The following is a 57,671-nucleotide window of genomic DNA, read 5'->3' as shown; positions in this document are numbered from 1 at the left end:
GCCGTGAGCAGCGCCCGCGCGCCGGTGGCCTTCGTGCCGTAGACCCGCTGGAACGACTCGGGTGTCTTCTCGGAGACCAGCCGGTCCTCGATCACACCGGCCGCGTGCACCACACCGTCGAGCCGGCCGTGCTCGGCGTGGATCTCCTTGACCGCCTGGAGCACCGCCTCGGGCTCGCGGAAGTCCACCGAGCGGTAGTGCACCCGGCTGCCCAGCGCGGTCAGCTCCGCCAGCGTCGCCCGGATCTCCCGCTGCGCCAGCAGCAGTTCGGCGGCGCGGTTGATCTCGGCCGGCTTCAGCCCGCCGCGTACGGCGAGCGCCGCGCGCAGCTCGGCCGGGGTGCGCGCGGCGGCGGTGTCCGCGTCCTCCGGGCCGTCCGGCGCGGGCGTGCGGCCGAGCAGCTCCAGACGGCAGCGGGCGGCGCTCGCGAGGGCGGCGGCGAACTGGGCGGTGATGCCCCGCGCTCCGCCCGCCAGCACCACCACCGAGTCGCGGTCCAGGCCCAGCGCGGCGACCTCGGCGGCCCCGTCCCCGGCCGGGCCGGCCCCTGTGCTGCCGAGGGCGCCGAGCGGTGCCTCCACCAGCGCGAGGCCGTGCCGTCCGGCCGCCGTGCGCAGCACGACCGGCGTGCGGTCCGGCGCGGCGGCCTCCGCCGCCACGGCGTCCGCGACGGCCGCCGGGGTGACGTCGGCGGTCTCGACGACCCGCGCCACCAGGTCCGGGTACTCGCGGGCCACCGTGCGGAAGAGCCCCCGCAGCCCCGCCGACCGCGGGTCGGGCGCCTCACCTTCGGCGGGCCGGACGGCCAGCAGCCACCGCGGGGCCCGCTCCAGGGCCGCTTTCAGGACGGGGAACGCGTCCGGCAGCACCGGCGAGTCGTCCCCGGCGAGCGCGCCCAGGTGGAGCACTCCGTCCACCGGCCCGTCGGCGTCCGTCAGCAGGTGGTCGCGGCCCCGTACGAACACCTCGGCGCCGAAGGAGCCGAGCCGGGCGGCGATGTCGGGGCCGTCCCCGAGCACGGCCCAGCGGGTGCCGGAGAGCACGGCCGAGGGGTCGGCGGACCCGTCCTGGACGTCGAGGAGGACGGGCTCCAGCACATGGCGGCGCGGCGGCTCGCCGGTCACCTCGTCGGAGACCCCGGAGTTCTCGGAGACGTCGGAGGCCCCGGAGGACTCGGCGTCCCGCGCGGCGGGTGCGGAGCCGGCCGTCCCGGCCGACGGTCCGCTCAGCCGTGCCGTCAGCCAGTCGGTCACCGCCGCCGCCGTACGCGCCTTCGCCAGCTGCTCCAGTTCGGCGTCGTCCATCGCGGACAGGTCGGCGCCGCCGCCGGCGCCCAGCCGCCGCGCCAGCTCACCGGCGATCTCCGCCCGCTTGATGGAGTCGATGCTGAGATCGGCCTCCAGGTCGAGGTCGGGCTCGATCATGTCGATCGGGTAGCCGGTGCGCTCGCTGATGATCTCCAGGACCATCCCCTGGACGTCGGTCGGAGCGCCGGCGGGCGCGGCGGGCGCGGGCGCCGGATCCTGTGCCGGTGCCGCCTGTGGCGGGGCCACCGGTACCGGCTGCGCGGTGGCCGCCGGTGCCTGCACCAGCACGGGCGGGGCCGCCGTCGCGCCGGGAGCGGACCCGAAGTAGGTGAGCAGCACGTCCCGTTGGGCGGCGATCATCTCCCGGCTGGTGCGCAGGAATTCGGAGATGAGCGCGTCCCGGTCGGACGGGACACCGTGCGGTGAAGGGGTCGTCACAGTCGTCTCCAAGGGTTCCACGATGCGTCGGGCCGGTGCGAGCGCACCGGGCAGGAGAGCGCCGTCGGCGGTGCGGACCAGCTGCCCGTCCACCGTCCAGCCGGGCCGCTTCGGCGCGGGGGCGCGCACCGCGTCGACGGCGTCCCGGCCGCGCAGCAGCCATCCGGTGCGCACCGGCAGGCCCGCAACGGCGAGCTGGGCCAGGGCGTCGAGCCAGCCGCGCAGACCGCCGCCCGGGCGCGGCTCGCACGCCACCGTGGTGTGCGGCCGGTCGCCGAGGATCTGCCCGACCAGCCGGGTCAGCACGGACCCGGGCCCGGCCTCGACGAAGACCCGCGCCCCCGCCTCGTACATCGCCTCGATCTGCTCGACGAACGCGACCGGCGCGCCGATCTGAGCGGCGAGCTCGGTCCGTACCGCGTCCGGGTCGGGGGCGTACGGGGCTGCCGTGCGGTTGGCCCACACCGGGAACTCGGGCGCGTGCACCGGGCGGGCCGCGAGCGCCTCGGCGAACCGGTCGCCGGCCCCGGCGACCATCGGACTGTGGAAGGCACAGGCCACGGGGACGCGCTTGGCCCCGAGACCCGTCTCGCGCAGCCGCCGCACGGCCTCGGTGACCGTGTCGGTCGGGCCCGAGATCACCGTCTGCCGGGGCGAGTTGCGGTTGGCGACGACGACGGAGTCCGGCACGCCGGCCGCGCGCAGCGCGTGGGTGACCTCCTCGGCGCCGGCGGCGACCGCGGCCATGGTGCCCGGGTCCCGCCCGTCGGGCCCGGCCGCGTCCAGGACGGCCGCCGCCCGCTCGGCGCTCAGCTCCAGCAGCGTCTCGGGGGCGAGGGCGCCGGCCGCGCAGAGGGCGACCAGCTCGCCGTAGCTGTGCCCGGCGGCCATGTCGGGCCGTACCCCGGCGGCGGTGAGCACGGCGTGCGCGGCGAGCCCGGCGAGGCCGAGGGCGGGCTGCGCCGCCCGTGTGTCGGTCAGCGCCGTCTGCTGCCGGTCGCGCGTGGCGTCGTCGAACGCGGCGGGCGGGAACAGCGTGTCCGCGTGCGCCCGCCCCAGCTCCAGATACGGGCGCAGTTCGGGCAGGGCGACGAACAGGTCGGCGAGCATGCCGGTGCGCTGGCTCCCCTGCCCGGGGAAGAGGAACGCGGCCTTGCCGCCCCCGCCCGCCGAGGCCTGTGCCCCCGCCAGATGGATCCCGCGGGCGGGATCGTGCGCGTCCGCGCCCGTGGTCAGGACCCGTCGCACCTTCGTCACCAGGTCGTCGACGTCGCTCGCGACCACCGCGATCCGCACGGGATCCCCGCTCGCGTCCGACCGGCGCGCCGCGCCGAGTGCCAGGTCGCGCAGCCGCCAGGGCCGGCCCTCCGACTCGGCGGCCGTCAGCAGCTCCCGCGCCGCGCGGTGGGCGGCGGCCTCGTCCCGGCCGCGGAAGAGGAACAGCTCGGCCGGCCACGCGTCCAGGGTCCGCACCGGCGGCACCCCGTCGCCGTGGGCGCCGAGCACCACATGGAAGTTGGTGCCGCCGAAGCCGAACGCGCTGACCCCGGCGAGGCGTTCGGACGCGGGCGCGGCCCAGGGCCGGGCCTCGGCGTGGAAGGCGAACGGGCTGCGCTCCGCGTCCCAGGCCGCGTTGGGCGACTCGACGTGCAGGGTGGGCGGGCGGACGCCGGTGTGCAGCGCCAGCAGCGTCTTGATCATTCCGGCGAGGCCGGCGGCACACTTGGTGTGGCCGATCTGCGACTTCACCGAGCCGATCACACAGCTGCCCGGCCGTGCTCCCGCGGCGGTGAACACCTCGCTGAGGATGGTCAGTTCGGTGCGGTCGCCGACCACCGTGCCGGTGCCGTGCGCCTCGACCAGCCCGACGTCGGCGGGGGAGACGCCCGCGTTGCGGTAGGCCCGCTCCAGGGCGGTCCGCTGGCCCTCGGGGCGGGGCGCGGTCAGCCCGAGGGAGCGGCCGTCGCTGGAGGAGCCGAGCCCCTTGATCACGCCGTAGATCCGGTCGCCGTCGCGTTCGGCGTCCGCGAGCCGCTTGAGGACGACGCAGGCGACGCCCTCGCCGAGCGCGATGCCGTCCGCCGAGCCGTCGAAGGCGCGGGAGCGGCCGGTGGGCGACAGGGCGTGCACGGAGGAGAAGAGGACGTAGTCGTTGATGCCGTTGTGCAGGTCGGCGCCGCCGCACAGCACCACGTCGCTGGTGCCGGCGACGAGTTCCTTGCAGGCCACGTCGACGGCGGCCAGCGAGGACGCGCAGGCGGCGTCGACGGTGTAGTTGGCGCCGCCCAGGTCGAGGCGGTTGGCGATCCGGCCGGAGATGACGTTGGCGAGCATGCCGGGGAAGGAGTCCTCGGTGAGCTGCGGAAGCTGGTCCTCCAGGCCGCTCGGGACCTTCCCGTAGTACGAGGGCAGCACGGCCCGCAGCGTGGCGGCGTTGGACAGGTCGCTGCCCGCCTCGGCGCCGAACACCACGGAGGTGCGGGAGCGGTCGAACTCCCGTCCTTTGTCGCCGTATCCGGCGTCCTCCAGGGCCCGGCGGGCGGCCTCCAGGGACAGCAGCTGGACCGGCTCGACCGAGCCGAGGGAGGCGGGCGGGATGCCGTAGCGCAGCGGGTCGAAGGGGATGCGGGGCAGGAAGCCGCCCCACTTCGACGCGGTGGACGTGCCGTGGTGGACGGCCGGGTCCCAGCGGTCGGCCGGGACCTCGCCGACCGCGTCGACGCCCCCGACGACGTTCGCCCAGAACGTGGCCAGGTCGGGGGCGTCGGGGAACATGCAGGCCATCCCGACGACGGCGATGTCGAGCGGCGCGGGCGCCTCGGGCTGCGACGGCGCCGGCCGCAGGCCCAGTGCGGCGGACCGCCGGGTCAGGAAGCTGGCCGCGCCCGCCGTCACGGACGTGTGCAGGGCGGCGACCGTCGTGGTCGCCGCGCGCAGCACGGCCACCTCCCCGGCCATGAACATCCCCTCGTCGAGCTGCCGCCGCTCGTCGACGGGCGTGAGCGTTCCTTCGGCGGCGCGGGTCACGCCCTTGCTGGCGACGCGCAGCCGGCCGACGTTGAGCCGTTCCAGCTCCTCCCAGATCCGCCGGTCGGGCACGCCCGCCGCGCGCAGCCGGGCCTCCTCCTCGCGGTAGCCGGCGGTGAACGGACTGGGCACGCAGCGGGTGGCGTGACCGGGCGCCGACTCCAGCAGGGTGGTGCGCTCGGCGGCCAGCACCTGCCGCTGGAACAGGGGCCGGATCGCGCCGTGCGCCACCGCCTCCTCGGTGAACAGGTACGCGGTGCCCATCAGGACGCCGACGGCCGCCCCGCGCGCGGTGAGCGGCGCGGCGAGCGCGGCGACCATCGCCGCCGACCGCTCGTCGTGCACGCCGCCCGCGAAGAACACCTCCAGGCCGGCGACGTCCTCGTCGGCCAAGTCGTCTTCCAGGACGGCGAGTTGGGCCTCCCACAGCGGGAAGCTGCCGCGCGGTCCGACATGTCCGCCGCACTCGGAGCCCTCGAACACGAAGCGGCGCGCCCCGGCCTGGAGGAACTGCCGCAGCAGCCCCGGCGAGGGCACGTGCAGGAACGTGCGGACGCCGTCCCGCTCCAGCGCCCGCGCCTGCGACGGCCGCCCGCCCGCGATGATCGCGTGCGTCGGCCGCAGCTCCCGTACGGCCTCCAGCTGGGCGGCCCGTACGTCCTCCGGGGCGAAGCCCAGCACGCCCACACCCCAGGGCCGGCCGGCCACCGCGTCCCGGGTCTCCGCCAGCATCTCCCGGGTCCGCCGGCCGTCCGCGAGGGCCAGCGCCAGGAACGGCAGCGCCCCGTCGCCGGCGACCGCCGCCGCGAACGCGGCCCCGTCGCTGACCCGGGTCATCGGCCCCTGTGCCACCGGCAGCCGTGTCCCCAGCGCCCGGCTCATCGGGGACCCGTCCCGCAGCGCCCGCGCCGCCCCGTCGTCGCCCAGGGCGTCGCGCACCGCGTCCTTCAGGGCCCGCACCGCCCGCCGTACGTCCACCCACCGGTCCGCGAACCGGGCGGCGAGGAAGCCGTCCTGGCCGACGGGCAGCAGCTGGGCGGCGAGGTCGCGCGCGCCCAGCAGGGTGGCGACCGCCCCGGGGTCCGCGTCGGCCGGGATCCGCAGGCCGTCCGGGCCGCGCCGTCCCAGGACCCGGTGCCCGCCCAGCACGACCGTCTCCGAGCCGTCCAGGGACCGCAGCACGGCGGCCACCGTCTCGGGCAGCGCCGACTCGGCCAGCAGCGCGAGCTGGGTGTCCACCACCACGCCGGCCGCCCCGCCGGCCACCGCCGCGGCGGCCGTCCGTGGCCCGATGCCGCCGCAGGCCCACACCGGGAGGTCCAGGCCGGGGGCGGCCAGCAGCTGTTGGAGCAGGACGAAGGTGCTCAGTTCGCCGATCCGGCCGCCGCACTCGCTGCCCCGTGCGATCAGCCCGTGCGCCCCGGCGCGGGCGGCCTCCACCGCGCCCGCCAGATCGGTGACCTCCACCAGCACCCGGTGGTGTGCGGCGACCTCCGCGACCGGCCACGGCGCGCCCGCGGCGACGACCACCGTCCGTGGACCGTCGTCAGAGGGCAGGTCGGCGAGGGCGAGCCGGCATCCGGGGCCGACCCGCACGCCGAACGCGCCGGGGGAGGCGCGCCGCAGCCGGGCCAGCGCCTCGCGCGTTCTTCGGTCGCCGTCACCGAGATCCAGCACCCCCAGCCCGCCGGCCCGGCCGACCGCCAGGGTGAGCCCGGCGTCGGGTTCACCGAAAGGAGAGATGCCGATGATCAAGTCCTCGGAACGCACAGCGGACGTCATGATTCTCCGAATCAAGGGTGAAACTGCACGGTGGGGTTTCAGGACTGCGAAGGACAGCAAAGGCCGCACACCGGATTCCGGCGGGCAGGGATCACCCCGGAACGCCGACAAAGCACTTGTTCGAAGCGCGTTGAAAGGTAGTGCGCTAGTTACTCACTGGTCAACGTTTGAACGGACGGCCGGTCAGTGGCCGTATCGATTCGGTCAGCGGCGGAGATATGGCCAGGGTGGAGGAAAACGGATCAATCGCTTTCGCGGAGAGCCGGGTTCATCCCCGCCTCACATTGTTGAAACGCGCACCACCGAAGGAAATGAGTTCCTTCGGACCGCATGTCCGAAAAGGGACTCCCCTTTTCCGGCCCCACGTGCACGGCAAGGAAATTCTGTGTGTCGCCTCCGGAGTGACCGGTAAAGGCCGCGCCCCCGGTCCCATGGACGGGGTACGGACCAGGAGAGCCCCTGGTCGGCACGTGGACGGGGCTTGACGCGGACGGATTAGCCGCCAAGACTGGCGTGACTACGTAGTCAAGCCCGGTCCTCGGGAGGTCGTCGACCGGCTTGGCTGCGTAGTCCCGACAGCCCGCACGCTCCGGGCGGAGAGCGCCGACCCGACGGGAGCGCAGTCCATGGCCACCTCCCGACCCCGTCGCGGCCCGGGGATGACGGAGGTCGCCCGCGCCGCCGGGGTCTCGCAGAAGACGGTGTCGCGTGTCGTCAACGGCGAACCGCACGTCAGCGACGAGGTCCGCGCGCGCGTGCTGCGGGCCATCCGTGACCTGGACTACCGCCCCAACACCGCCGCCCGCGCCCTGCTGTCGGGCCGCTACCGCCGCATCGGCGTCGTCGCCCTCGGCTCCCCGCTGCACGGCCCGACCTCCCTGCTGTTCGGGCTCGAGCAGGCCGTGCGGGAGGCGGGATACACGTTCGCACTGGCGAGCACCGCGGAGGGCCAGGGCGTCACCGCCGCCGTGGAGTCGCTCCTCCGGCAGGGCGTCGACGGCCTCGTCCTGGCCGAACCCGTCGACGACGGCACCCCTTTGCGACTCCACACCGACCTACCGGTCGTCAGCCTGAGCGCCCCGGTCGACACGGCCGGCGGACACAGCGCCGTCGTCCGCGCCGACGGGGTGGCCGCCGCCCGCCTCGCCACCGAGCACCTGCTCGCCCTCGGGCACCGCACGGTCTGGCACGTCCCCGGCCCGCAGCACTGGTTCAGCGCCCGCGAACGCGTCCGCGGCTGGCGCGAGGCGCTCGCCGCCGCGGGAGCCCCCGAGCCGCCCATGCCCGAGGCGGGCGACTGGACCCCGGCCTCCGGATACGCGGCCGGCCGCCGGCTCGCCCGGCTCACGGACGTCACCGCCGTCTTCGCCGCCAACGACGACATGGCGATCGGCCTGGTCCGCGCCTTCGCCGAGGCCGGACTGACCGTCCCGCACGACATCAGCGTCGTCGGCTTCGACGACATCCCCGCCGCCCCCTACCTCTCCCCGCCCCTGACCACCCTCCGCCAGGACTTCGCCGCCGTCGCCGACCGCGCCGTCGGCCTGCTCACCGCCGCCGTCGAAGGCCTGCCCCTTCCCGCCGAACCCACCGACGTCGCCGTCGAGTTGCGGGTCCGCGGCTCCACCGCCCCGGCGCGGTCCCGCGCCACGGCCGACGGCTGACGCACCGCACGAGGGCGGCACCGGCGTCGGTACGGTAGTGTTTACCTGCGCGTTCCCACGGTTCACCGGGGCGGAGCGCGACGGGACGTGGCGCAGCTTGGTAGCGCACTTGACTGGGGGTCAAGGGGTCGCAGGTTCAAATCCTGTCGTCCCGACAGTGAAGGCGGACGTCCGCCGGGCCAGGGCCCCGGCTCACTTCGGTGGGCCGGGGCCCTTCGCCGTCAGGCCTGGGCCGGGCCCCGAGTGGGTAGGGGACGTGCGGGGCCCGGGGCGGGGAGGCGACGGTGCGGGAACGTGGGTTGCGCGACGCCGAGTTCGAGAGCCGTTACGCCGATTACCTCCGGGCGCACTACGGCACGCTCGATCTGTTCGGCCTGGACACGAACACCGCCCTGCGCCGGATCCCGCTGACCGCGAGCTACCTCGGCCTGCGGGCCACGTGGGGGCGGGAGAGCCCGGAAGCCCCCGTGGAAGAGCTGCTGGCCGCCCATCCCCGGGCCGTGCTGCGCGGCCCGGTCGGTTCGGGCAAGACCACGGTCCTGCGACGGCTGGCGCTCCGCGCCACGGACGCGGGCCCCCGCGGGGCGGAGGACCTCGTCGGCCGGGTGCCCTTCCTGCTGCCGCTGCGCTGGGTGGCACGGGACGCCGCGCCCCTGCCCGGCCCGCAGGGCTTTCTGGACATGACCGGTGCTCCGCTGAGCGCCGAGCAGCCGGACGGGTGGGCCGAACGGGTACTGGCCGAGGGGCGCGGTCTGCTGCTGGTCGACGGCGCCGACGAGATCCCCGCGCCACTGCGCGAGCGCGTGCGGGACTGGCTGCGCGCCCTGCTCGCCGTCCACCCGGACACGCGGTGCGTGGTGACGTCCCGGCCCTCGGCCGTCGCGGAGGACTGGCTGGCCGACTTGGGCTTCACCGACTGCCGTCTCGTCCCCATGACGCAGGGCGACGTGCGCCGTTTCCTCACCCTCTGGTACGAGGGCTGGGGCCTGTCCCCGGCCGCCCGGGATCGGGCCCAGGACCCGGCGGCGGAACTGTTCGCCGTGGTGGCCCGGGCTCCCGAACTCTCCGAGCTGGCCACCAACCCGCTGATGTGCGCGATTCTGTGCGCCCTCTACGAGGAACGGCGCGGGTTCGTGCCGCTCGGCCGGATCCCCCTCTACGACGCCCTTCTGTCGCTCCTGCTGGGCCGGCGTGACGCCGAACGTGGCGTAGGAGCCCCCGAGGGGCTCACCGCCGGCGAAGCCGAGCAGCGGGCGCTGCTGCAGCGCATCGCCTACTGGATGCAGCGCAACGGCCTCAGCGAGATCACGACGGAGCAGGCTGCCGCTCTCATCGCCCAGTCCCTGCCCGCCATGCCCCGCATGGACGCCCGGACCGAACCTTGGACCGTCCTGCGTCAGCTGCTGAGCCGCAGCGGGGTCCTCCAGGAGGCGGGCCCGGACGCCATCGGCTTCCTGCACCGTACCGTCCACTCCTACCTGGCGGCCTGTGCCGTGGTGGACGACGGAGACACCGGTGTGCTGGTCCACCGGGCCGACAGCGACGACTGGCAGGAGGTCGTACGCCTCGCCGTCGGTGTCGCCCGGCGGCCCGAGCGGACCGAGATCCTCCGCGGCCTCCTGGCTCGTGCGGGGCGCGAGCCGCGCCATCGTGTCCGGCTCGTCCTGCTCGCCGGCGCCGCCCTCCAGCTCGTCCCGGTGATCGAGCCCGCCCTGCGCAAGGAGATCCAGGACCGGCTCGCCGAGTTGATCCCGCCCCGCACCCGCGCCGCGGCCGGGGAACTGGCCGGCGCCGGTGCGCTGGTGCTGGAACTCCTGCCCGGACCGGACGCCTTCGCGTGGCTGAGCCCGGAGGCCCTCCTGGTCATGCACACCGCCGAACTGGTGGGCGGGGCGGCGGCGGAGGAGTTCCTGCGCCGGTTCCACACCCTCCCCGCCTCGGACTCCGCGCCGTACGGCGTAGGGATGCCCGAACGGACGGTGGTCTCCTCGGTCCAGGTCGACACCTGGACGCCGCACCCCTGCGCCCCCGTCCCGGAGCGGCGCTCGCTCGAACTGACCGGCGCGGAGCCCGCCGACGACCTCACCACCCTCGCCGCCACCGTGTCCCACGTGGTCTGCCGGGGCGACACCCCGCTGCCGGTGCACGTCCTGCGCGCCCTGCCGCTGCTGCACACCCTGGAGATCGTGGACAACCCTTCCCTGACGGACCTTCAGGGCCTCGGCGGGCTGCGCCGGCTGCGCACGCTGAGGATCAGCGGCTGCCCGGCCCTTGGGGACCTGACCGCCCTGGCGGGCTCCGGCGTGGTGTTCCTGGAACTCGCGCCGAGCCCCGGGCGCGCCGTCCTGCGCGCCCTGTCCGGAGCCCGGCGGCTGCGTGTCCTCGGACTTCGGACGTCCGCCGGGGAGTCCCGCGGGGGAACGCGGGGCTGGTCGCTGCCCGGGGTGGAGATACGGACGGGTACCGACATCCGCATCTGACGGCACGTCCGGCGGGGCAGAATGAGGCGGTGACCGTGCCGCCGGAGGAGGGCGTGTGCTGCAGTACGACATGGAGTTCGACCCTGCCGCCGACACGTCGCCGCCGCCCGGCCGGGACGTCGAGGGCCGCGCCGACACGGTGGGCTACGCGGCGGACCACGAGGTGTACGTCTTCGACGACGAGGAGGTCGTCCTCGCGGTCAACGTCGCGTTGAAGACCGGCCGGCCGCTGCTGCTCTTCGGCCCCCCGGGCTCCGGCAAGTCCTCGCTCGCCCCCAACGTCGCCCGCATCCTCGGCTGGGACTTCCACCCCCACGTCGTCACGGCGCGGACCGAACCCGAGGACCTGCTGTGGCGGTTCGACGCGCTGCGGCGGCTCAACGACGCCCAGGCGCGCAAGCTCCACCCGGACATCAGGCGCTACTACACGAAGGGCCCCCTGTGGCGGGCCTTCGCGGGCCCGGAGCGCAGCGTCGTCCTGATCGACGAGATCGACAAGGCCGACCCCGACCTGCCCAACAGCCTGCTCGGCCCGCTCGGATCGCTGTCCTTCGCCCTGCCGTGGTGCGAGGACGACCACACCGCCCTCGACGACGCCGACGGCAACAACGGGAGCGACGAGGCCGGGGAGGCCGGGGAAGCCGGGGTAATGGAGAAGTCCGTCTCCGTGCCGCCGGAACGGGCCCCTCTCGTGGTCATCACCACCAACGACGAGCGGGAGCTGCCCAAGCCCTTCCTGCGGCGCTGCATCGTGGTGGAACTCGAGGCGCCCACCAGGAAGCACCTGCTCAAGGTCGCCGCCGCGCATCTGGGCGACCGCTACGACGCCGTCCTGGCCGGCCAGGTGGCCGACCACATCATCGGCGTGCGCGGCATGGTGCGCGACGCGGCCGCCGGCCCGAGCACCGCGGAGTACCTCGACGCCCTGAAGGCCAGCCAGCAACTGGGTGTCACACCGGGCACCCCCGAGTGGAAGGCACTGGAGACGGTCACGCTCCGCAAGCGGCGCGAGGGCACGGAGGGCGGCGCGTGACCGCACGGGGAGAGGTGTTCCTCGGCGATCTCGTGCGCGCCGTCGGCGGGTTACGGCCGAGAAACGCGGCCACCGCCGCCGCCATGGCACGCCTGCTGGGCCTGGACGGCGCGACCGCCACCGGCTCGCGGGACCCGGCCGAGGAACGGGCCGAGCGGCTCGCGCCGCCCCCGCACGTCCCCGCCGCGCCGGACCCGGACGACATCGCGGGCGGCACGCGCCCGGTCCACCCGCCCCGGCCCGTGACCGCGCGGGCCCGCCCGGCGGACACCGGCCACGCCGACGGCCCGGGGACAGCGGCGCCCTTCGGCGTCCGGGAGCCGGCGGCCCACCTCACCCGGCGGCCGGTCGACTTCTCCCTCACCGCGCTGCACGGCTCCGCCCCCACCACCGTCGTCCCGACGGCCGGCGACGGACCGGGAGCCGCCGACCCGGCCCTGCTCTCGCCCGGGACGGCGGGCCCCGCCCTGCCGCACGAACCGCCGTGGAAGCCCGACTGGGCGCGCGGCATCATGTTCGCGGCGGTCTCCACACCGGTCGCCGGCCGGGAGCCCGACGAGCGCTCCCTGCTGCGCAGCGTCGCCCGCCAGGACGCGGTACGGGCCCTGCCGCGCCGGCACCGGTTCAGCACCCGGCGCGGCGCCCAGCTCCTGCTGGACCACGGTCCCGCACTCGCCCCCTTCCAGGACGACCGGCTCTGGCTGCGCGAGCTGATCGGCAGCGTCGCCGGGCGCGACCGGGTGGAGCTGCTGCGCTTCCGCGGCACCCCCACCCGGGGCGTCGTACGCCGCGACCCGCTGAGGACGGAGGAGTACCGGCCCCCGCTGCCCGGGACGCCCGTGGTCCTCTTCTCCGACCTCGGGCTGCTGCGTCCGCCGTTCACCGGCCGGACCGTCGCCCCGGCCGGGGAATGGCGGCACTTCCTCGACCTGGTGGCCCGCGCCGGCTGTCCGGTCGTCTGCCTGACGCCGTACCGCGACGCCGACCATCCCGTGGAGCTGCGCGACAGGGTGGCGTTCCTCTCCTTCGACCGCCGTGTCTGCCTCAAGGACGCGCGGGAGGCGGCGCACCGGGCACGGCAGCGGCTGGAGCGCGCATGAGCGTCGCCGTCACCGACGGCCTGAGCATGGCCGACTACGTCGAACTCCTCGCGCGGCTGCGGCCCGAGGTCGTCGAACTCGCCGAGTGCCTGTGCCTCGCGGCGGCGGTGGAGCGGTCCATGCTGCGCCGGGCCAGACTGCGTTTCCTGCCCCGGTCCAGCGCCGGCCTGGAGGCCGAACTGTGGTTCTCGCCGCTGGTGGAGGCGGCCGGGGACCACGCCCTGCTGCTCGATCCGGAGGCCGCCGGCGCGCTGCGCCGCAGGCTCGCCCGGCGGCCCCGCGGCCATGTGGAGGACGTACGGGACTTCACCGTGCGGGCCCACCGGGACGCCCGGCCGATCACCCGGTGGTTCGAGGACCTCCTCTGGGCCGACGTGGACCCCTCGGCCGTCCCCGACCAGTACGTGCGTGGTGAGCTGCGGCGGGTTTTGGGCGCCCTGGCGGCGGGCGGCGAGGCGGCCGACGACCTCGGGCGCTGGGTGCTGCATTACCTGCCGCGCCTTCCCGAGAACGTGCGCCGGTACGACGACGCCTGGCGGATGGAGGTCGCCTCCTCCGAACGCCTCGGCCTGGAGCCGCCCCCCGACCGCTACGGACGCCCCGCCGCCACGACCGCCGGGGCCAGGGCCCTGGTGCACCGGGACGTGTCCATCGGCGTGGCCGCCCACTCCGACGGGGTGGTGCTCAGCAACCCGCCCGCGGACGGCGCGCGGGTGATCACCGCGCCGGGCGTGCGCGCCGTGCGCCTGGACGTGGTCAGCACGCTCGTCGTCGACGCCGCCGCGGTGCGCGTCCGGATCGGCGAGAACCAGAGCGTCCGGCTGCCGATGACCGTGATGCAGTGGCTCGACGACAACGGGACGACGACCGGTCTCGCGCACCCGAGCGTCGCGACCGAGACGGTGGTGGCGCGGGCCGCGGGCACCGGCAGCCGGCGGGCGCACGGCGCGCTGCTGCTGGAGGACGGCCGGATCGTGCTGCACGGACGCGACGGCTCGCTGACGGGTGTGGTGCCGGCCCCGCCCGACGGGCGGCGGCGCAGCTCCCTGACCCTGTCCTCCGACGGGGGGACGCTGGCCTGGATGGAGGAGGGGACCGCGGTCGTCCACGACCTGGCGAGCGGCCGGGTCAGCACGATGACCGACTCCCCGGGCGGGGCCGCGCTGGCCCGCGTCCTGTTCCCCGCCGACGCCCGGACCGGACTGGTCCGCGCCTACGAGGGAGCCGACGCCCTGTTCCTGCTGGGCGACCGGGGCACCGGCATGACCGGGACCGGAGAGGTCACCTCGGTGCGGGACCTGTGGATCTCCGAGGACGGAACGCGCACCGCCGTCCTCGACCGCGCCGGGAAACTGTGGACGTACGACGAACTCGCCGGCGACGCCGACGTGCCGACGATGGAGCGGTTCGGCCACGGCGTCACCGCGGTCACCGGCACACCGTCCGGCGGGACCGTGGTCTGGGCGACGGCCGACGGGGTGGTGCGCTGCCGCGTCGGCCGGGACCTCGACCCCGTGGTCCTCGGGACCGCGCCCTGGCAGGTCACCGGGCTCGCCGTGCACGACGGCGGCGGCCGGGTCGCGGCGGTGGGCGGCGACACCCGGATGCTGCTGTGGGAGGCCCCGGGCGGGCACGCGCCGCCGCTCACCGTCGTGCTGCGTTTCTGCGCAAACCGCGTCCACGCCCTGCCCGGCGGGACCTGGGCCGTCTCGGGGACCGGCGGGCCGGTCGAGCTGCGGACCGAGGACGGCCGCCGCTACCAGGTCGTCCCGGACACCGAGGCGCCCGTCCCCGCCGACGACGTGCCCACGTGGGCGCGGGGCTGCGTGATCGCGGACGTCAGGGGAGGGGACGCGCCCGGGCCGCGGGACCTGGCGGACGGCATGGCGGACGTCGCCGCCCGGGGCGTGGGCTGCCTGCTGGTCGCCGCCGACCAACCCCTCGAGGACTTCGCGCTGCTGCTGGGCGCCGCGCACCGGCACGGGATCCGGGTCGTGCGCGACATCCACCTGTGGGCGGCCCCCCGCAAGCCGGCCGGCGGTCTCCTCACCCAGGTACGGCGGTTCCTGGACACCGGCGTCGACGGGATCCGTCTCGTGTCCGAGGAGACCCTCGAACCCGAGGTGCTCAACGACGTGCGGCACCTCCTGGACGGCTACGGCGATCGCCTGCTGCTGACGACCCGCACCACGGCACGGGCGCGGGACGCGGTACGGGACTTCGGCGGCCGCGACGCCGACGGGGCCGCGTGCCATGTGGTGATGCCGGCCTGGGACGGCCTGCTGGGCGACGCCGTCCGAAAGTCCGCCCTCGGCGCCTTCCCCGGGACCGGGGCCGAGACCTACGCGGGGGAGCTGGCGGTCGCCGAGGCCCTCGTGCGGGAGGCGGGGCCGGGAGCGCAGTGGGGCCATGTGCTGCCGAAGGGGCTGCGGCCCGCGCAGCGCGCCTTCGCCGCCCGCGTGCTGCTGACCCTGCCCGGCTGCCCGGTGCTGCCGCTGTCGTCGCTGGAGGACCGAGCGGTGTCCTGGACGGCCCGGCTGCGCCGCGACCACCTGGCCCTGAGCCGGGGCGAGAGCCACGTGGTGCGCGAGCCGGACCGGCCCGAGGTCCTCGTGCTGGTGCGGCGCCACGGCGACGAGACCGTGCTGTGCCTGGCCAACTCCGGTACGCGGCGGGTGGACGTCCAGGTCCCCGCCGACCGCCTCGGCCCCGACGAGGACGCCCGGCTGCTCGACCTCCTCGACGGCTCGGTGGTGTTCCAGGCACGCGGGACCGCGACCGTACTGCCGGTCGACGCGCACACCGTCCGCTGCTGGCGCCGGATGCCCGCCGCCCGCACACCGGACCCCGGGGAGTAGCGGCCATGGTGCGTCCCCGGATCTTCGTCAGCCACAGCTCGCGGTGCACGGCGGCGACCGGGTGCCGGTGCCGCGAGTACCTGCTCTCCCTCGAGCGGCACCTCACGGACCTGGGATGCGACCCGGTCGTCGACAAGAACATCCTGACCGGCGGTGACACCTGGAACAGCAAGCTGCTGCACCGGATCAGACACTGCCACGGCATGATCGTCCTTCTGTCGCCGCACGCCCTCACGTCGTACCACGTGATGGAGGAGGTGATCGCCGCCACCGCCCAACAGGCGGGCGACGAGAAGAACTTCCTGATCCTGCCGCTGACCCTGCCCGGAGTCCGCCGCGCGCAGCTGCCCGACAGCCGGCTCGGCCGGGCGAACCTCGGCCGGTACGACATGGTGGACTGGACGGCGGACGCCGGACCCGACCGGCCCCCGGCCAAGATCGGTGCCAGCCTGCGGCCGCTGCTGGTGCGCCTGGGCTGCCTGCCCCATCCGGAACTCACCGAGTTCGTCGCGGAGCTGATCGCGGAACTCTCCGACGCCGTCCTGGAGAACAGCGCCAAGATCCTCGGGGTCGCCACCCTGGCGTACGCCGACGACACCTCGCGCTACTTCGTCGCCCAGGGCCTCCTGCGCGAACGGCCGGTGCGGGACCTCGGCGACCCCTGTGACCTGCGCAAGGCCCTGACCCTCATACTGCCGCGGATACGCAGGGCCGAGGACCGGCAGACCGTCGTCGACGTCGCCGTGCCGTTCGCCCGGGTGCCCCGGCAGGCCGCGGAGCAGTTGCGCCGGATCGGACGCGCTCCCTCGGGGCGGGTCGCCCTGCTGCGGTCGACGATGAACGAGACGCCCGGCATGTACGTGCGCAGGGCGAGCGAGGCGCCGGAGACATGGCTGCTGCGCAAACCGGTGCCCCGCCACCACGGGGCCGGCTTCGTCGAGGGCGTGGTCGCGGAGATCAGAGGCCTGCTGCAAAAGGAGTTCACCTACGACGACCCCTGCTCGGACGAGGTGCTGGACCGGCTGCTCGCGCGGCACGAGGAGGAGTCCGGGCCGGTGACGATCGTCTTCCACCAGCCGCCGGACGCCGAGCTGGTGAGCCGGCTCCTCGACGAGTACCGCCGGCTGCTGTTCCTCTTCGCCCACCCGCAGATCGGCACGGACGGCGCCCTCGCGGGCACGACGGCGCTCCAGGCGCTGACGCCGGGGCAGGAACAGGACATGGTGTACACCCACCGCGACTTCTCGCCGTCCGAGGGGGCCGCGCGTCCTACGGCTGCCGCGGGTGACGTGCCATGACCTCGGCCAGATACGCCCGCAACATGACCTTCGCCTCCTGAAGCATCTCCCCGTCGCCCTCCGGGGCCCGCCGGAACGCCTCCTGGGCGAGCGCGTCGGCGGCCAGGACCGCTGCGTGGCAGGAGCGGGCGAGGGCCTCGTCGTCGGCGGCGTCGGCGGCGTCGAGGGCGAGCAGGACGCGGCGGACGCCGTCGGCCATCCGGAGCTTGTGCTCGCGGTCGGCGGCCCGGGTGCTTTCGGTCAGCCCGCTGCCGAACCACAGCGCGCGGAAGCCGTGTTCGGTGCGGTAGATCGCGGCGAACGCGTCGACCAGCACCCCGACGGGGTCCTCCCACCGCTCGGCCGCCGCCGCCCGCACCAGGTCGTCCATGGCGGCCTCCAGGCGGGTGAAGTACCCCGCCGCGAGCGCGTCGATGAGCGCGTCGCGGTCCGGCAGGTACTGGTACAGCGAGCCCACCGACACCCCCGCCTCGGCCGCGACCCGTGTCGTGGTGAGCGCCTCGACGCCCTCGTCGACCAGCACCCGCTCGGCGGCCGCCAGCACCAGCGCCAGCCGCGCTCTGCTGCGCGCCTGCCGAGGGGTACGGCGCAGGGGGGTGCGGTCCGGATCCGCGGTCGCCCGAGCCAAGAAAACCTCCGAACATGAACGTGACTTTGTTTCATGTTTACGCTACCTTCGCGGCCATGACCGACTCAAGCTCCGCGCTGGGTCAGGAGCGGGCCGCCGTGGCGGACGCCTGCCGGCGCCTGGGGGCCGAGGGCCTCCTCATCGGCACGGCCGGGAACGTCAGCGTGCGCGTGGGGGAGCGGGTCGCCGTCACCGCGACCGGTGCGGTCCTCGCCGCCCTCACCCCGGACCAGGTCACCGTCGTCGACCTCGCGGACGGCACGGTCCTGGACGGCGGCCTGCGGCCCACCTCCGAACTGGAACTGCACCTCGGCGTCTACCGCCGGTACGGCGCCGGCGCGATCGTCCACACCCATGCGCCGATGGCCACCGCGGTCTCCTGCGTCCTCGACGAACTGCCCTGTGTCCACTACCAGTTGCTGGCACTGGGCGGCACGGTCCGGGTCGCGCCGTACGCCACCTTCGGCACCCCGGAACTCGCCGAGTCGGTGCTCGGCGCGCTCGACGGGCGCAGCGCCGCGCTGATGGCGAACCACGGCGCGGTCACCCACGCGCCCACGCTGGACCAGGCCGTCGAGCACGCGCTGCTGCTCGAATGGGCCTGCGGCGTCTACCAGCGGGCCGCCGCCATGGGCCGGCCCCGGGTCCTCGACGAACGGCAGCAACTCGCGGTGATCGAGGCGGCGCTCGCCCGCGACTACGGCACCACCCACCCCGTACCGCCCGCGCAGGAGGAAAACCGATGAAGGTCGTCACGATGGGTGTGCACGTCCTGGACGTACTGGTGCGGCCGGTGGAGGCCATACCCGAGGGGCAGGGCGCGACCCTGGTGGAGGACATCAGGATGACCGCCGCCGGGACGGCCGGCGGCACCGCGCTCACCCTCGCCAAGCTCGGCGCGTCCGTGCGCAGCGCCGGCGCCGTCGGCTCCGACCCCACCGGCGACCTGCTCCTCCAGCTCCTCGGCCGGGCCGGCGTCGACACGGAGTTCCTCGTCCGCCGCGGCGACACCGCGACCTCCGCGAGCATCCTGCCGATCCGCCCCAACGGCGACCGGCCCTCCCTGCACCTGCTCGGCGCCAACATCACCTACGGCCTCGACGACGTCCCCTGGGACGCCGTCGCCGAAGCGACCCACCTGCACCTCGGCGGCCCCGAGCTGATCGGCGTCGACGTCGCCACCCGCATCCTGTCCCACGCCAAGGACCACGGCACGGTCACCTCGGTCGACCTCCTCGCCCCCGGCGCCCTCGGCAGCTTCGAGCAGATCGAGGCGGCGCTGCCGTACGTCGACCATCTGCTGCCCAACGAGGACCAGGTCCTCGGCTTCACCGGCGAGGACGACCTGCTGACCGGCGCCCGCAAGCTGCTCGCCGCCGGGGCGGGGGTCGTCGCGGTCACCCGAGGCGGGGACGGCGCGCTCGTGGTGACCGCGGAGGGCGCGGAACCGGTTCCCGCCTTCATGATCGACGTCGTCGACACCACCGGATGCGGCGACGCGTTCTCGGCGGGCTATCTGCGGGGCGTGAGCCTGGGCCGTCCCCCGGGCGACGCCGCCGTGCTCGGCAGCGCCGCCGCGGCGCTCGTCGCCCAGGGCCTCGGCAGCGACCACGGCGACTTCGACCTGGCCGCCGCCGACGAGTTCGCCGCGACCGCGAAGGCCCGCACGTGAGGTGACGTCAGGCCCGCCCGGGCCGTCCTTCCGGCTCGCGCGCTCGGCGCGGAACCGGGGGACACCACCCTCCCCCGAGCGGTGGCGTCCCCCGGCTCGTCCCCCGGCGCCGGACTGTGGTCTTCGTGTCCGCGCGGACCCGTGCCGTCACCAGCACATGACGGCCGTCTCACCCGAACCCCAGGCGGAGTACAGGCGTACGCGGACGACGTAGCGGCGGCCCTTGACGAGCCGGACCCTGATCGTGGCGTTGTGCGCGGTGCCTCCGTCGTCCCGGCCCGCGAGGAAGCGGGGCTCGCCGTCCCGTTCCTCGAAGACCACCACGACCGAGTCGCTCGCCCCGAAGGTGCCCAGCGTGTACGCGCGGGTCTCCGGCGGCTCGACGGTGAGGTCGGCCTGCTCGCCCGGCCCCAGCGCCAGCGGCACCGACCGGAACGGCACCAGCGCCTGCGGCCGGGGCGTGACGAGCGGCGGATACCAGCGCAGCACGAACTCCTTGTCCAGGGACGACAGCCCGCCGGGCGGATGCACACCCCCGCGGAACTGCTCGGGCTCCAGGATCAGCCCCGCCGCGAACGGATACTCCATGACGGAGTGCGGATCCCACACCGCCCCGTTCACCTCGGCCGGATCCAGCTTGCGCAGGATGTTGACGTACGTGCGGTCTCGGCTCCAGAAGTTCGGCGGGCCCGCCAGATCCGCGTACACGGCCTCGTCGTCCCAGTGGATCCCGGCGAACGGGCTCTGGTGCTCGTGCTGCATGCCCAGCGCGTGCCCGATCTCGTGCAGGGCCGTCGCCCGTTCCCCGGGCGCCGTGAGGTCCCAGCCGAAATTCATGGTGCGCTCGTGCAGACCAGCCCCCAGCGCGTCCCGGCCCACGGCCGACCAGGAGCCGTCACCCTGCTGGAAGCCGATGCGCAGCTCCGCCTCCGACCGGTCGGCGACCTCCGTGAACACGATCCCGATGCCGAGGTCCTGCCACGCGCGGAAGCAGTCGCGCACTACCTCCCGCTGGTCCTCGGCGCCGACCCACGACACCCACCGGGTCCCCCCTGAGCCCGGCACCGGGATCACCGACCCGTCGGCCTCGCCGTCGAAGAAGCAGTAGTGCAGCACGGTGCCGTTGACCCACATCCTGCGACCGCTCAGGAGCGCGCCCAGCCGCTCGGCGGCCAGCCCCGGGGCGAAGTCGGGAGCCGGCTGCCGCGCGAGCGAGCAGTAACGGGCGGTCATGGACCCCAGGGTGCCCCGGGACACCGGCCGGGTGCCTGAGTCGGGGGCTACTCAAGTCGCCCTGTATCAGGGCTGAGTACCGCGACTCCCGTAGATGTGACGACTTCTGTACGCGACGCCCACAGCCTTCAGCCACCCCGGTCGCTGCCGTGGCCGTTCACCGGACGGGAGGAGGAACTCGACCTGGTCCGCCGCTCGTCGGCGGCCGGCCGGCCCGGCCTGGTGGTGACCGGACCGGCGGGCTGCGGCCGCACCCGGCTGGCCGCCCAGGCGCTGCGCGACACGGACTGCGCCCGGGTCGCCGGCACCCCCGAGACCCGCGGCACCCCGTTCGCCGCGTTCGCCCACCTGCTGCCCGAGGACGTCACCCTCCACCGCGCGGTGCACCTCATGACCGGCGTACGGCTGCTGCTCGTCGACGACGCGCATCTGCTCGACGACGCGTCCGCCGCCCTGGTCCACCAGCTGGCCGTGCGGGGCCGCACCCGGCTGCTGGTCCTCGCCGCCGACGGCGCCGCCGCGCCGGCCGCCGTGAGCCGCCTGTGGACGGGGGAACTCCTGCCCCGCCTCGCCCTGGAGCCGTTGCCCCGCGACGAGACCGCCCAGCTCCTTGCCGCCGGGGCCGGCGGCCCCCTGGAGCCGCTCACCGCCGACCGCCTGCACCGCCTCGCCCACGGCGACCTGCGCCTCCTGCGCGACCTGCTGGACGCGCTGCGCGCCCGGCGGCTGCTGACCCGCGACCCCGACACCGGAACGTGGGCCTGGCGCGGCCCGGTCCCGGTCACCCCCGCCCTGCGCGACCGCGCGGCGACCGTCCTCGCCCGCCCCTGCCCCGACGAACGCGAGACCCTCGACCGCCTCGCCTTCGCCGAGCCCCTGCCGCTGCCCGTCGACGCCCTGGACCTGCGCGTCCTCGAACGCCTGGAGACGGACGGCCTGATCCACGCCGACGACGACACCACCGTCCGCCTCGCCCACCCCCTGCACGGCCCCGTGCTGCGCGCCGCCGCGGGCCGGCTGCGGGCGCGCCGGCTGACCGGCACGCGCCCGCCGCACGGGCCGGCCCTCGACGCCGAGGCGGCCGCGCTGGCCCGCCGCATCGACCGCGTCGACGTCCGCGCGGCCCACGCGCCGGTGGGGGAGTGGCTGGTCGCGCAGGGCCTGCCGGTCCCGGCCGGCTACGCGGCCGTCCGCGCACGGTTCGCCCGGCTGCGGGGACAACTGCGGGAGGCGGCGGCCTGGGCACGCGAAGGCCTCCGGAACGCCCCCCACGACCCCGCCTGCCACCATGAACTCGCCCTGTCCACCGCCCAGTCCGGGCAGGCCCTCGCTCACGCAGGGCAGACCTCCGCCCAGTCCGGGAAGACGTCCGCCCAGCGCGGGCAGGCCCCCGGTCGGTGCGGGCAGGTGCCCGCTCACTCCGGTCAGGCCCCTGGCCGGTCTGGGCAGATGCCCGACCGATCTGGGCACGTCCCTGCTCGGCCCCGGCAGACCTCCGCCCAGTCCGGGCAGACCTCCGCCCAGCCCGGTCAGGTCCCCGGTCGGTGCGGGCAGGTGCCCGCTCACTCCGGTCAGGCCCCTGGCCGGTCTGGGCAGGCCCCCGCTAACTCCGGGCAGGCCCCCGCCCAGTCCGGCCAGACCCCCGCCCAGTCCGGGCAGGCCCCCGCCCGGGACGGTGGGACGGCGTCGGTCGCCTGCTGGTTCGCCGCCGCTCGTGGTGACCTCGACGCCGCCCTCAGGGAGCTCGACACGAGCGATCCCTACGCCGCCTACGACGCCGTACGCCTCGGCGCCCCCGGCCTCGCCGCGCGACTGCCGCTGCCGGACGGCGTCTTCGCCCGCCACGCCGACGCGCTCGCCCGTCGCGACGGCCCCGCGCTGGACCGGGTCGCCGAGGAACTGGAGGAGCGCGGCTTCCTGCTGTTCGCGGCGGAGGCGCACGCCCAGGCCGTGACGGCCCACCGCGACGCCGGGGCCGCCCGCACCGCCCGCACCCGCGCCGCCGCCCTGGCCCGCCGCTGTCAGGGCGCCCGCACCCCGGCCCTGTCCGGACTCGTCCTCGGCGAACTCACCGCCCGCCAACGGCAGATCGTCACCCTCGCCGCGGCGGGACTGAGCAACCGTCAGATCGCCGAACGCCTCACCCTGTCCGTCCGCACGGTCGGCAACCACCTCTACGGGGCCTACACCCGCCTCGGCGCGAGCGACCGCGCGGCCCTGCCCTGGCTGGTGGAGCCGCCCACCGCCCAGCCGGCCTGAGGCACAAGGGCGTTCACGCCGCGCCGAACGCCGTGAACGCCCACCCCGTCGCCTGGTGCGGGGCGTCCCCGGGCAGCGCGGTGCGGGCGTCGCGCAGCGCCTCCGCCAGCGACAGGCCGGCGCTGACCCCCTTGTGCAGGGCCAGCATCAGCGCGACCACCGCCTCGTCGTTGACCGGCGCGCTGCTCGCCACCACACCCGCCGTGCCCAGCGGCAGCAACGCCGTGACCAGCCCGAGGAGTTCATCGGCACCGACCGAGGCGAGCCGGGCGGTGTCGCAGCTGGAGAGGATGATCCGGTACGGGCTGCGCGCGAGGCGTTCGAAGTCGTGGACGATCAGCGGGCCGTCGGCCATGAGCAGCGACGAGAACAGCGGGCTGTCGGCCCGGAAGGTGCCGTGCGCGGCGATGTGCGCGAGCGCGGCCCCGTCCAGCTCCTCCAGTACCCGCGGCACCCGCGCGTCCGCCTGTTCCAGCACCGTCGGCCTGCCGTACCGGCCGGCCACGTCCGGCACCTCCGCGCCGCCGGTCGCCAGGCCCGGCCCCCGCACCAGCACATGCCGGCCACCCGGCGGCGGCTCGGTCTCCCGGGCGCGCAGCCAACTGCTCGCCGACGGCGACACACTGAGCACCCGCTCGCGCAGCGACGGCAGCAGCGCCCAGGGCACGCGGTGCAGCCGGGCCGGCGGCACGACGACCACCGGACCGGAACCCAACTGCCCGGCCGCACCGCCCAGCAGCAGCTCCTCCAGCCGCCGCCCCATCGCCTCCACCAGCGGCAGCCGGCCCTCCGCCCTGGGATGCGCCAGCCGCCGCAGCGCGGCCTGCACATGCTCGGCCTCCCGCTCCGCCTCGGCCAGCGGGCCGCCCGTGAACCGCCGCACCCGCCCGCCCCCGCACAGCAGCACCTGCACCCGCCCGTCCAGGACGGCGAGCTCCACCAGCCGCCCCTCACCGAGCCGCTCCAGCAGCCGGCCCACGTCGAAGCGGTGACCGTCACCGGGCGCGTCCCCGCGGATGTGCAGCGTCCGGGACCGGATCTCCCGCTCCAGGCGGCGCTGCTCCCGCTCCAGGGTCGGCACCGGCCGCCCGTCCCGGCGCGCGCTCTCCGCGCGCGCGGCGATCTCCCGGAACGCCGTCAGCCCGCTCAGCAGCGCCGGATCCGCGGGCGGCCGGGTCGGCGGCGCCGACAGCACCGTGGCCCGCCAGCGCTCGCTCCACACCAGCAACCGTCGCGGTCCGCCCCCTTCCAGGCTCGCCTGCTGCGCGAGCGCGGCGAGTTCGGCGCCCTGCGCGGTGGCCCGGGCCCGCAACTCCGAGGCGCCCAGCGTCGTCCGGTGGTCGTCGAGGACGTCCAGGCCACGCCGGCAGGCCTCCAGCACACCCCGCCCCGATCCGGTGGCCCGCGCCCACAGCGCCTGAGCCGCCCAGCCCGTCATCCGGGCCAGCGGCGGCCCGCTGCGCCGGCTGCGCGCGGCGATCGCCAGATACCGTTCCGCGTCCGAACGCCAGTCCAGGTCCAGCGCGATCCGTCCCGCCAGCAGCCACGCCTCCGGCGCGGCCGGCGCCTCGAAGGCGGACAGCCGCTCCGCCACCCGCACCGCGTCCGCGACCAGCCGCCCCGAGCCGCGCCCCGCGGCCACCCGCGCCTCGATCAGCACCAGCTGGGCGTGCGCCTCCCACCAGGTGCGCCGCTGACCGGCGAAGAGCCGCACCGCGACGGCGGCACGCGCGATCGCCGTCCCCGCGTCGCCCGCCAGCCGGGCCGCCTTCGCGGCGGCCAGCAGCAGCTCCGCCTTGCGGGTCGACTGCCCGCCGATCCCGTCCAGCACCCCGATCGCCGCGTCCGCCTCGGCCAGCGCCTCCGGCGCGAGACCGGCCGCCATCAGCACCTCGCAGCGCCGGATGTTCAGCATGAAGGTGGGGGTGCCGAGCTTGGCGTAGCGCTCCTCGGCCTCGTCCAGCAGCCGCAGCGCCGCCGGGATGTCCCCGGAGCGGAACGCGGCCAGCCCCCGGCTCTCCACCGCGTCGGCCTTGTCGTGCTCCTGGCCGGTGGTGTCCCACAGCGCCTCGGCCGCCGTGAAGTCCGCCTCCGCGCGGTCCACCGCGCCCAGCGCCAGATGCACGGTGGCGCGCAGGGTGAGGGCACGGGCCGTCCAGATGACGTCGTCGGCCTGGCGCAGCACCGGTATCGCCTTGCGCACGTCCTCCAGCGCCTCCCGGTGGTGCCCCAGCACCCACCAGGAGTACGCCCGCCGGTACAGCACACGCGCGCGGGTGTGCCCGGTGCCGCGCTCGACACCCCGCTCGAACGCGGCCAGGCCCTGCCGGGTGCGGCCCGCGTGCACCAGCGCCACCCCGAGCGTGGCCAGGACGTCCGCCTCGCGCTCGGCGGAGTCCGCGCGCGCCGCGCACGCCCGGGCCCGGCGCAGATGGTCCAGGGCCAGGCGCATGTCGCCCCAGTCCCGTTGCCAGATGCCGATCACCTGGTGGGCGACGGAGGCGTGCAACGGCGTCGGATCGGTGTCGAGCACGCCCTCCGCCCGCGCCAGCGCGTCGTTGGGGGCGGCGAACACCATCGGCAGCAGTTCGAGAACCGTGTCGTTTCCCGCTGTCACCCCACGGATGGTAGTGGCCCGGTTGCATGTCACACAGGGTCGGCGCCGTATCGGGCCGTATCAGGCCGTATCAAAGGGCTGTCGCGCCAACGGGATCGGCGCACTCCGCGGGCGCACCCGGCGGCGCACGAGCCGCACGCGCGGGCGCAACCACACCACCCGCCCCGCTCGTCGCACCACCTGTATCAGACGACAGCCTCGCGGCTCTGACTGACGACCGACGGTCTCAGGGGAGGACACGCCATGGCACCACAGCGATTCCATGAGCAGTTCGAACAGATCCAACGCGCGCTGCCCGACGTCCCCTTGGCGATGGGACCGGACGACTCCGCCGAGTTCATCTACGAGAAGGGCGTCGTCCTCGCGCGGGACGGCGAGGAGGCCCAGGTCGTCGAGGACGCCGTCCGCGCTCACTTCACCGAGACCGAGGGCCTGGTCCCGGAGCAGGTGCGCCGGGCCGGCCCGCGCGCCAACCGCTCCGGCGTCACCCGGATCCAGGTCGGCGACCCGGGGCGGGGAGAGCCGGGCGCCGACCGTGCCGTCGCGGGCGCGCTGCGCGCCCTGCGGGGCGCCGAGGACCGCACCGGGCGCCGGCTGGTCAGCCGCAACCACGTGGTGCACATCGCCGTCAACGCCTGCCCCGGCGACGAACCGGTGCCCGCCCCGCGCAGCGAGCCGCCCAACCCGTCCGCCGCCGGCACGCCGTACGACGCCGGCAGCGCCGTGGGTGTCCTCGTCATCGACACCGGCCTGACCCACGACTACCGCTCCTACCCGCCGCTCGCCCGCGCCGAGGGCGACGCGCAGCTGCGGGAGACCGACGAGCAGGGCGTCCTCCAGCAGTACGTCGGCCACGGCACCTTCATCGCCGGACTCGTCGCGGCCGTCGCCCCCAACACCGACGTCACCGTGCGCAACACCCTGGACGACGCCGGCGCGATCCTGGAGTACGACTTCGGCGACAAGCTCTTCGAAGCCGTCGAGCAGGGCGGCTGGCCGGACATCATCAGCCTCTCCGCCGGCACCTCCAACGGCCGGGTCGACGGTCTGCTCGGCGTGGCCGCGTTCATGGAGGAACTGAGCACCAGACACACCCTGCTGGTGGCCGCCGCCGGCAACAACGCCAGCGCCGCGCCCTTCTGGCCCGCCGCCTACGCCGCCCTGCCCGAGTACGCGGACGCGGTGCTGTCGGTCGGCGCGCTGCGCGGCGACGGCGAGTTCGGCGCCTGCTTCAGCAACCACGGTCCCTGGGTGCGGGTGTACGCCCCCGGCGAGCGCCTCACCAGCGCCCTCACCGGTTTCGACTCGCCCGTCCCGTACGTCTACCAGCACTCCACGTACGAGGACTGCCGCTACGGCTTCGCCTACCCCTGCACCTGCCGCTCCCCGCGCCACACCGGGGTGTTGAGCGAGGTGCGGGCGGCCGGCGCGGGCAAGCCGGACCAGGTCATGTTCGAAGGGCTCGCGTCCTGGAGCGGCACGTCCTTCGCGACGCCCCTCGTCGCCGGGCTGGTCGCCGCGCACATGACGGCGCACGGCGAGCGCGACCCGCGTGCCGCCGCCCGCCGGCTGCTCGCGGACGACGCCGAGTTCGCCGAGGTGCGCGGCTTCCACGTCCCGGCACTGCTGCCGCCGACCTGGCGTCCGGTCCCCGTCGACCGGTTCGCCCCCTCGGCGTGAGGACGCGATGAGGTCCGAAGCCGTCCCCTCCACGGCGTACGATGACAGGCCGTACACGAGGGGTGGGACCGTGGACCGTAGTGAGGTCGGCGCGCTCGTCCAGGCCGCCGTCGACGGTGACACGGGGGCCTGGAAGGCGCTGGTGGACGGGCTGAGCCCGCTGGTGTGGTCCGTCGTGCGCGCGCACCGGCTCTCCGAGGCCGACGGGCACGAGGTGTACCAGACCGTGTGGTTCCGCTTCGCCCAGCACCTCGGGCGGATCCGTGAACCGGACAAGGCCGGATCCTGGCTGGCGAGCACCGCGCGCAACGAGTGCCTGAAAGTGATCAAAAGCCTGCGCCGGCTGACCCCTACGGACGATCCCCAGCTGCTCGACCGGGTCAGCGAGGACCGTACACCGGAACAGTCGGTGCTGGACTCGGAGGAGGCGGCCGCGCAGAGCGAGCGCGTCCGTCGTCTCTGGCAGGAGTTCGAGGCGCTCGGCGAGCGCTGCCGGCAGTTGCTGCGGGTGCTGATCTCCTCGCCGCCGCCCAGTTACCAGGAGGTCTCGGCCGCCCTGGGCATCGCGGTGGGCAGCATCGGACCGATGCGCCAGCGATGTCTGCGCCGCCTGCGGGCCAAACTCGACGCACGGGGAGCATTGTGAACGCCATGGACGACCACGACGACGCCTTCGACGAGGAGGAGTTCGACCACGGCAGTCTGGAGGTGGAGCTGCGCGAGGCCGCCGCGATCCTGGACCCGGTGCCGGCCGGGCTGCGGCAGATCGCCATCGAAGCGTACGTGCTGCACGACCTCGACGCGCGGGTCGCGGAACTGACCTTCGACTCGCTGGTGGACGCCATCCCGGTCCGGGGCGCGGTCGACGTGCCGCGGATGCTCACCTTCCACGGCGGCGGACTGACCGTCGACGTCGAGGTGGGCGCGCAGGGGCTGATGGGGCAGCTGCTGCCGCCGCAGCCCGCGTCGATCGAGGTCCTCGCCGGACCCCGGGCGGGCGCCGCGCTCCTCGCCGACGACATGGGCCGCTTCGTCGCCGACGCCCCGCCCGCCGGACCCTTCGCGCTGCGCCTGCGCACCGGCGGGGAGGTGGTCGTCACGGAGTGGCTGCGCGCCTGAGCCGCCTCGGGGGTCAGCCGGAGACGGCGTCCACCAGCCCGGCCAGCGCCGAGCCGAGCCGGTCCAGCCCCGCCCCGGCGGTGCCACCCGGCTCGCTCATGTACGTGTCCCGCCGGATCTCCACCATCAGTGCGGACACCCGCGGCTCCGTCCCGTAGTACGCGAGGGGTACGTACGTCCCGGCGAACGGGCTGTCCAGTCCCGTCTCCCCGATCCCGGCGAACGCCTCCCGCGCGGCGGCCAGCAGCTCGGGCGGGGTGTGGAAGGCGTCGGTGCCCAGGCAGACCGGCGGCCGGGGACCCTCGCCGTGCAGCTCGTAGGGCAGCCGCTCGGTGGGATAGGAGTGCACGTCGATGATCACGGCCCGTCCGGCGGCGGCCAGCCGCTCGGCCACGGCGTCGCTCATCGCCCGCGCGTAGGGCCGGAAGTACCGGGCGATCAGCGGTTCGGGATCGAAGCCGTCGGGGCGCAGCGCCTCCCGGTGCGTGGTCCGCGTGTACACCGCGCCCATTCCCACCGCGAGCATCTCCTCCCGCTCGTCCGGGAACCGCTCCGGGTCGACGACCAGCCGGGACAGCCGGTTGACGAACCGCCACGGCCTCGCGGCGGCCCGCTCCGCCGCCGCCTCGGCGATCTCCGCGGTGTGGGCGTCGGTGATGTGGTCCAGCTCCCGCCCCAGCGCCCCGTCGTCCAGCACGATCCCCGCGCGCACCCGCGGCGGTATCTCCCGCGCCGAGTGCGGCACGTGCAGGATCACCGGCGAGTCGGAGGCACCGGGGAGGACGGAGAAGGACGGTGCGGCAGGTGTCATGAGCTGTTCCCGAGGTCGCGGCCGGCAGGCATGTTCCATGATCAAGATGCCATACCCCACCGACAGGGCCCGGCCGGCGCCGAAGACGGCTCCGCCCCGGCCGGGCGCTGGCGGCCGGCCGGGGCGGAGGGGTGGCGTCAGCTCAGGGAGGCCAGGACCTCGTTCCAGGTGGCCGACGGGCGCATGACCTCGGCGGCCTTGGCCGGGTCGGGCTGGTAGTAGCCGCCGATGTCGGCCGGCTTGCCCTGGGCGGCGATCAGCTCGTCGACGATCTTCTGCTCGTTCGCGGCGAGGGTCTCCGCGAGCGGCGCGAAGGCCTTGGCCAGGTCGGCGTCGTCGGTCTGCGCGGCCAGCTCCTGCGCCCAGTACAGGGACAGGTAGAAGTGGCTGCCGCGGTTGTCGATGCCGCCGACGCGACGGGTCGGGGACTTGTCCTCGTCGAGGAAGGTCGCCGTGGCGCGGTCGAGGGTGTCGGCGAGGACCTTGGCGCGGGCGTTGCCGGTGGCCGTGGCGTACTGCTCGAAGGAGGGGACGAGCGCGAAGAACTCACCGAGGGAGTCCCAGCGCAGGTAGTTCTCCTTGACCAGCTGCTGGACGTGCTTCGGCGCGGAACCGCCGGCGCCCGTCTCGAACAGGCCGCCGCCCGCCATCAGCGGGACGACCGACAGCATCTTGGCGCTGGTGCCCAGCTCCAGGATCGGGAACAGGTCGGTCAGGTAGTCGCGCAGCACGTTGCCGGTGACCGAGATGGTGTTCTCGCCGCGGCGGATGCGCTCCACGGACAGCTTGGTGGCCTCGACCGGGGCGAGGATCCGGATGTCCAGGCCCTCGGTGTCGTGCTCCGGCAGGTAGGCGTTGACCTTGGCGATCAGGTTGGCGTCGTGGGCGCGGGTCTCGTCCAGCCAGAACACCGCCGGGTCGCCGGTGGCGCGGGCGCGGGTGACGGCCAGCTTCACCCAGTCCTTGATCGGGGCGTCCTTGGTCTGGCAGGCGCGGAAGATGTCGCCCTCGGAGACCGGCTGCTCGATCACGACGTTGCCGGCCTGGTCGACCAGGCGGACCGTTCCGGCGGCCTTGATCTCGAAGGTCTTGTCGTGGGAGCCGTACTCCTCGGCCTTCTGCGCCATGAGGCCGACGTTCGGGACGGAGCCCATGGTCGACGGGTCGTAGGCGCCGTTGGCGCGGCAGTCGTCGAGGACGGCCTGGTACACGCCGGCGTAGGAGGAGTCCGGCAGCACCGCGAGGGTGTCGGCCTCCTGGCCGTCCGGGCCCCACATGTGGCCGGAGGTGCGGATCATGGCCGGCATCGAGGCGTCGACGATGACGTCGGACGGCACGTGCAGGTTGGTGATGCCCTTGTCGGAGTCGACCATCGCCAGGGCCGGGCCCTCGGCCAGCTCGGCGTCGAAGGAGGCCTTGATCGCGTCACCCTCGGGCAGCGACTCCAGGCCCTTGAGGATGCCGCCGAGGCCGTCGTTGGGGGAGAGGCCGGCCGCCGCCAGCGTCTCGCCGTACCGCTCGAAGGTCTTCGGGAAGAACGCGCGCACCACGTGGCCGAAGACGATCGGGTCGGAGACCTTCATCATCGTCGCCTTCAGGTGCACCGAGAACAGCACGCCCTCGGCCTTGGCCCTCGCGACCTGGGCGGCGAGGAACTCGCGCAGCGCGGCGACGCGCATCACGGAGGCGTCGACGACCTCGCCCTCCTGGACCGGTACCGACTCGCGCAGGACGGTGGTGGAGCCGTCCTCGGCGACCAGCTCGATCCTCAGCGAGCCCGCCTCGGAGATCACGACCGACTTCTCGGTGGAGCGGAAGTCGTTCTGGCCCATGGTGGCGACGTTGGTCTTGGAGTCGGCCGACCAGGCGCCCATGCGGTGCGGGTGGGTCTTGGCGTAGTTCTTGACCGAGGCGGGCGCGCGGCGGTCGGAGTTGCCCTCACGCAGGACCGGGTTCACGGCCGAACCCTTGACCTTGTCGTAGCGGGCGCGGATCTCGCGCTCCTCGTCGGTCTTCGGCTCGTCCGGGTAGTCCGGCAGCGCGTAGCCCTGGCCCTGAAGCTCGGCGATCGCGGCCTTGAGCTGCGGAATCGACGCCGAGATGTTCGGCAGCTTGATGATGTTGGCCGCGGGCGTCTTGGCCAGCTCGCCCAGCTCGGTCAGCGCGTCGGGGATGCGCTGGTCCTCGGTCAGGTACTCCGGGAACACCGCGATGATGCGCCCGGCCAGCGAGATGTCCCGGGTCTCCACGGAGACACCGGCCTGCGAGGCGTACGCCCGGACCACCGGCAGGAAGGAATACGTCGCCAGGGCGGGGGCCTCGTCAGTGTGCGTGTAGATGATGGTCGAGTCAGTCACCGGGTGCTCCGCTCCACGTCTGCAACATTGCTCGACATCAAGATATCTCGTGCTCGACCTCGACTCGACAGCGGATCGCACAGACGTGCAGCAGCTGTGCGGAAGTACCGCTGCCGGGCAACCGGACACCCCGTTCACGCGGTCTTGGGGAGTGAGCGCCCACTGATCCGGCGTCCGGTCCGACCAGCCGGCCGCCCGAGCGAAAGCCGACCCGACCTGACCATGAGATATCGCACCAGAGTGACGGCCCCCGCGGCCGCGCTGCTCGGCACGGCGGCGGCCCTGACCGCCGCACCCGCCGCCCACGCGACCCCTGCCCCGGCCCCGGAGAAGAGCAAGGACAATCCGGGCCCCGAGACCCTCGGCGACCCCGTCTACCCGGACCTCGGCAACGACGGCTACCGCGTCTCCGCCTACCACCTCGACCTCGCCTACGACGCCACCACCGCCCTCGTCGACGCGGCGGTGACCCTGGAGATCCGCACCACCCAGTGGCTCAGCCGCTTCTCCCTGGACGCCCTGGGCCTGGACATACGGTCCGTCCGCGTCGGCGGCCGCACCGCAGGCTTCGAGCAGGTGGCCGAGAAGCTGCGGATCACCCCCGCCCGCCCCCTGCCGCCGAAGACCCGCGTGACGGTGTGCGTCGAGTACACCGCCGACCCGCGCCGCGCCCTGCCGCACACCGCCTGGGTCCCCACCCCCGACGGCTTCGCGGTGTGCCCCCAGCCGAACTCGGCGCACACCGTCTTCCCCTGCAACGACCACCCCTCGGACAAGGCCGACTTCACCTTCCGCGTCACCGTCCCGTCCGCGCTGCGCGGCGTGGCCAGCGGCCGGCTGGTGCGGGTGGAGAACCTCCCGGGCGACCGGACCGCGTACACCTACCGGTCCCGCCACCCGATCGCCACCGAGGTGATCCAGGTCACGGTCGGCGACTACGTCGTCAAGGAGCGGCAGGGCCCGCACGGGCTGCCGCTGCGCGATGTCGTCCCCGTGGCGCGCGCCGAGGCCCTCGAACCGGCGCTCGCGCTCACGCCGGGCCTGGTGGAGTGGGTCGAGGCCCGGCTGGGCGCCTACCCCTTCGAGACGTACGGGCTGCTGCCCTGCAACTCCGACGACCCGAACGCCTTCGACTTCACCGGCCTGGAGACCCAGACCCTCACCCTCTACAAGCCGAACTACCTCCTCCAGGAGGAGCGGAAGATCGGCTCGCACATGATGCACGAGCTGGTCCACTCCTACTTCGGCAACAGCGTCTCCCCCGCCACCTGGGCCGACCTGTGGCTGAACGAGGGCCACGCCGACTTCTACGGGCTGCTCTACCGCTACGAGCGCGGCTGGGCGGACTCCCTGGGCCTCACCACCATGGAGGCCCGGATGAAGGACACCTACGCCCGCGGCGACCAGTGGCGCCACACCTCGGGTCCGGTCGCCGCGCCCAACGCGGCCAACCTCTTCGACAGCCAGCGCTACCTGGGCGGCGTCCTCGTCCTGTACGCGCTGCGCCAGATGGTCGGCGAGGACGCCTTCCACGCGATCGAGCGGGCCTTCCTCGCCCGCCACCGCGACGGGAAGGCGTCCACGGACGACTACATCGCCGTCGCCTCGCACGTCGCCGGCCAGGACCTCTCCGGCTTCCTGCGGGAGTGGCTGTACGGCACGACGACGCCGCGGATGCCCGGCCACCCGGACTGGACGGTCACCCCGGTGACCCCGTCCCTGGTCCGGCCGCACCGGACGGGCGGGCACCACGACAACTCGGCGACCCTCTGACCCGCGGCCCGGCCGCTCAGTCGTGCAGGGCGGCCGGCCCGTCCTGCACGACCTCCTCGCCCGTCCGCTGCTGCGGTATGACCACCGTGCCCTGCTGCAACGCCACCGTCCGCGTCGGCGCCGGGATGCGGATGCCCTCGTCGCGGTAGCGGCGGTGCAGGCGCTTGATGAACTCGTGCTTGATCCGGTACTGGTCGCTGAACTCGCCCACGCCCAGGATCACCGTGAAGCCGATCCGGGAGTCGCCGAAGGTGTGGAAGCGCACCGCCGGCTCGTGGTCCGGGACCGCGCCGGTGATCTCGGTCATCACCTCGGTGACGACCTCCGTCGTCACCCGCTCCACGTGCTCCAGGTCGCTGTCGTAGGCGACGCCGACCTGCACCATGATCGTCAGCTGCTGCTCGGGACGCATGAAGTTGGTCATGTTCGTCTTCGCGAGCTGCCCGTTGGGGATGACGACCAGGTTGTTGGAGAGATTGCGGACCGTCGTCTGACGCCAGTTGATGTCCTCGACATAGCCCTCCTCGCCGCTGCTGAGCTTGATGTAGTCGCCCGGCTGCACGGTCTTGGAGGCGAGGATGTGGATGCCCGCGAACAGGTTGGCGAGGGTGTCCTGGAGGGCCAGCGCGACCGCCAGACCGCCGACGCCCAGGGCGGTGAGCATCGGCGCTATGGAGATGCCGAGGCTCTGCAACGCCACCAGGAAACCGATGGCCAGGACCAGGACCCGGGTGATGTTGACGAAGATCGTGGCGGACCCGGCCACGCCCGAGCGGGAGTGGGTGACCGTCTGCACCAGCCCGGCGACCACCCGGGCCGCCGACAGCGTCACCACGAAGATCAGCAGCACCGTCAGGCTCTGGTTGACGGTGTGCTGGACCGCCCGGGTCAGCGGCAGCAGCGCGGCCGCGGCCGCCGCGCCGCCCACGATCGCCGCCCACGGGACCACCGAGCGCAGCGTGTCCACGATGACGTCGTCACCGCTCCAGCGGGTGCGCTTGGCGTGCTTGGCCAGCCAGCGCAGCAGCGTGCGCGACAGGAACGCCACCAACAGGCCGGTGGCCACGGCGATTCCCGCGAGGACGACGTCGTCCAGGGTCGGCGCACGGTTCACCGGTCACCTCCGGGGAGACGATCCGCGGCAAACGGGGCCGCCGACGGCCGGATGTGAAGTCTCGTCACGTTGTCACCTGCTCGAAGATTCCGGGAAGTGCCATCGCCTCCGCACACACACACGGACGCGACCGCTCATCCTGCCGTATCCGACAAGGCGGTTCGTACCCGGCGACCTGCCCGGCGCATGCCTTCGGCCAGGTGGCGCCCCGCTCAGCGGGGCACGCCGGCCCGGTCCAGCAGGGCCGTCATCGCGGCGGCCGGCAGGGCCGGGTTGGCCGCCGCGGAATCGCACACCTCCGGGTCGTCGAGCAGCTCCAGCAGCCGGGGCACCGGCAGCCGCCGGTCGAACGCGGCCGCCGACCGCACGCTGGCCGCGCCGTCCCGGCTCAGCCGCTCGACGAGTTCGGGCGTGGCGTCGGGATCGCGCAGCGCCAGGGCGCGTTCCCGGGCGTCCGCGGAGTCCGCGAACCGCGCCGCGAGCCCGGCGGCGGGAAAACCCGGCCGCGCGATCAGCATGCCCACGGCCCGGTGCTCGCCGTGCAGATACAGATCGAGCAGCAGCTCCGGCGGCGCCTTCGGATGCCGCTCGGCGAGCAGCAGCCGTACCGCGAAGTCCTCGTCCTCGGCGAGGAGTTCCACACAGTCGTCGGGCAGGCCGGGGCAGACGGCGGCGCTGCGCCGCAGCCAGGTGTGCGCCGAGCGCGCGCAGCGGCGCAGCACCTCCTCGTCCTCCCGGGCCCGCCAGACCCAGTACAGGGTCTCCAGCCGGTCCTCGGGCGCCACCTTCCAGTCGATCGCCGCCCGCTCCTCCTCGGTGAGTTCCGGGCGCGCGGAGACCGCGAGACGCACGGCGGGGTCGTCGTGACCGGCGAGGCGGGCCGCGAGGTCCGCGGGGAACGTCGGGTTGCCGACGAGCCGGGCGAGGTGGGTGCCCTCGGCCAGCAGGCGCTCGGCGAGAGCCCGCGTCAGCCTGCCGTACGCGAGCACGTCCCAGCGCCAGATGTCGCCCACGCCCGACTCCACGAGCCAGGCGGTGCGCTCCGCGTCGTCCGCCATGACCTGCTGCGCGGCCGTCGTACGGACCATCGGATGCGGGTCGTCGAGGAGCGCCTCGCGCACCTCGGGCGACAGCTCGTCCCAGAAACGGCGGCAGGCCGCCAGCCGCAGGGTCGGGTCCTCGTGGGTGGCGAGGGGCGCCACCACGTGGGCGGGCGCGGAGGGCGCGGCGGCCGTCTCGTGCCGGACGAAGGCGTTGGCGTGGTTCAGCAGCCGCTCGTAGGCCCGGTCGGGCAGCGGCGGCGCCGTCGTGCCGTACGGATGCGGACCCACGGCGACCAGGATCGCGTCCGACTCGGGGCCGTCCAGGAGCCGGGCCCGCAGCCTCGGGTCGGCGTTCGCGCTCTCCGCGAGCGCGGAGCGCACCCGGCGGTCCGGGTGGGTGAGCATCGCCTCGGCCACCTCGTCCGGGACCGAGCCGCGCCAGGTCAGCCGGGCCACCACGGACCAGTCGAACTCCAGCTTCAGCAGCCGCAGCAGCACCTCGGCCGGCGCCGCCGCGTTGCCCGCCAGGCCCGGTACCGCGTCCCGTGCCGTCATGGATCCCCCCTCTGATGGCGTACACCTGTACGGGCCAGAGGGTACGGGTCAGAGGGTGCGGGTCAGAGCGTGTGGGCCAGGGGGTGCGGGTCAGATCACCTTCAGCCGCACCAGCGCGCCCAGCGTCAACGCCCCTGGCACCAGCGGCAGCCACACGGTGATGACGCGGTAGGCCAGGACGACGGCCGTGGCGACCGCCACCGGACCGCCCGCCGCCACCAGCGCCACGATCAGCGCCGCCTCCACCGAGCCGATCCCGCCGGGCGTGGGCACCAGCGCGACCGCCACCGTGGCCGCGAGATACGCCACCACCATGTGCGCGGGCGGCACCGGCAGTCCCAGCGCCCGCCCCACCGCGGCCAGACCGGCCGCCTGGAGCGCCGGGAACGCCAGGGAACCGCCCCACAGCGCCAGCGCCCGGGCCGGCCGCGCGTGCACCGAGCGCGCCTCACCGAGCGCGGTGCGCAGGAACGAGCCCACCGCCGACCGCAGCCGCCGTACCAGGAACACGGCGGCCACCGCCAGGAGCGCGGCCGCGCCGAGGGCGGCCAGCAGCGGGCCGAGCGCCCCGTCGGGCAGCAGCGTGCCGAGCCGCAGCGCGCCCGGGAAGGCCAGCAGCAGCGCGGCCAGCAGACCCACCCGGGCGATGCCCTCCGCCAGCAGGTACAGCGCGAGGGCCGCCGAGGAGCGGGCCAGCGGCACCCCGCACACCGCCATGAACCGCAGGTTCACCGCGCTCGCGCCGAGGCCGGTCGGCAGCAGGTGGTTGGCGGCGCCCGCCGCGAACTGTGTCGCCAGCAGCCGCAGCCGGGGCAGCCGCTGCACGACGGCGCCCTGCCGGGTGACGGCCGCCGCCACCCACGTCAGACAGGTCGCCCCGGCCGCCGCCACCAGCCAGGGCCACTGCGCGGTGCGCAGATGCCCGAAGCCCTCGGCCAGCACATGCCGGTGCCGCACCGCCACGACCGCGACCAGGACGAGCGGGAGCAGACACAGGACCTGGCGGACCGGCAGACGCCGACGTCGGGGAGGGGAAGCCGCTGTCATATCCGCAGACGTTCTCCGCGCCACGTCAACGACGGGTGACCGCGGTGTGGACGGTGGCCGGGGAGAAGACATCGTCATGTTGACCTCAACAATGGTTGAGGTTCTACGGTCGTGTTCATGAGTATGGAGACCACCGCCTGGACGCAGCTGTACAGCGTCATGAACGCGCGGCACGAACGCCGTCCCTTCGACCGCGCGACCCTGCGCCGCATCGGCGCGTTCGCCCGTCCGCACCGCCGCCGCATCGCCCTGTTCCTGCTGCTCGGGGTGGTGACCGCGCTGCTCGCCGTCGCGACGCCGGTCCTCGCCGGGCGGGTCGTCGACGCGATCGTGTCGCACGGCGACTCCTCCACCGTCGTCCGGCTGGCGCTGCTGATCGCGCTCATCGCGGTGCTGGAGGCGGCGCTCACCGTCCTCGCCAGGAGGCTCTCGGCGACGCTGGGGGAGGGGCTCATCCTCGATCTGCGCACGGCCGTGTTCGATCATGTGCAGCGGATGCCGGTCGCGTTCTTCACACGTACCCGTACGGGCGCGCTCGTCTCCCGGCTCAACAACGACGTGATCGGCGCCCAGCGCGCGTTCAGCAACACGCTCTCCGGAGTGGTCAGCAACCTGGTCACGCTGCTGCTCACCCTCGCCGTCATGCTCACCCTGTCCTGGCAGGTCACGCTGCTCGCGCTGGCGCTGCTGCCGGTGTTCGTGGTGCCCGCCCGGCGGATGGGCCGGCGGATGGCCGACATGCAGCGGGAGGCGGCCACGCTCAACGCGGCGATGGGCACCCGGATGACCGAACGGTTCTCCGCGCCCGGCGCCACCCTGGTCAAGCTGTTCGGCCGCCCCGAGCAGGAATCGGCGGAGTTCGCCGCCCGCGCCGGGCGCGTCCGCGACATCGGCGTCCGCACGGCGACCGCCCAGTCCGTCTTCATCACCTCCCTGACCCTCGTCTCCGCCCTGGCCCTCGCCCTCGTCTACGGCCTCGGCGGCCGGCTCGCCCTGAACGGCAGCCTCGACCCCGGTGCCGTCGTCGCCCTGGCGCTGCTCCTGACCCGCCTGTACGCGCCGCTCACCGCCCTCGCCGGGGCGCGGGTGGAGGTGATGAGCGCCCTGGTCAGCTTCGAGCGGGTCTTCGAGGTGCTCGACCTGCGACCGCTCATCGAGGAGCGGCCGGACGCCCGTGAGGTCCCCGAGGGCCCCGTCTCCGTCGAGTTCGCGGACGTACGCTTCGGCTACCCGTCCGCCGACAAGGTCTCCCTCGCCTCCCTGGAGGAGGTCGCCACCCTCGACACCCGCGGCGGCGCCGAGGTCCTGCACGGCCTGTCCTTCCGCGCCGAACCCGGACAGACCGTCGCCCTCGTCGGCTCCTCCGGCGCCGGCAAGTCCACGATCGCCCAGCTCCTGCCCCGCCTGTACGACGTCGACGCCGGCGCGGTCCGCATCGGCGGGGTCGACGTCCGTGACCTGAGCGCGCGGTCGCTGCGGGAGACGCTGGGCATGGTCACCCAGGACGGTCACCTCTTCCACGACACGGTCCGCGCCAACCTGCTCCTGGCCCGCCCGCAGGCCGACGAGGACGAGCTGTGGGACGCCCTGCGCCGGGCCCGTCTCGAGGACCTGGTGCGCTCCCTGCCCGACGGTCTCGACACGGTCGTCGGTGAGCGCGGCTACCGGCTCTCCGGCGGCGAACGCCAGCGCATGACCATCGCCCGGCTGCTGCTGGCCCGTCAGCGCGTGGTCATCCTCGACGAGGCCACCGCCCATCTGGACAACACCTCCGAGGCGGCCGTCCAGGAGGCCCTCACCGAGGCACTCACGGACCGCACCGCGCTGGTCATCGCCCACCGCCTGTCCACGGTCCGGGCCGCCGACCTGATCCTGGTCGTCGAGTCCGGCCGGATCGTGGAACGCGGCACGCACGAGGAGCTGCTGGCCGCGGACGGGCGGTACGCGGAGCTGTACCGGACGCAGTTCGCGCAGACGGAGGCGCCGGTGGCCTCGGCGGTGTGAGAGGGCCGCGCGCGGAAGGGGGCTCCGGCGGACAACAGCGCCGCGTCGCCCTCGCCCGCGCCCTGGCCCGCCGGCCGGAGGTGCTGCTCCTGGACGAGCCCACCGCCGGCCTCACCGGACCCCGCTCGGCCCAGCCGGAAGGCACCGTCACTCGGAGCCGACCCGAGCCCCAAGACCCCCCTGACCGAACGCCACCGGCAGCCGGTGCAGGCCCCGCATCAGACCCGAGCGCCAGGTGAGATCGGCCGGGTCGGCGGCCAGCCGCAGGCCGGGACAGCGCTCCAGGAGCGCCCCGAGGGCGATGGAGGCCTCCAGCCGCGCCAGCGGCGCGCCCAGACAGTGGTGGACGCCATGGCTGAACGCCAGGTGCCCCCGGGCGTCGCGCCGGATGTCGAACCGGTCGGGGTCGGGAAACCGCCGCGGGTCACGGTTCGCGGCGGACAGCACGACCAGCACCGGCTGCCCGGCGGGGATGGTGGTGCCCGCCAGCTCCACCGCCTCGGAGGTGTAGCGGAAGGCGGATGTCCCGAGCGGGCTCTCGTGGCGGAGCATCTCCTCGACCGCGCCCTGGAGGAGGCCGCGGTCGGCGCGCAGCGCGGCGAGCTGCTCCGGCCGCAGCAGCAGGGCGAAGACCCCGCTGGAGATGAGGTTGACGGTGGTCTCGTGTCCGGCGACGAGCAGCAGGAACGCCATGCCGAGCGTCTCCTCGGACGTCAGCCGGTCCCCGTCCTCGCCCCGGCCGCCCACCAGAGCGCTCAGCAGGTCGTCCTCGTCGCCGCCGCTCTTGGCGTCGATGAGGTCGGTGAGATAACCGGTCATGGCCTCGGCGGAGGCGGCGGCGTGAGGGCTGCCGGGGGTGACGACGTCCGACGACCACTGGGTGAAGGCCTTGCGGTCGGTGTCGGGGACACCGAGCAGTTCGCAGATCACGGCCATGGGCAGGGGCGTGGCGAAGGACTCGACGAGGTCGGCCCGGCCCAGCGGCACCATCGCGTCCAGCAACTCGTCCGCGATGGTCCGGATCCGGGGCGCGAGGGCCTCGATCCGGCGCGTGGTGAACTGGCCGGCCACCAGCCGGCGCAGCCGCGTGTGGTGGGGCGGGTCGACCTGGAGCATGTTCCGGCCGACCGTGTGCCCGCCGTCGTCCTGACCGGCCGCCGAGTGCCGCACGTCGTTGCGCAGCCGTACGTCGGTGAGGGCGGCCCGGGCCTCGTCATGGCCGACTATCAGCCAGACCTCCCCGGAGTCGGCCGTGCGTATGCGGTGGACGGGTCCGCGCTCGCGCAGCCGGGCGAGGACCGGATAGGGGTGGTCGGCGAGTTCCGTCCCGGGGAGTGTCAGGTCCTCGAGCGTGGGGGTGCGCATGATGTGGGGGGTTCTCCGGTGGTACAGCCCGGGACGGGGCGTGGATCAGTGGGGCAGCAGGGCTTCGATACGGGCGACGACGTCCGGGGCGTCCGGTTTGACGCGGGAACCGATGCGGTGCGCCACCCGGCCGTCGGGCGAGACGAGGAACTTCTCGAAGTTCCACTCGATGTCACGCGCCTGCCCGTGCTCGTCGGGCGCGGCGGTGAGGAAGGCGTACACCGGGTGCCGTCGCTCGCCGTTGACGTCGACCTTCTCGAAGAGCGGGAAGGTGACGTCGTAGGTGGTCGAGCAGAATTCCCGGATCTCCTCCGGGGTGCCCGGCTCCTGTTCCCCGAACTGGTTGCAGGGGAAGCCCAGGACGGCGAAACCGCGGGGCCCGTAGCGCCGGTGCAGTTCCTCCAGGGCCGCGTACTGCGGGGTGCGCCCGCACCGGGAGGCCACGTTGACCACGAGCAGGGCCTTGCCCCGGTAGCGGCTCAGGTCACCGGGCTCCCCGGCGAGGGTGCGGACGGGGATGTCGTACAGGGTCATGTCGGTGCGTCGCTCCACTGTCGGCGGGTGCTGTCCGTTCACTGGGCTCGGGTGATGTCCTGGTAGGACTTGCGGAAGGCGATGACGAGGGCGTCGACGTCCTCGTCGGTCATGGCGGCCCCCAGGCCGATGGTGACCGAGCGGCCGAGCAGCGCCTCGCTGGTCCGCAGACGCGGCGGGCGCTCCCACTCCACGCCCCAGGGCGTACGCCCCTCCCGCACCGCGCGGTTGGCCGTGACCGGCTGCCCCTGGTACATGGTGTGCGCGGGGATGCCGGCGGCGTTCAGGTCGGCGACCAGTGCGCGCGCCTGGAGGCGCGAGTCCAGGAACAGGGTGAGATCGCCGCCCGAGCCGTCCTCGTCCGGCAGCCGCCGCCAGCGGATCGGCAGGTCGGCCGTCTCGCCGCGCACCTGTCGGGCCACGTCGCGCAGCCGCCGGCACATCGGGACCAGCCGGGGCAGCTGCGCGGACAGGATGGCGGCGGTCAGCTCCGTCATGCGCAGGTTGGCGCCGACGAACGGCGGATGGTCGCCGGTGCCGCGCGTGGCGCCCTTGGAGGTCGTGAACTGGCCGCCCTGGTCCTGGTAACGGGCCACCCGGTCGTACACGTCGGCGTCGGACACGGTGACCGCGCCGCCCTCGCCGGCGGTGATGTTCTTGTCGAGCTGGAAGCTGAAGGCGCCCGCGTCACCGAGCCCGCCCACGGGCCGTCCCCCGTAGCTGACACCGGCGGCCTGCGCCGCGTCCTCGATCACCCGCAGCCCGTGCCGGCGCGCGACCTCGAGGATCGGCCCCATGTCGGCGGCGACGTTGTTGAGGTGCACCGGCATCACGCCCCAGGTGCGCCCGGTGATCCGTTCCTCCAGGTGCGCGGGGTCCAGGGTCAGCGAGTCGTCGACCTCCGCGAAGACGGGGACGCCCCGGGCCGCGACGACGGCGCTCACACTGCCGACGAAGGTCACGCCGGGCACGATCACCTCCGCCCCGGGCGGGATGCCGAGCCCGATCATCGCGGCGGTGAGCGCGGCGGTGCCGGACGACACGGCGACCGTGTGCGCGACCCCCGTCACCTCGCAGAACGCGGCCTCGAAGGCGTCGGTGCGGTGGCGCAGGTCCGGCCCGTAGTAGCGGAACAGCGACCGCGACCTGAGCACCTCCAGGGCTGCGGCCTCCTCTTCCTCCCCCCACAGCGCGAGGGCCCGCCAAGTCTCGTACCGCATCTTCGGGGCGTCGCTCACGCGGCCCCCTCCGTCACCGTGTCGAGGTCCGTCGCGCTGTGGGCGACCACGAAGTCCTCCAGGAAGAGGTAGTCGAGCTGGCTCGGCCCGAAGAAGGCCAGCGCCTGTTCGGGGGTCTCCACGATCGGTTCGCCCCGGTCGTTGAAGGAGGTGTTGAGCACCACGGGCACGGAGGTGAGCTCACCGAACCGTTCCACGAGGTCGTAGAAGGGGCCGTTCGCCTCCGGGGTCAGGGTCTGCACCCGCGCGGTCCCGTCGACGTGGGTGATCGCCGGCACCTCCTTGCGCTTGTCCTCCCGCACCGGCGCGACGATCAGCATGTACGGCGACTCGATGTCGAGGTCGAAGTACTCGGCGGCCCGGTGGGCGAGGACGGCGGGGGCGAACGGCCGGAACGCCTCGCGGTGCTTGACCTTGGCGTTGAGGATGTCCTTCATCTCCGCGCGGCGGGGGTCGGCGAGGATGCTGCGGTGGCCGAGGGCACGCGGCCCGAACTCGGAGCCACCGGTGAACCAGCCGATGAGCGCGCCCTGCGGGAGGAGTTCGGCCGCCAGCCGGGCCGGGTGCTCCACCCGCCGGTGCGGCAGACCGGAGGCGTCCAGCGCGGCCTGGATCTCCTCGGTGCTGTACGAACGGCCGAGGTAGGTGTGGGTCTGCGGCCGGGGCGCGCTCTTCGGTGCCTTCGGGCCGCGCGGTCGGGGCCGCTCACCGAGGACGTGGTAGCCGTAGTAGGCGCAGCCGACCGCGCAGCCGTTGTCGCCCGCGGCCGGCTGGGCGTAGATGTCGGTGAACGGGGTGTTCCGCAGGATCTTGCCGTTCGCCACCGAGTTGAGGACGACACCGCCGGCCAGGCAGAGCCGGGTCAGCCCGGTCTCCCGGTGCAGCCACTCGGCGGCGTGCAGGACGGCGGTCTCCAGCAGGTCCTGGGCGGCCCAGGCGAGGTCGGCGCCGCGTGCGAAGCGCTCGTCGCCCTCCAGCCCGTCCAGGGCGTGCTCGACGAAGTGCAGCAGTCCGCCGTCCTTCAGGTGCAGCGCGAACCGCCCCTCCGGCAGCAGGTCGAGATAGCGGTGGAACTCCGTCCGGTAGCGGTCGCCCCCGTAGGGGGCGAGGCCCATGGTCTTGCCGTCCTCGGTCAGGTACCAGGGGCCCTCCTCGTAGAGGGTGAAGCCGATGGCCCGGCTGACCGCCTTGTACATGAAGCCCAGCGAGTGGTCGCTGTCCCCGGCCTGGTAGACGCGGGTCTCCCGCAGGCCGTCGGTGCTCCAATTGGTCCCGTACACCTTGGAGATCTCGGTGATCTCCGTGCCGTTGCCGACCGACATGGTCAGGGTCTCCACGCCCTGCCCCTCGAACAGGCTGCCGGCGCCGTCGACCACCAGGATCGCGGCCTCCGGGAAGGGCGAGGGGTAGAAGGCACTGGTGGCGTGCGCCATGTGATGCCGGATCAGGGTCGTCTTGCTGCGGAACGGGAAGTAGCAACTGGGCAGCAGCGTGTCGTCCGCGACGACCGCCTCCACCTCGGCGAGCCGGACCCCGCGTGTGGTCAGGCAATAGCGCCAGCACTCGTTCGCCAGGGAATTCACATTGACGGCGTATTTGCGGCGGGTCAGCCGCTCCTCTTCAATACCGACGACGATCTCACCGTTCTCGACCAGACATGCCGAGAAGTCATGGTTGGAACCGCCGAGCCCCAGAGTGAGCATCCTGCCGTCCTTACTGCCAGTTCAGGCCTACTGATTTGGCGAGTACGGACGCAACGCTACCCCGTGTCAACTGGTCGGCCGTTAGGTGAAGATGAGCCATCCTCCGGCCGGATCACGTCGAGTTCCAGTCGAACCGCCACTGCGTGGGGTGGGCACATTGACCCTGACTTCCGGGCGTACTTAGACTCGTCGGCCGACGGTGAGTCATGCGCGAAAACGACCTGGGTGCGGTGATAAGGCATGGCCCTGAAAAGTCATTACCGTGATGCGATGTTCGCGCATCGCGATGGGCAGCAGCGCCTCAAGCTCCTCATGAACGACATGGTCATCGAGGAGCAGCTGTGCCAGATGAGATGTTCCTACTGCCTCACGGAGGACTTCAACCTCCTGATGGCGGTCCCCGACGCCAGGCTGCGTCTGACCACCGACCGGCGCGCGGACTGGCACGAGATCCTCGACGCCTACCACCGTCATGTCGACAGCCCCATCATGCGCCTCAGCGGCGGCGAGTTCTTCTGGCTGAAGGGCTCCACCGAATTCGTCGCGGAGTGCAGCGAGAAGTACGAGGTCGTGCAGGTCATCACCAACGGCGCCTTCCTGACGCCGCACCGGCTGGAGGCGCTCGCCGCGCTCGGCAACGTCCAGCTGTGCCTCTCCCTGGACGGCCACACGCTGGAGATGAACGGCCACCGGCTGCCGCCGAAGCAGCACCGGCTCTTCGACGTGATCATGCGCCACCTGGACCACGCGGTGGAGCTGGGCATCCCGATCGAGATCCAGTCGGTGATCAGCGACCTGAACGCCACCGGCCAGGCGGACTTCGCCGAGTTCCTGCTCCAGCGGTACGGGCGTGGCGTGATGCTGTACTTCTTCCCGGTCCGCGGAGAGACCAGGACGACCCACGCGCCGCCGCTCGGCGACCATTTCGCGCCACTGCTGGAGCGCTACGACGAGTTGTACCCGGTCCTTCCGCCGCGCGCCTTCGTGGAACACATAGGGAATCAACTCCGCACCGGCGTCCGCACACTGCGGTGCTACGCGACGGCCACCATGGTGCAGCTCTTCGGTCAGGGAGACGTGTCGTGCTGCCCGTACGCATGGCTCAAACCGATGGGCAACATCAAGGAGAATCCCGAACTGATTCACGAACAGTTCGGGAAACACCAGCACTACGACATGTTCATGCAGCCCCGCCCACGCTTTCCGTATTGCAAGAGCTGCACCGGCCCGATCGACGTCGTCAATCTCTATCTGTTCGGCGGCATCTCGGAGGAGGAAATCGCGCGCTGCGCCCCGTACTCCGGGCCCCGCGCGCTGGAGCGGCTGCGGGAGTTGAAAGCGGCGTTCACGCCGATCTTCGAGCCGGAACACCAAGGCCCTGAGGAGACGTCATGATTTCCGTGGACGGCATGTCCGGCGACGACTTCGCCGACGCCGGCCTGCATCGGCTGCTCACGCTGCCGCAGCACGACCTGCTCACACTCGCCGGGGACTGGCTCGGTGAACTGGCCCCGTGGCGGAACGCCGACACACTGGCGGCGATCTCCACCACCCTGTCCGCCGAGTCCGTCCTGTCCTCCCTGTTCGTCTTCGGCGACCGGGTCGCCGAGTCCGACGTCCGCGCGGAGGTCCCCGGCCCGCTGCTCGACCTGCTGCTGCGCGCCCGGGTGCTGTCCGAGGAGTCCGGCAAGGTGTCGGCCGACTACTGCCTGGTCCGCGGGGACGGCATGGCGCTGCTCGCCGCCTGGCGGGCCGCGGGGCGGGACACCGGATCGTACGCCCCCTGGGTCGGCACCGACTCGATGACGCTGTCCCGGCTGGTGGCGGCGCGCCGCGGGGTCCGCTCCGCCCTGGACCTCGGCTGCGGCACCGGCATCCTCGGCCTGTCGGCGGCCAGGAACGGCGCCGACGTGGTGTCGGTCGACGTCAACCCGGAGTGCACGGCGGCCGCCACGCTCAACGCCCACATCAACGGGCTGGGGGACCGGCTGACCGCCGTCGAGGGGGACATCATGTCCCTGTCGCTGGACTCCCGCTTCGACCTCGTCATCTCCAACCCGCCCTGCCTGCCGCTGCGACGCGGCTCGCTCGGCTGGCTGGCCGGCGAGGCCGGGCTGGACGGCCTGGAGTTCTTCTGGGAGCTGCTGCGCCAGGTCCCCGGGCTGCTCACCGAGGCCGGCGAGGCCCTCCTCCAGGCCGCGGCCTACGGGGACGAGCGGGGGCCGTTCTTCGTCTCCGAACTGGAGGCCGAACTGCGGCGCCTGGGGGTCTCGGGACGGCTGCTGCTGCGGCCCTCGACACCCCCGCGCTGGCCGGCCTTCGCCCCGCGCGACGAACAGCAGCAGCTCACCGGCCCGCTCGGGGACGAGGTCCGGGAGTACGTCACCGGGATCGGGGCCACCCACTACTACGGATTCGTCCTCTCGGTGCGACGCGGCGACGAGGGCCTGGAGGTCGGCCGCTTCCGGTGATCACCCGGGTGGCGGCAGCCATCGCGGCCCCAGCTCGGCGCGTTCCCGGGCCGCGACCGCGTCCGTCACCTCCATCAGGGTCAGCCGCGTGGTATCGACCAGCCGGACGCCGGGCACATCGGGCACCTCCGCGTCGAGGTGCCGCTCGGCCAGCCGGCCCTCGATGAAGTGGAGGCCGCCCGCGTCGTTCTCGATGCGGGCGGCCAGCGCCTCGGTCCCGGCCCGCAGGCCGTAGTAGACGGCGTCCACGCCGAGTTCCTCGAACACCTTCTGGAAGCGCTCGTAGGCGCGGCCCACGAGGACCACCCCGCTGACGACCACGACGCGCGCCCCCCACGCCCCGTAGACGGGCAGGGCGGCGCGCACGGTCGCGGCCATCAGGTCGTAGATCTCCTCGCCGCCGTTCCAGGGATGGACCACGGGATCGCAGTCCATCGCGGCGGCCGGCACGCCGTAGCGGGTCACCAGCTGGTGCCCCAGCCTGGTCTTGCCCACGCCGGGCGCGCCGGTGAGCACCACCGCCCGCATCAGTTCCCGCCCTCGTGGACCGTGCCCACCAGCCGGAAGCCCAGGTGCGGGATCTTCAGGAGCTTCGCTCCGGATTCGATGTCCAGCAGCTTCTGCTTCAGGACCGATGTCACCTTGTTCACGTCCTCCCCGCCCGTGGCCTCGGTCAGCTCCTCGCGGGAGACGATCTGGCCCGGACGGTCGGACAGCAGGCGCAGCAGGTTCGCCTCGGCGTCGGTCACCGGCGACGACTTCGCCGGGGAGCTCAGTGATCCCTTCCCGTCCAGGGTGAGCACCTGCGTGTTCTCGGACGGTGTGACGCTCTTCAGGTAGCTGAGGGTCTCCACCAGCCGGGCCCGCCGCAGGGGGCTGGCCAGCGTGAAGCTGAAGCCGCTGGAGACCGCCGCCAGGACGTCGGTGGCCGAGATCCGGTCCAGCACGGCCACGACGTAGCCGCCCCTGCCCTTGAGGTCCTCCACGGACAGATCGTCCGGCCGGGCGGCGGCGACCCGGTGGAAGGCGACCAGCAGGGCGCCGGGCGGCGGCGCGTGGTCCGCCTCGGGATCCGTCACATGCAGGGTGAGACCCACCTCGGCGCACGCGTCCGCGAGGACCTCCAGGTCCGACGCGGTCAGGGACTGGGCCAGTGCATACATGGGAAACCCTTCACGGTTGCTTGTCGTGGGGGACGGTCACTTGCGCAGCAGCCACACCCGTTCGGCGGCCGGGACGCCCGAGTCCCGCGCGAGACGTACGTCGTGGCGGTGGACGCGCCGGACGATGCCCTTGCGCACCTGGATGCGGTAGGCGCCCAGCGCCTCGCACTTGGTGAGCGCGGCCGTGTCGTCCACGGGCAGCAGCTCGGGGTGCAGGTCGCCGAGCCCCGCCTCGGCCAGGCGCGCGCCGAGCTTGCGCGCGGTCTCCTCCGCCGAGGAGAACAGGGCGTACGGCTGGTCCTCGTAGAAGGCGATGCGCGCCTCGCCGAGCCGCCCGCCGCGGACGAGTTCCAGCACCGCCTCACGGCAGGCGACATGGTCGACGTGGCCGCCGACGCCCAGGGGCGCGTAGACCTGGCCGGCGCCGGACAGCAGGGCGGCGAGCCGCTCGGTGACGGCGTCGAAGAGCTCCGGCTCCTCCCGCGCGAAGCCGTCGGACCAGGCCGGGTCGGTGAAGAAGCGGTCCCGTCTGAGGTCCCGGTCGGCGGCGTCGACGAACCCGAGCAGCTCCACGCCGGCGCGCAGCACCCGGGCGGCGACCGTCTCCTCGTCCAGCAGCAGGCGCCGGGTCGTCGCCGGGCGTTCGGCGTAGTACGGGTCCTTGGTCCAGGTCTCGACGCTGAACACGTCGAGGAACCGGCCGCCGCACCGGGCCACCGTCCCGCCGAGGGCCAGGGCGGCGTCGTCCGGGTGCGGGGAGACGATCACGGGCGGTTCCGCTTCCGCGCGGCCGGGGGTGAGCGGGGGAGCCATGAGCAGCAGCCCGTGCTGCCGCCAGCGGTCGACGGCCGCGCGCTCCGCCGGGGTGAAACCGTCGAGGGGCCGGCTGCCGTCGCAGCGGGCCAGCAGGGTGGCCTCACGGTCGGACAGCGGGCCGAGGGCGTCGACCTGACGCCCCATGAAACGCAGTCGGCCGTCGACCGTCTCGACATGCGGAAGGACGGTCGGGCACCACGTGTCAGGAATCTCTGTCATGTAACTCCGAGCCCGGGCGGTGACGAATGACAGACGCAATACGGCCCGGAGCATACCGATCGCCGCCACGCCCGCACAGAGCGCGATGCAGAGCGGCAGAAAATGACGGACCGGGTGGCCGAAAATACCCGGCGGGTAATGTGGTGATCACTCTTCACAGGCCGTGCACACACAGAGGTTTTAGGTCATTCATTCCGCCCCGGGGACCGCTTCCCATGGCGCCTCGCGGCCCGCGGCCGACGCCCGGACCCGCTTGTGCGGAACCCGCCGAATTCCCACGTCAGCCGCCCTGTGCCGGGAGACGTCACGAGCCGTCGGCTGGTACCCGGACGGTGACACCCGACCCGATGCGCGCATGGCCGAACAGGCACGGAACCGCCGGTCATACCCGAGGCTCTGTTGCGACGGCCCCATTGCACGGGGGATCTTCTCCTGTAGCCTCAAAGGGCGTTTTGGCCCGTCGGACCGATTAGAGGACGAGGCAGGGAATGACGACTCGCGTACTGCTTGTACAGCAAGGAGTCTGGGGGAATTCCGCAGCCTCCATGCCGCTGGCCATCGGCTACCTGAAGGCCTACGCCGACGCGGACGAGCGCATTCGCCGCCGGATGGACATATCCATCCGGAACTACCCGGGCGACGCGGGCCTGAACGCCATGGCCCGCGACCTCGTCCGGGACGGCGCCCCGGACATCCTGTGCTTCTCCGTACTCGGCTGGAACTACCGCGCCTTCGGCACGCTCGCGGAGACCTTCAAGCAGGTCAACCCGCAGGGCTGGGTCATCTTCGGCGGCAACCACGTCGCCCACCAGGCCGAACGGGTCTTCCGTATGTTCCCCCAGGTCGACGTGGTGGTGAACGGCGAGGGCGAGCTGGTCTTCCGGGACCTGATGAACGGCTACCTCGACGGCGCCCGCCGCAACGAACTCCACGGGATCAGCGGCATCTCCTTCCGGGAGACCGACGGAAACCTGGTCACCACTCCGGAGCGGGAACGCATTCAGGACCTCGAGATCCTGCCGTCCCCCATCCTGACCGGAGCGGTACCGCTGGTCGACGAAAAGGGGCGTTTCCTCTACGACTACGCGCTCATGGAGACGAACCGCGGCTGTCCGTACAAGTGCGCCTTCTGTTATTGGGGAGGCGCCACCGGGCAGAAGATGCGGGCGTTCTCCCGGGAGCGGCTGCGCGAGGAACTGGAGGTCCTGGGGCGGCACGGCGCCGAAATCCTCATGCTCGCCGACTCCAATTTCGGGCTCCTGCGCGAGGACGAGCAATTCCTCGACGATCTGCTCCGGGTGCGCAGCAAATACGGGTTCCCGAGGAGACTCGAAACCTCCTGGGCCAAGAACAAGTCCCCGGGCTTCTACCGCATCATGGAGAAGATGAAGCAGTCCGGGATGCACAGCGCCTTCATCCTCGCCCTCCAGACGATGGACGATTCGGTGCTGGATCTCATGCGCCGGCGGAACATGAAGCTGAACGACTGGGAAAGCCTCGTCGCCTGGCTGACCGAACACGGCATCACCCCGTACCTGGAGCTGATCTGGGGAGCGCCGGGGGAGACCGTCGCCTCCTTCCTGGACGGTTACGACCGGGCGGCACGGCACACGCCGTTCATCGCCGTGCACCCGCTGATGCTGCTGCCGAACACCGAGTACCACGACAAGCAGGAACAGCACGGGCTGGTGACCGTGCGCGGCGAGCAGGACGACTTCGACTACGTGCTCGCCCACAAGACCATGACGCTCGCGGACAACGAGCGCATGCTCCGCTTCATCTGCTGGAACCGGGTGCTGTGCCGCAGTCTGTTCCTGCACAACATCTGGGTCGCCCTGCGCGAACTCGCCGGGGTCCCCCAGTCACAGGTGCTCCTCAGCTTCTCCGACTGGGTCGACAAGAGCGACGACCCCGAGGTCCGCGAACTGCACGCGGTCGCCCGGCCGACCAGCTCCGCCAGCGAGAACGTCGACCCCAACGTCTGGCGACTGCTCACCAAACGGCTGCTGAGACTGTGGTGGGAGGAGGCCATGCGCCCCGACCTGCCCGAGAAGCTGCTGCCGGTCCTGGACGAGGTGTTCCGCTACGACCTGCTGTGCCAGCCCGTCCGCTCGCTGCCCGACGGTTCGGGCCCCGAGGAGGACCTGCCCGTCGTCACCAAGTACGGCGAACGCTGGTACCTGCGCGGCGGCACGGAATTCACCCACCCCGTGCCCCGGCTGATCGCCGCGCTCCGGCGCGGAGAGACGGTGAGCACCGAACCCGAGCGGCACACCGAGGACTTCTACTACCGGACCGAGTTCGGCGGTGACCTCCAGCACTACTTCCGCATGGACCGCTTCCGCGGGTTGACCGAGCAGCAGCTCGACGAACAGTTCACCAAGGTTTGACCGAGATTCCTCATCACGGGAGACGAGAGACGATGGACCGCGCCGGGCTCATTCGGGAACTCCACGAGATCGCAGCGGGCATGACCAAGGGAGAGCACCGGCAGGCGCCCGGGGAGGGCGACGCCAGCCTCGTGGACCAGTACGGGTTCAGCTCCCTCGATGCCCTGGAGTATCTGCTGATCCTCGAGGAGAAGTACGACGTCGTGTTCGAGGACGAGGACCTGACGGAGGAGACGCTCTTCTCCATCGAGGGCCTCGCCACCTACATCCTCGAACAGAGGGCCGGCGAGAGCCGTTCTCTGACGTGACGGGCGACGTATCGGTCAGTGTGGTCGTGCCGACCCGTGACCGAACCACGCGATTACTGCTCACGCTCACGGCCCTGGCCCACCAAACCCTGGACCGCGAGCGGTTCGAGGTCGTCCTGGTCGACGACGCACCGGACCCCGGCGCGGTCGAGCAGGTGCTGTCGGCCCTCGCGCGGGAGCTGCCGATCCGTACGGCGGCCACCGGCGGGCGCGGTGCCGCCCGGGCCCGCAACACCGGGGCCCGACTGGCCCGCGGGGAGCTGCTGCTCTTCCTCGACGACGACACCCTGGCCACCCCGGGCCTGCTGGCGGCGCACCTCGCGGCCCACGAGAGGCCCGACGCCGCGGCCGTCGTGCACGGCGCCGTCACCGATCTGTCCGCGTTCGCGCTGACACCCGAACCGCGGCCGTTGCGGGCGGGCCTGACCGGCGCCCGCGGGCGGACGATCGAGCCCGGCACCGTCGCCGACCTGGCCGCCGCCGTCCCGCTGTTAGGGCCGCGCCGCTCCTTCATCGAGCGGACCGCCCGGAAGGTGACGGGCTCGCCCGAGTACGCCGGGCTGCGCTGGCTGAGCTGCATCGGCACCAGCACCAGCGTCCGCCGCACGGTGTTCGAACGGGTCGGCGGCTTCGACGAGCACTACGGGGAGCTGTGGGGCGGCGAGGACCTCGAACTCGGGCTGCGGCTCGCCGCCTCGGGCGCCACCTTCGAGCTCCTCGACGAGACCGCCTACCACCTGCCGACGGCGCGCCGGGACACCGGCGACCTCCTGCCCAGGTTCTGGCGACAGGTGGCCGACCGGCACGGCGATCCGCGCCTCGCGGACGTGGGCCCCTTCCTCGCGGGCCGGCTCTCCCTCGACGAACTGGCCGAGCGGCTCGGCCACCCGCACGACGCCCTGGTGCCCGGTACGGCGGCGTCATGACCACCCCGACGGCAGCCACGGTGATCGTGGGCGGTACGGAACCGCGGACGCTGGACGACCTCCGCCCCCGGCGGGACCTGTCCGTGCGCGCCGCCGCCGAGTCGCTGGCCGCCGCCTTCGTCGACGTACTGACCGCGGCCCTGGACGGCCTGCCCGCCACCACACCCGTGGTCATGGCGGCCACCGACTACTGCGTCTCGGCCACCTCCCAGTACGTCAGCCGGTGCGTGGAGGCCGAGGCGGGCGGCCGCAGGCTGCGCCCGTCCGAGGCCATGACCCCGGAGCCGGCGCAGCTGCTCCAGGAGCTGGCGGAGGCCGGCGGCTGGCACGGGCCCGGGTATGTGCTGATCAGCCCGCGCGCGGCCACCCTTCAGGCGGTGCGCTGGGCGTGGGGGGCGGTCTCCGCGGGCCTGCACGAGGCGATGGTCGTCTGCGAGGTCGTACGGGACCCGCACGGCGACGGCTACCGGGTCGCGGCCGCCCCCGTGACCGCCGGCGACGGCGCCCCCGCGGCCCACGGCACCGGCCATGCGGCCGGATCGTCGGTGGTCGTCTCCGGCACCGGCCTGGTCACCGCCTTCGGCGACGGCGGGACCGCCTTCTGGCAAAACCTGCTGGACGGCAAGCGAGCACTGTCCGAGCTGACCCGGTTCGACGCGTCCCGCTTCCGCGGCCGTACCGTGTGCCAGACGACGGTGGAGCCGCCGCCCGGCCGCCCGACGCGGCGCGCGCTGCTGGACCGCGCGCGCTCCGAGGCGCTGCGCGAGGCCGGACTCGACGCGCTGCCGGACCGCACCCTGCTGGTGTCCGCCGGAGTGGTTCCGCACCTCCCGCAGGTCGGCGACGCCCCCCGGATCGACGAGATCGCCGTGGAGCCCGACTGGGACGGGGACGGCGCGGGCATCGCCCCCCCGGACGCGGTGCTGCTGGCGCACGCCTGCGCGTCGGGCGCCTTCGGGCTGGCCATGGCCCGTGAGTGGCTGCTGTGCGGACTGGCCGACATGGCGGTCGTCACCGGGGTGTCGGCCCTCAACGCGTACGACTACGCCTGCCTCGACGTGCTGCGCGCGACGACCACGACCGCCGCCCGCCCGTTCGACGAGGACCGTTCCGGCGTCACCATCGGGGAGGGCGCCGGGGTGATCGTGCTGGAGACCGCCGAGCGCGCCGCGGCCCGCGGACACGCCCCCCTCGCGACGCTCAGCGGGATCTCCTGCCGGGTGGCGGGCGCGGGCGTCAGCCGGCTCGACGCGCACATCGGCGCCGCGTGCATGCGGGAGGCGCTGGCCATGGCGGGGCTCACGACCGTCGACTACGTCCACGGACACGCCCCCGGCACGCGCCAGGGCGACGAGTCCGAACTGCTGGCCCTCGACCTGATCGGCGCCGAGCACGACTGGCGGGGCGTGCCGGTCAGTTCCTACAAAGGCGCGGCCGGGCATCTGCTGCACGCCTCGGTGTTCCCCGGCGTCGTGGCGGCGGTGCACGCCCTGCGTGACGGGGTGCTGCCGGGCACACCGGGGCTGCGCAAGCCCCTCGACGCGCGGCATGTGCGGGTGCTGCGCGATCCGGAGCCGTGTGAAGGAATCCGTTCCGTGATGGTCGACAACTTCGGGTTCGGCGGCAACAACGCCGCGTTCCTCCTGACGGGGGGCGCGGCCAGGCGCATGGAGGTGAGTACGGATGGCTGACGCGGTCCTGATGACACCCCGGGAGATCCTCACCGGTTTCTCCAGTGTCAACAACCAGAACGTCCTGATCAACGATGACGAGTACCTCCGCCTGGACCCGGCGATGCGTCTCTTCTACGAGAAGGTCCGGGAGAACCTGGGGGTGGCCTGTATCGCCGGCCATCTCAGGTCGTGCGGGTATTCGGTGCGGGCGCTGAACCTGCACGGGCGCAACCCCAGTGACGAGGCGATCGTCGATCTGATCCGGCGTGAGCGGCCGAAGTTCGTTGGGATCAGCATCATGTACGACCTGCACATCGTCGACGCGGTGCGGTTGCTGCGTTGTGTGCGTGAGGCGGATCCGTCGGTGTTCGTGGCGATCGGTGGGGCCTTTTGCACGTACAACGCCAAGCTGATCGCCGAGCGGGTCCCCGAGGCGGACTGTGTGGCGTTCGGTGAGGGCGAGCTGACGGTGGAAGGGGTGATGGAGTGCCTGGCGGCGGGCCGTGACTGGCGCGGGGTGCCGGGGCTGTGGTTCTGGCAGGACGGCCGGGTGCGCAGCAGCGGCCCGCCCAAGCTGCCCGATCTGACCAAGGAGCCCTGGCCCGCCCGCGACCTGCTGGTGAACCACCGCAAGAACGGCATCCCCACCCCCGTGGCGTCGACGTACACCAGCCGTGGCTGCCACGCCAAGTGCACCTTCTGCTACGTGCCCCGGGCACCCGGGGTCCTGACGGGCAACGCCTGGCGGGTGCGCTCACCGGTCGACGTCGTCGACGAGATCGAGTTCCTCCAGCGGGAGTTCGGCACCCGGTTCCTGTGGTTCAACGACGACAACTTCGGCGGCGCCTTCCAGGACGGCTACAACCACGCCGTCGGCTTCGCCGAGGAGATCCTGCGCCGGAACCTGGAGATCTCCTTCCACTGCGAGTTCCGCGTCGACACCGGCCTCATCGACCGCGAGGCGCTGCGCACCCTGCGCCGGGCCGGTATGGCCTCCGCGCTGCTCGGTATGGAGACCGGGGCCCCGGCGATGGCCAAACGGTTCCGCAAGGGAACCATGGTGGAGTACAACTTCGACGCCGCCCGCCTGTTCAAACAGGAGGGCATCGAGCTCGAACCCGGCTGGATCATGGTCGAGCCGGGGACCACCCTGGACGAGCTGTGGGAGAACCTGAAGTTCATCGTGGCCGCCGACATCGCGGTCAGCGAGAACCCGTTCTCCTTCATCAGCCGCGCCATCGCCCTGCGCGGCACGGAGATGTACGACAAGATCGCCGACCCCACGCCTCCGGAGCTCCCGGACGTCGAGGGGCCGGCCAGGGCCGTACTGCTGGAGGCCCGCCGCGAGTACCGGATCCCGGACCAGCGGGTCGAGGACGTGTGGGCGGCCTGGAGCAAGGTCAGCGCGGAGGTCGCCGACCGCAAGGAAGAACTGCCCTTCGTCGCCCAGACCATCGTCGACGCCACCAGGGCCCGCAGGTCCCGGGGCGAGCAGGGCCTGCGCCCGCTGCTGAGCCGGCTGCGCGGATGGGCCGACGGCCTCGCGGACCTGCTCGTCGCCTTCCTCAACGTCGGCCTGTTGCTCGCGGACGAGAACCCGCCCCGGCTCGCCGAACGGCTGGAGACGGAACTGCGCGCGCTGGTCGACGCCTACGACCGCCAGGTGCTGGGCGAGCCCTATCAGGTGTTCATCGAGGAGACCAAGAGGCTCTGCGGGGAGCAGGCCATGGCTGGGTGAGCCGGTCGGTTCCAGGACGCACACGTGAAGACGAGAAAGGAGACCGGCCATGGCGGATGTGGTCCTGCTGACCCCCCGGGAGATCCCCACCGGCGCCGCGAGTCTGAACAACCAGAACGTCCTCATCAACGACGAGGAGTACCTGTCCCTGGATCCGGCGATGCGGCTGTTCTACAAGCGCGTCCGGGAGAACCTGGGCGTGGCCTGCATCGCCGGCCACCTGCGGCACTGCGGCTACTCGGTGCGGGCGCTGAACCTGCACGGGCGCAACCCCAGTGACGAGGCGATCGTCGATCTGATCCGGCGTGAGCGGCCGAAGTTCGTCGGGATCAGCATCATGTACGACCTGCACATCATCGACGCGGTGCGGTTGCTGCGCTGTGTGCGTGAGGCGGATCCGTCGGTGTTCGTGGCGATCGGTGGGGCCTTCTGCACGTACAACGCCAAGCTGATCGCCGAGCGGGTCCCCGAGGCGGACTGTGTGGCGTTCGGTGAGGGTGAGCTGACGGTGGAAGGGCTGATGGAGTGCCTGGCGGCGGGCCGTGACTGGCGCGGGGTGCCGGGCCTGTGGTTCTGGCAGGACGGCCGGGTGCGCAGCAGCGGCCCGCCCAAGCTGCCCGACCTCGCCAAGGAGCCCTGGCCCGCCCGCGACCTGCTGATCCACCACCGCAAGAACGGCATCCCGACGCCCCGCGCGTCGACGTACACCAGCCGTGGCTGCCACGCCAAGTGCACCTTCTGCTACGCCCCACGCCAGCCCGGAGTGGTGGACGGCCCCTGGCGCGTGCGGCCGGTGCAGGACGCGGTCGACGAGATCGAGTTCCTCCAGCGGGAGTTCGGCACCCGGTTCCTGTGGTTCAACGACGACAACTTCGGCGGCGCCTTCCAGGACGGCTACAACCACGCCGTCGGCTTCGCCGAGGAGATCCTCCGCCGCGACCTGAAGATCACCTTCCACTGCGAGTTCCGCGTCGACACCGGCCTCATCGACCGCGAGGCCCTGCGCACCCTGCGCCGGGCCGGCATGGACCTGGCGCTCCTCGGCATGGAGACCGGCTCGCCCGGCATGATGAAGCGATTCCGCAAGGGCACCACGGTGGAGTACAACTTCGACGCGGCCCGCCTGTTCAAACAGGAGAACATCGAGCTCGAACCCGGCTGGATCATGATCGAACCGGGCACGACCCTCGACGAGCTGTGGGAGAACCTGAAGTTCATCGTGGCCGCCCGGGTGCACGAGAGCGAGAACCCCTTCTTCCTGATCAACCGGGCCATCGCGCTGCGCGGCACCGAGATCTACGACAAGGCCACCCGGTACGACGAGCCCGACATCCCCGGGGTGGAGGGCGCCGCCTGGGAGGTGCTGCGGCAGGCCCGTCGCGACTACCGCGTCGAGGACGAACGCGTGGAACACCTCTGGACCGCCTGGAGCCGGGTCTCCTCCGAGATCAACGACCGCAAGGAGAACGAGGTCCCCTTCCTGGCGCAGAGCATCGCGGACGCCGTCCGCGCCCGGCGCGGCACGGACGCCGAGTCCCTGCGCCCCCTGCTGGGCCGGCTGCGCCGCTGGGACCAGGGCCTGGCCGGGCTGCTCATCGCCTTCCTCAACGCCGGGCTGCTGCTCGCCGACGAGAACCCGCCCCAGCTCGCCGACCGGCTGGAGGCCGAACTGCGCGCCATGATCACCGCGTACGACCGCGAGCACCTCGGCCACGCCTTCCCGGACTTCGTCGTCGAGACGGCGAGGGCGTGCGGCGAGCACGCCCTGGCCCAGGTGAGGGGCTGAGGCGATGACCCGCGACACAGTCCGCTTCGCGGCCGTGGGCTGCGGCCGGGTGTTCGAGCGCTACCACCTGCCCTGCGTCGACGCCCGGGACACCATGGAACTGGTGGGACTGGTGGACACCGACGTCGAGCGGGCCCGGGCGCTGGTGGCGGACCGGCCGCCGGTGTGGACCGGCACCTCGGTCGACCGGCTCATCGAGGAGACCCGCCCGGATGTGATCAGCGTCTGCACACCCAACGCCGCCCACGCCGAACCCGTGCTGGCGGCACTGGACGCCGGCGTCGGCGTGCTGTGCGAGAAACCCCTCGCCGCCACGGTGGAGGAGGCGCGGCGGATGGCGGACCATCCGGCGGCCGAGAAACTGCTCGGGGTGAACATGCCCTTCCGCTTCCATCCGCTGCTGGAGGCGTTCGCCGACGCCGTGCGGCCCGGCGCACGGCGG

39 protein-coding genes, 1 tRNA gene and 1 pseudogene (1 of these 41 running past the window's edge) are annotated in these 57,671 nt (G+C 73.4%); 25 read left to right on the top strand and 16 right to left on the bottom strand.

Features of this window, described 5'->3' with window-relative positions; all coding sequences use genetic code 11:
• Positions 1-6,554, bottom strand: the 5' portion of a protein-coding gene (locus tag ALMP_RS27265; protein ID WP_264933003.1) for a type I polyketide synthase. Its footprint begins 349 nt before the window's first position; only the first 6,554 of its 6,903 coding nucleotides appear in the window; the start codon lies at positions 6,552-6,554; its stop codon lies off the left edge, out of view.
• Positions 6,555-7,180: 626 nt separating this feature from the next.
• Between ALMP_RS27265 and ALMP_RS27260 the strand changes: the two genes are divergently transcribed.
• From ALMP_RS27260 to ALMP_RS27230, 7 genes are all read left to right on the top strand, one after another.
• Entirely contained in the window at positions 7,181-8,218 is a 1,038-nt protein-coding gene (locus ALMP_RS27260; protein WP_264933001.1) for a LacI family DNA-binding transcriptional regulator, read from the top strand.
• An 81-nt stretch (positions 8,219-8,299) separates the two neighbouring features.
• Positions 8,300-8,373: transfer RNA gene (locus ALMP_RS27255), tRNA-Pro, on the top strand.
• Between the two features lie 129 nt (positions 8,374-8,502).
• Entirely contained in the window at positions 8,503-10,698 is a 2,196-nt protein-coding gene (locus ALMP_RS27250) for an NACHT domain-containing NTPase (RefSeq protein ID WP_264932999.1), read from the top strand.
• Between the two features lie 70 nt (positions 10,699-10,768).
• Positions 10,769-11,731 carry an AAA family ATPase gene (locus ALMP_RS27245; protein WP_375803539.1) on the top strand — a complete coding sequence of 321 codons (963 nt, stop codon included), beginning with the start codon at positions 10,769-10,771 and terminating at the stop codon, positions 11,729-11,731.
• Positions 11,728-12,831 (top strand): hypothetical protein, encoded by a 1,104-nt coding sequence (locus ALMP_RS27240; RefSeq protein WP_264932995.1) that lies wholly within the window; start codon positions 11,728-11,730, stop codon positions 12,829-12,831. The genes ALMP_RS27245 and ALMP_RS27240 overlap by 4 nt, the downstream gene beginning before the upstream one ends.
• Complete coding sequence (locus tag ALMP_RS27235) at positions 12,828-15,689, top strand: alpha-amylase family protein (RefSeq protein WP_264932993.1); 2,862 nt, start codon at positions 12,828-12,830, stop codon at positions 15,687-15,689. Before ALMP_RS27240 ends, ALMP_RS27235 begins: the two co-directional genes overlap by 4 nt.
• 5 nt (positions 15,690-15,694) lie before the next feature.
• A complete protein-coding gene (locus tag ALMP_RS27230; protein WP_264932991.1) occupies positions 15,695-16,987 on the top strand; it encodes a toll/interleukin-1 receptor domain-containing protein in 1,293 nt (430 codons plus the stop codon).
• On the opposite strand, the gene ALMP_RS27225 is transcribed toward ALMP_RS27230, so the two are convergent.
• Positions 16,959-17,615: a TetR/AcrR family transcriptional regulator gene (locus tag ALMP_RS27225; RefSeq protein WP_264932989.1), complete on the bottom strand. Its 657-nt coding sequence runs from the start codon at positions 17,613-17,615 to the stop codon at positions 16,959-16,961. The genes ALMP_RS27230 and ALMP_RS27225 overlap by 29 nt on opposite strands.
• 56 nt (positions 17,616-17,671) lie before the next feature.
• On the opposite strand from ALMP_RS27225, the gene ALMP_RS27220 reads away from it, so the two are divergent.
• Both ALMP_RS27220 and ALMP_RS27215 read left to right on the top strand, forming a co-directional pair.
• Positions 17,672-18,361: a class II aldolase/adducin family protein gene (locus ALMP_RS27220; protein WP_264932988.1), complete on the top strand. Its 690-nt coding sequence runs from the start codon at positions 17,672-17,674 to the stop codon at positions 18,359-18,361.
• A complete protein-coding gene (locus ALMP_RS27215; protein ID WP_264932987.1) occupies positions 18,358-19,287 on the top strand; it encodes a carbohydrate kinase family protein in 930 nt (309 codons plus the stop codon). Before ALMP_RS27220 ends, ALMP_RS27215 begins: the two co-directional genes overlap by 4 nt.
• A gap of 147 nt (positions 19,288-19,434) precedes the next feature.
• On the opposite strand, the gene ALMP_RS27210 is transcribed toward ALMP_RS27215, so the two are convergent.
• Positions 19,435-20,520, bottom strand: a complete 1,086-nt coding sequence (locus ALMP_RS27210) for a M12 family metallopeptidase (protein ID WP_264932985.1) — start codon at positions 20,518-20,520, stop codon at positions 19,435-19,437.
• 96 nt (positions 20,521-20,616) lie between these two features.
• Between ALMP_RS27210 and ALMP_RS27205 the strand changes: the two genes are divergently transcribed.
• Positions 20,617-22,779, top strand: a complete 2,163-nt coding sequence (locus ALMP_RS27205; RefSeq protein WP_264932983.1) for a LuxR C-terminal-related transcriptional regulator — start codon at positions 20,617-20,619, stop codon at positions 22,777-22,779.
• Positions 22,780-22,792: 13 nt separating this feature from the next.
• On the opposite strand, the gene ALMP_RS27200 is transcribed toward ALMP_RS27205, so the two are convergent.
• Positions 22,793-25,357 carry a CHAT domain-containing tetratricopeptide repeat protein gene (locus tag ALMP_RS27200; protein WP_264933105.1) on the bottom strand — a complete coding sequence of 855 codons (2,565 nt, stop codon included), beginning with the start codon at positions 25,355-25,357 and terminating at the stop codon, positions 22,793-22,795.
• 282 nt (positions 25,358-25,639) lie between these two features.
• Here ALMP_RS27200 and ALMP_RS27195 point away from each other — a divergent pair, with 282 nt between their 5' ends.
• The 3 genes from ALMP_RS27195 to ALMP_RS27185 are packed head-to-tail and all read left to right on the top strand — an operon-like array spanning position 25,640 to position 28,195.
• The gene (locus tag ALMP_RS27195; RefSeq protein ID WP_264932982.1) at positions 25,640-27,076 is read left to right on the top strand and encodes a S8/S53 family peptidase; all 1,437 of its coding nucleotides are present in this window, start codon (positions 25,640-25,642) and stop codon (positions 27,074-27,076) included.
• Positions 27,077-27,083: 7 nt separating this feature from the next.
• On the top strand, positions 27,084-27,722 hold the full coding sequence (locus ALMP_RS27190) for an RNA polymerase sigma factor (RefSeq protein WP_264932981.1): 639 nt from the start codon (positions 27,084-27,086) through the stop codon (positions 27,720-27,722).
• A 5-nt stretch (positions 27,723-27,727) separates the two neighbouring features.
• Positions 27,728-28,195, top strand: coding sequence for a hypothetical protein (locus ALMP_RS27185; RefSeq protein ID WP_264932980.1), 468 nt, complete (start codon positions 27,728-27,730; stop codon positions 28,193-28,195).
• Between the two features lie 13 nt (positions 28,196-28,208).
• On the opposite strand, the gene ALMP_RS27180 is transcribed toward ALMP_RS27185, so the two are convergent.
• Entirely contained in the window at positions 28,209-29,006 is a 798-nt protein-coding gene (locus ALMP_RS27180) for an N-formylglutamate amidohydrolase (RefSeq protein ID WP_264932979.1), read from the bottom strand.
• Positions 29,007-29,143: 137 nt separating this feature from the next.
• Positions 29,144-31,363 (bottom strand): NADP-dependent isocitrate dehydrogenase, encoded by a 2,220-nt coding sequence (locus ALMP_RS27175; RefSeq protein WP_264932978.1) that lies wholly within the window; start codon positions 31,361-31,363, stop codon positions 29,144-29,146.
• 222 nt (positions 31,364-31,585) lie between these two features.
• On the opposite strand from ALMP_RS27175, the gene ALMP_RS27170 reads away from it, so the two are divergent.
• Positions 31,586-33,136 (top strand): M1 family metallopeptidase, encoded by a 1,551-nt coding sequence (locus tag ALMP_RS27170; protein WP_264932976.1) that lies wholly within the window; start codon positions 31,586-31,588, stop codon positions 33,134-33,136.
• A 16-nt stretch (positions 33,137-33,152) separates the two neighbouring features.
• Here the strand turns inward: ALMP_RS27170 and ALMP_RS27165 are convergent, their stop codons facing one another.
• The 3 genes from ALMP_RS27165 to ALMP_RS27155 form a co-directional block, all read right to left on the bottom strand.
• Complete coding sequence (locus ALMP_RS27165; protein ID WP_264932974.1) at positions 33,153-34,250, bottom strand: mechanosensitive ion channel family protein; 1,098 nt, start codon at positions 34,248-34,250, stop codon at positions 33,153-33,155.
• 212 nt (positions 34,251-34,462) lie between these two features.
• Positions 34,463-35,848 carry a hypothetical protein gene (locus tag ALMP_RS27160; protein ID WP_264932973.1) on the bottom strand — a complete coding sequence of 462 codons (1,386 nt, stop codon included), beginning with the start codon at positions 35,846-35,848 and terminating at the stop codon, positions 34,463-34,465.
• Positions 35,849-35,938: 90 nt separating this feature from the next.
• The gene (locus ALMP_RS27155; protein ID WP_264932971.1) at positions 35,939-36,895 is read right to left on the bottom strand and encodes a lysylphosphatidylglycerol synthase transmembrane domain-containing protein; all 957 of its coding nucleotides are present in this window, start codon (positions 36,893-36,895) and stop codon (positions 35,939-35,941) included.
• 117 nt (positions 36,896-37,012) lie between these two features.
• On the opposite strand from ALMP_RS27155, the gene ALMP_RS27150 reads away from it, so the two are divergent.
• Together ALMP_RS27150 and ALMP_RS27145 are read left to right on the top strand one after the other, a co-directional pair.
• On the top strand, positions 37,013-38,899 hold the full coding sequence (locus ALMP_RS27150) for an ABC transporter ATP-binding protein (RefSeq protein ID WP_264932970.1): 1,887 nt from the start codon (positions 37,013-37,015) through the stop codon (positions 38,897-38,899).
• A gap of 23 nt (positions 38,900-38,922) precedes the next feature.
• Positions 38,923-39,012 (top strand): annotated as a pseudogene (locus tag ALMP_RS27145) (ATP-binding cassette domain-containing protein); the annotation flags it as partial.
• A gap of 34 nt (positions 39,013-39,046) precedes the next feature.
• On the opposite strand, the gene ALMP_RS27140 reads toward ALMP_RS27145, so the two are convergent.
• Genes ALMP_RS27140 through ALMP_RS27125 form a run of 4 tightly spaced genes read right to left on the bottom strand, consistent with a single transcriptional unit; the run spans position 39,047 to position 43,739 of the window.
• On the bottom strand, positions 39,047-40,264 hold the full coding sequence (locus tag ALMP_RS27140) for a cytochrome P450 (RefSeq protein ID WP_264932969.1): 1,218 nt from the start codon (positions 40,262-40,264) through the stop codon (positions 39,047-39,049).
• Positions 40,265-40,309: 45 nt separating this feature from the next.
• Positions 40,310-40,798, bottom strand: a complete 489-nt coding sequence (locus tag ALMP_RS27135; protein WP_264932968.1) for a glutathione peroxidase — start codon at positions 40,796-40,798, stop codon at positions 40,310-40,312.
• A gap of 38 nt (positions 40,799-40,836) precedes the next feature.
• Positions 40,837-42,036 carry a DegT/DnrJ/EryC1/StrS aminotransferase family protein gene (locus ALMP_RS27130; protein WP_264932966.1) on the bottom strand — a complete coding sequence of 400 codons (1,200 nt, stop codon included), beginning with the start codon at positions 42,034-42,036 and terminating at the stop codon, positions 40,837-40,839.
• Entirely contained in the window at positions 42,033-43,739 is a 1,707-nt protein-coding gene (locus ALMP_RS27125) for a carbamoyltransferase C-terminal domain-containing protein (RefSeq protein WP_264932965.1), read from the bottom strand. The genes ALMP_RS27130 and ALMP_RS27125 overlap by 4 nt, the downstream gene beginning before the upstream one ends.
• A 270-nt stretch (positions 43,740-44,009) precedes the next feature.
• On the opposite strand from ALMP_RS27125, the gene ALMP_RS27120 reads away from it, so the two are divergent.
• Together ALMP_RS27120 and ALMP_RS27115 are read left to right on the top strand one after the other, a co-directional pair.
• The gene (locus ALMP_RS27120) at positions 44,010-45,134 is read left to right on the top strand and encodes a radical SAM protein (protein ID WP_264932964.1); all 1,125 of its coding nucleotides are present in this window, start codon (positions 44,010-44,012) and stop codon (positions 45,132-45,134) included.
• Positions 45,131-46,210, top strand: a complete 1,080-nt coding sequence (locus tag ALMP_RS27115) for a methyltransferase (RefSeq protein WP_264932963.1) — start codon at positions 45,131-45,133, stop codon at positions 46,208-46,210. The genes ALMP_RS27120 and ALMP_RS27115 overlap by 4 nt, the downstream gene beginning before the upstream one ends.
• On the opposite strand, the gene ALMP_RS27110 is transcribed toward ALMP_RS27115, so the two are convergent.
• From ALMP_RS27110 to ALMP_RS27100, 3 genes are read right to left on the bottom strand one after another with little or no spacing between them, the layout of a single operon-like run.
• The gene (locus ALMP_RS27110) at positions 46,211-46,738 is read right to left on the bottom strand and encodes a hypothetical protein (protein ID WP_264932962.1); all 528 of its coding nucleotides are present in this window, start codon (positions 46,736-46,738) and stop codon (positions 46,211-46,213) included.
• Positions 46,738-47,373: a hypothetical protein gene (locus tag ALMP_RS27105; RefSeq protein WP_264932960.1), complete on the bottom strand. Its 636-nt coding sequence runs from the start codon at positions 47,371-47,373 to the stop codon at positions 46,738-46,740. The genes ALMP_RS27110 and ALMP_RS27105 overlap by 1 nt, the downstream gene beginning before the upstream one ends.
• A gap of 36 nt (positions 47,374-47,409) precedes the next feature.
• Complete coding sequence (locus ALMP_RS27100) at positions 47,410-48,408, bottom strand: PIG-L deacetylase family protein (RefSeq protein ID WP_264932958.1); 999 nt, start codon at positions 48,406-48,408, stop codon at positions 47,410-47,412.
• Positions 48,409-48,896: 488 nt separating this feature from the next.
• On the opposite strand from ALMP_RS27100, the gene ALMP_RS27095 reads away from it, so the two are divergent.
• From ALMP_RS27095 to ALMP_RS27065, 7 genes are all read left to right on the top strand, one after another.
• The gene (locus ALMP_RS27095; RefSeq protein ID WP_264932957.1) at positions 48,897-50,798 is read left to right on the top strand and encodes a KedN5 family methylcobalamin-dependent radical SAM C-methyltransferase; all 1,902 of its coding nucleotides are present in this window, start codon (positions 48,897-48,899) and stop codon (positions 50,796-50,798) included.
• An 80-nt stretch (positions 50,799-50,878) separates the two neighbouring features.
• Positions 50,879-51,106, top strand: a complete 228-nt coding sequence (locus tag ALMP_RS27090; protein WP_264932956.1) for an acyl carrier protein — start codon at positions 50,879-50,881, stop codon at positions 51,104-51,106.
• A 26-nt stretch (positions 51,107-51,132) separates the two neighbouring features.
• Positions 51,133-52,032, top strand: coding sequence for a glycosyltransferase (locus ALMP_RS27085; RefSeq protein ID WP_264932954.1), 900 nt, complete (start codon positions 51,133-51,135; stop codon positions 52,030-52,032).
• Positions 52,029-53,723, top strand: a complete 1,695-nt coding sequence (locus tag ALMP_RS27080; RefSeq protein WP_264932952.1) for a beta-ketoacyl synthase N-terminal-like domain-containing protein — start codon at positions 52,029-52,031, stop codon at positions 53,721-53,723. The genes ALMP_RS27085 and ALMP_RS27080 overlap by 4 nt, the downstream gene beginning before the upstream one ends.
• Positions 53,716-55,443, top strand: coding sequence for a B12-binding domain-containing radical SAM protein (locus tag ALMP_RS27075; protein ID WP_264932950.1), 1,728 nt, complete (start codon positions 53,716-53,718; stop codon positions 55,441-55,443). The genes ALMP_RS27080 and ALMP_RS27075 overlap by 8 nt, the downstream gene beginning before the upstream one ends.
• Before the next feature lie 49 nt (positions 55,444-55,492).
• Entirely contained in the window at positions 55,493-57,229 is a 1,737-nt protein-coding gene (locus ALMP_RS27070) for a B12-binding domain-containing radical SAM protein (RefSeq protein WP_264932948.1), read from the top strand.
• 4 nt (positions 57,230-57,233) lie between these two features.
• Positions 57,234-57,671: Gfo/Idh/MocA family protein (locus tag ALMP_RS27065; protein WP_264932947.1), on the top strand; the 438-nt coding region annotated here is incomplete at its 3' end.

This window comes from Streptomyces sp. A012304 (assembly GCF_026008495.1).
In the GTDB taxonomy this organism is placed as follows: Bacteria; Actinomycetota; Actinomycetes; order Streptomycetales; family Streptomycetaceae; genus Streptomyces.
This window is presented reverse-complemented; position numbering and strand designations above follow the sequence as displayed.

What these genes read in the sequence shown, in the direction of transcription:
- ALMP_RS27260 (WP_264933001.1), top strand. Translation starts at nt 7,181, where the DNA reads ATGGCCACCTCCCGACCCCGTCGCGGCCCGGGGATGACGGAGGTCGCC.
- ALMP_RS27245 (WP_375803539.1), top strand. Translation starts at nt 10,769, where the DNA reads ATGGAGTTCGACCCTGCCGCCGACACGTCGCCGCCGCCCGGCCGGGAC.
- ALMP_RS27235 (WP_264932993.1), top strand. Translation starts at nt 12,828, where the DNA reads ATGAGCGTCGCCGTCACCGACGGCCTGAGCATGGCCGACTACGTCGAA.
- ALMP_RS27230 (WP_264932991.1), top strand. Translation starts at nt 15,695, where the DNA reads ATGGTGCGTCCCCGGATCTTCGTCAGCCACAGCTCGCGGTGCACGGCG.
- ALMP_RS27220 (WP_264932988.1), top strand. Translation starts at nt 17,672, where the DNA reads ATGACCGACTCAAGCTCCGCGCTGGGTCAGGAGCGGGCCGCCGTGGCG.
- ALMP_RS27215 (WP_264932987.1), top strand. Translation starts at nt 18,358, where the DNA reads ATGAAGGTCGTCACGATGGGTGTGCACGTCCTGGACGTACTGGTGCGG.
- ALMP_RS27210 (WP_264932985.1), bottom strand. Translation starts at nt 20,520, where the DNA reads ATGACCGCCCGTTACTGCTCGCTCGCGCGGCAGCCGGCTCCCGACTTC.
- ALMP_RS27200 (WP_264933105.1), bottom strand. Translation starts at nt 25,357, where the DNA reads ATGGTGTTCGCCGCCCCCAACGACGCGCTGGCGCGGGCGGAGGGCGTG.
- ALMP_RS27195 (WP_264932982.1), top strand. Translation starts at nt 25,640, where the DNA reads ATGGCACCACAGCGATTCCATGAGCAGTTCGAACAGATCCAACGCGCG.
- ALMP_RS27190 (WP_264932981.1), top strand. Translation starts at nt 27,084, where the DNA reads ATGAGGTCCGAAGCCGTCCCCTCCACGGCGTACGATGACAGGCCGTAC.
- ALMP_RS27185 (WP_264932980.1), top strand. Translation starts at nt 27,728, where the DNA reads ATGGACGACCACGACGACGCCTTCGACGAGGAGGAGTTCGACCACGGC.
- ALMP_RS27180 (WP_264932979.1), bottom strand. Translation starts at nt 29,006, where the DNA reads ATGACACCTGCCGCACCGTCCTTCTCCGTCCTCCCCGGTGCCTCCGAC.
- ALMP_RS27170 (WP_264932976.1), top strand. Translation starts at nt 31,586, where the DNA reads ATGAGATATCGCACCAGAGTGACGGCCCCCGCGGCCGCGCTGCTCGGC.
- ALMP_RS27160 (WP_264932973.1), bottom strand. Translation starts at nt 35,848, where the DNA reads ATGACGGCACGGGACGCGGTACCGGGCCTGGCGGGCAACGCGGCGGCG.
- ALMP_RS27155 (WP_264932971.1), bottom strand. Translation starts at nt 36,895, where the DNA reads ATGACAGCGGCTTCCCCTCCCCGACGTCGGCGTCTGCCGGTCCGCCAG.
- ALMP_RS27150 (WP_264932970.1), top strand. Translation starts at nt 37,013, where the DNA reads ATGAGTATGGAGACCACCGCCTGGACGCAGCTGTACAGCGTCATGAAC.
- ALMP_RS27140 (WP_264932969.1), bottom strand. Translation starts at nt 40,264, where the DNA reads ATGCGCACCCCCACGCTCGAGGACCTGACACTCCCCGGGACGGAACTC.
- ALMP_RS27135 (WP_264932968.1), bottom strand. Translation starts at nt 40,798, where the DNA reads ATGACCCTGTACGACATCCCCGTCCGCACCCTCGCCGGGGAGCCCGGT.
- ALMP_RS27125 (WP_264932965.1), bottom strand. Translation starts at nt 43,739, where the DNA reads ATGCTCACTCTGGGGCTCGGCGGTTCCAACCATGACTTCTCGGCATGT.
- ALMP_RS27120 (WP_264932964.1), top strand. Translation starts at nt 44,010, where the DNA reads ATGTTCGCGCATCGCGATGGGCAGCAGCGCCTCAAGCTCCTCATGAAC.
- ALMP_RS27115 (WP_264932963.1), top strand. Translation starts at nt 45,131, where the DNA reads ATGATTTCCGTGGACGGCATGTCCGGCGACGACTTCGCCGACGCCGGC.
- ALMP_RS27110 (WP_264932962.1), bottom strand. Translation starts at nt 46,738, where the DNA reads ATGCGGGCGGTGGTGCTCACCGGCGCGCCCGGCGTGGGCAAGACCAGG.
- ALMP_RS27105 (WP_264932960.1), bottom strand. Translation starts at nt 47,373, where the DNA reads ATGTATGCACTGGCCCAGTCCCTGACCGCGTCGGACCTGGAGGTCCTC.
- ALMP_RS27100 (WP_264932958.1), bottom strand. Translation starts at nt 48,408, where the DNA reads ATGACAGAGATTCCTGACACGTGGTGCCCGACCGTCCTTCCGCATGTC.
- ALMP_RS27095 (WP_264932957.1), top strand. Translation starts at nt 48,897, where the DNA reads ATGACGACTCGCGTACTGCTTGTACAGCAAGGAGTCTGGGGGAATTCC.
- ALMP_RS27090 (WP_264932956.1), top strand. Translation starts at nt 50,879, where the DNA reads ATGACCAAGGGAGAGCACCGGCAGGCGCCCGGGGAGGGCGACGCCAGC.
- ALMP_RS27080 (WP_264932952.1), top strand. Translation starts at nt 52,029, where the DNA reads ATGACCACCCCGACGGCAGCCACGGTGATCGTGGGCGGTACGGAACCG.
- ALMP_RS27075 (WP_264932950.1), top strand. Translation starts at nt 53,716, where the DNA reads ATGGCTGACGCGGTCCTGATGACACCCCGGGAGATCCTCACCGGTTTC.
- ALMP_RS27070 (WP_264932948.1), top strand. Translation starts at nt 55,493, where the DNA reads ATGGCGGATGTGGTCCTGCTGACCCCCCGGGAGATCCCCACCGGCGCC.